Source organism: Micromonospora sp. NBC_00860 (assembly GCF_045207375.1).
In the GTDB taxonomy this organism is placed as follows: Bacteria; Actinomycetota; Actinomycetes; order Mycobacteriales; family Micromonosporaceae; genus Micromonospora; species Micromonospora vinacea.
The window spans coordinates 7,310,055-7,367,725 of the sequence record NZ_CP108825.1; the positions used below are offsets into that span (position 1 = coordinate 7,310,055).

A 57,671-nucleotide genomic window follows, 5' to 3' on the forward strand; every position below is an offset into this window, starting at 1 on the left:
CGGCTTCGGCTACGTCGAGCTGGGCCTCTCGCGCGGGCTGGACGTGAACGTCTTCGCGCCGGGGCTGAGCTTCTTCTTCGACTCGCACCTCGACTTCTTCGAGGAGATCGCCAAGTTCCGTGCCGCCCGCCGGATCTGGGCCCGTTGGCTGCGCGACGTCTACGGGGCGACCAGCGAGAAGGCCCTGTGGCTGCGGTTCCACACGCAGACCGCCGGGGTGTCGCTGACCGCGCAGCAGCCGGTCAACAACGTCGTACGCACCGCCGTCGAGGCTCTCGCTGCGGTGCTCGGCGGCACCAACTCGCTGCACACCAACGCGCTGGACGAGACCCTGGCGCTGCCCACCGACGAGTCGGCCGAGATCGCCCTGCGTACCCAGCAGGTGCTGATGGAGGAGACCGGTGTGGTCAACGTGGCCGACCCGCTCGGCGGCTCCTGGTACGTCGAGGCGCTGACCGACAAGATCGAGGCCGAGGCGGAGGAGATCTTCGCCCGGATCCGGCAGCTCGGCGGGGACGGGCCACACCAGATCGGCCCGATGACCTCGGGCATCCTGCGCGGTATCGAGGACGGCTGGTTCACCGGGCACATCGCCGAGTCGGCCTTCGTCTACCAGCAGGCCCTCGAGAAGGGCGACAAGAAGATCGTCGGCGTCAACTGCCACACCGGCACTGTCGCCAAGGAGTTGGAGATCCTGCGCATCTCGCACGAGGTGGAGCTGGAGCAGCGCCGGGTGCTCGCCGAGCGCAAGGGCGCGCGGGACGAGTCGGCGGTCCGCGCGGCGGTGGCCCGGATGATCGAGGCGAGCCGTACCGACGAGAACATGATCCCCGCCATGCTCGACGCGGTCCGCGCCGAGGCGACCCTGGGCGAGATCTGCGACGCCCTCCGGGCCGAGTGGGGCACCTACCGAGAACCAGCCCGCTTCTAACCCCCTGCCGTCACACCCACCCCCGTCGATCTTGCGGTTTGTGCGCCGACATAAGGCATGAATGCGGCGTACCGGCGACAGAATGTGCAAGATCGCGGGGGTGGGGGCGGGGCGTGAGAGTTGCAACGTCGGGGTTGCGGGTGAGCTGAGATCGGGGGCTCACGTGCGAGACTAGGTAACCATGAGCGACCCACGGATCACCTCGTCGATCTTCACCCGCGGCGCGGTCGACCTCAGCACGCTGCGTGGCCCCGCACCAGCAAGTTCCCGCCCCGGCACGCCCCCGCAGGGCGGCCCGTCCAACGGCGCCCCCGGCGCGCCCACCGCCGGCGGTGACACCGCCATCGTGGACGTCACCGAGGCGACCATCCAGTCCGACGTGCTCGAACGCTCGATGGCCACGCCCGTCGTCGTGTTCTTCGGCGCGGCCGGCTTCCCGGAGAGCGACGAGTTCGCCCCGGTCCTGGAGCGGCTGAACGCCGAGGGCGGCGGCACCTGGGTGCTGGCCCGGGTCGACGTGCAGGAAAACCCCCGAATCGCCCAGATGTTCCGGGTGCAGGGCATCCCCATGGTCTACGCGGTCGTCGGCGGCCAGCCGGTCGACGCCTTCTCCGGAGTGGTGCCCGAGGCGCAGCTGCGGCAGTGGCTCCAGGCCGTGCTCAAGGCCGGCGGCGTGACAGTCGCCGAGCCGGAGGACCCCCGCCTCGACGAGGCGGACGACGCGCTGATGAGCGGCGACCTGGATGCCGCCGAGCAGGCGTACCGGAAGATCCTCGCCGACGCCCCGGCGGACGCCGCGGCCACGGCCGGGCTGGCCCAGGTCGGGGTGGCCCGCCGGGTGGCCGGCGCCGACCCGTCCGCCGCGCTGGCCGCCGCCGAAAGCGCCCCCGACGACGTCGCCGCGCAACTGCTGGCCGCCGACATCGAGGTGCTCAGCGGCCTGGCCGAGCAGGCGTACGCGCGGCTCGTCGGTCTGGTCCGGCGCACCGCCGGTGAGGACCGTGAGACGGTTCGCCAACACCTGGTCTCGCTCTTCTCCATCGCCGGCCCGGACGATCCGGCGGTCGCCTCGGCGCGTCGGGCCCTGGCCAGCGCCCTGTTCTGAGTTCGTAGCACGCCAGCGCGGGCCGGCGTTCCGGCCGGCCCGCCCGACCACCGAGGACGGGAGCTCACGATGCGCCGGATCGCCGTCCTCGACGCGCCGACAAATCTCGGTCTACGGCCGCCGACGCCCACGTCGGTCCCGGGTTGCGCAAAGGCGCCCGGGGCGCTGCGCGACCACGACCTGCTGGCCCGGCTCCGCGCCCGCGACGCCGGCTGCGTCACCCCTGCCCGGTACGACCCGGGCGACTGGCGGCCCGGCGACGGGGTGTGCCACGCCCGGGAGATCGCCGACTACTCGCTGGCCCTCGCCGAGCGCATCGGCTCGATCATCGACCGGGGCGAGTTCCCTGTGGTGCTGGGCGGCGACTGCTCCGTGCTGCTCGGCTCGGCCCTGGCCATGCACCGCCTCGGCGAGGCCGTCGGCGGGCGGATCGGGCTGGTCTTCGTCGACGGGCACTCCGACTTCCGGCACCCCGGCAACGCCTCCTACGTGGGCGCTGCCGCCGGTGAGGACCTGGCCCTGGTCACCGGGCGAGGGCAGGCCGACCTGGCCGCGCTGGAGGGCCGCCGGCCCTACTTCCGCGACATCGACGTGGTGGTGCTCGGCATCCGCGCCCAGGACGAGTACCGGCTCGACCTCCAGGCCGCCGGGATCACCACCCGGCCGGTGCCGGCGCTGCGCGCCGAGGGCGCCGCCCGGACGGCCCAGTGGGCGCACGAGCAACTCGCCGACTGCGCGGGCTACTGGGTGCACATCGACGTGGACGTGCTCGACCCGGCGGTGATGCCCGCCGTGGACGCCCCCGATCCGGGTGGAATCGCCTTCGCCGAGCTGGAGATCCTGCTCGCCGGCCTGGTCGACACCCCGCACTGCCTCGGCGTCGAGTTGACCGTCTTCGACCCCGACTACGACCCGGACGGCTCGTACGCGGCCGAGATCGTCAACACGGTGGTCGCCGGTCTGGCACCGGTGACCGCCCCGGAAGCCGTGCCGCCGCGACTGCTGTCGGCCCGGCCGACACCCTCCCCGCGGCGCGGCAACGGCCGGGCCGCGACCGCCACCGACCGCGCCGACCGCGCCGAGCGGCTCGACCGCGCCGAGCGTCCCGACCGGGCCGAGCGGCTCGACGCGCTGGCTGGGCTTGACGGAATCGACCGCGCTGGGCGGGTTTCGCGGCTTGAATTCCCGGTTGGCATCGACCCCGCTGGCATCGATCCCGCTGGCATCGATCCCGCTGGCATCGACCCCGCCGATGGCGGGCCCGCTGCGCTCGGGCCTGCTGGGCGCGGCTCTGCCGATGTCGGGCCTGCCGGTGTCGGTGTCCCCGGCGTCGGCTCGTCGGTGAGCGCGATGCCGTACGACGTCCCGGCCGAGGGGGAGTCACCCGGCACGGGCGGACGGGCCCACTCCGAGCCATCCGGCGTCGCGGGCACTGTTTCGCCCCTGGTCGAGCGCGAACCGGTCGGCCCGCCGGCGTCGGCCGGCCCAGGTCTCCTCCGACGCACCGCCCCGTCGACCCAGGACCCGCCCGACAGGCACCAAGCCGACACCGCCTGACCCGGCCCTCGGCCCCCTGGCCTTGATCGACTCGGTTTCCGTGAACCCGGGGTGTCCGAGTGGCTTGGGCTCAAGTGGTTGTTGCAACGGGGTGGATTCTCGTCAGGATGAGGGGTCATGCCGGGGCAGAGGTTGTCGTCCGCGGAGCGGGCGCAGATTGAGGTGTTGTTCGGTCAGGGGTTGACGTTCCCGCAGATCGCGCAGGTGATCGGGCGGCATCGCTCGACGGTGTGGCGGGAGTTGTCGCGTAATCACTGCGGCACGGGGGGTCGGGTGCCGGTGGGTCAGCGGCATCCGCATGGTGCGGATCCTGGTTATGTGGCTGGGGTGGGCTATCCGAAGGGGTGGGGTGGGGCGTATCGGTGGAAGTACTCTCACCGCAATGCTCAGGGCAAGGCGGACGCGCGGGCGCGGCGTCCTCGTGAGGGCAAGTTGCGTCCGGGTCGGGGGCGGGCGTGGCCGCCGTTGTGGCAGACGGTCAAGGATCGTCTGGCGCAGCGGCACTCGCCGTGGCAGATCGCCCGGTCGCTGCGGCGGGAGTTTCCTGAGCGACCGGAGATGTGGGTGTCACACGAGACGATCTATCAGGCGGTCTACTTCCAGGCCCGAGGTGGGATGCGCCAGGAGTTAGCCCGGCAGGTCGCGTTGCGCTCTGGGCGGGCGTTACGGCGGCCTCAGTCGCGTCAGGCCAGCGCGGGGCGGGGAAGCCGCCCGTGGGTGCGTGACTTTCACATCTCGACTCGCCCGGCAGAGGTCGAAGACCGGGCCGTGCCCGGGCACTGGGAAGGCGACCTGGTCATCGGCGCCCGAGGCTCCAGCGCGATCATCACCCTGGTCGAACGCGCCACCCGATACGTGATGCTCGGCGCGCTGCCCGAATCGCGGGTCAGTGAACAGGTCATCGACACCCTGACCGGCCTCATGCGCCGCCTGCCGGCCGAGCTGCGCAAGACACTGACCTGGGACCAGGGCATCGAAATGATCCAGCACCCCGTCTTCACCCTGGCCACCGACTGCAAGGTCTACTTCTGCGACCCCCACAGCCCTTGGCAACGCGGCAGCAACGAGAACACCAACGGCCTCCTGCGCCAGTACTTCCCCCGCTCCAGCACCGACTTCCGCACCTGGACCCAGGACGACCTCGACGCCGTCGCCCGCGAACTCAACGGACGACCACGCCAAACCCTCGACTGGCAGAATCCAGCCGAGGTACTCCACAAACACCTGGTCGCAACAGCCGCTTGAAACCGCCTGGCTCGGACACTGCACTTCCAGCGAAACCGAGTGGATCAAGGCCCGGCGCTGGGCGTTGACCCGGGCAATGGCCGGACGCCCGGTGGGGCCCCGGGGTGGTGGGGTCAGCCGACCGGGAGGGCGCGGAGGAAGCGCTCGGCGATCGGGACGGCCGAGGCGGTGCTGGCCCCGCCCTTCTCCACGAAGACGGCGAACGCCACGTCGCCCCGCCAGCCGACGAACCAGGCGTGGGTGTGGGCCGGGTTGTTGTCGTACTCGGCGGTGCCGGTCTTGCCGTACACCTCGCCCGGCACATCCTTGAGCGCGCTGCCGGTGCCGGCGGTGACCACCTCGCGCATCATCGTGCGCAGCGCCGTGACGGAGGCCGGCTTCAGCTGCTCGCCGGCCGGGGCCGGCTTGGCCGGCGCCGGGTCGGTCAGCAGCTTCGGCTGCTCGAAGCGGCCACGGGCGACGGCGGCGGTGGCACCGGCCATGGCGAGCGGGCTGACCAGCGTGGTGCCCTGCCCGAACGACGCGGCGGCCTGCTCGGCCGGGCTGCCGCCCGTCGAGACCTTGCCGGTGAAGGCGTCAGTGCCGAGGTCCCATTGACCCTCCAGGCCCAGCGTGCGGCCGGCGGCGGCCAGCCCGTCGCCGCCGAGCTTCGGGGCCAGCGCGGCGAACGCCGTGTTGCAGGACTTGGCGAAGTCGGTGCGGAACGGCACCGAACCGAGCTCGAAATTGTCCGAGTTCTTGAAGGACCGGCCGTCCACAGTGAAGGTCTTCGGGCAGTTCACCGGGCCGTCCAGGGTGACCGCGCCCCGGTCCAGCAGGCCCAGCGTGCTGACCATCTTGAAGGTGGAGCCCGGAGGCACCTGGGCGTCGAAGGCAAGATTCTCCCCGGCCGGGCCGGGGCCGTTCGCCGCGGCGAGCACAGCGCCGTCGCTGATCCGGAGCGCCACCAGGGCGGAACGGTGCGACTCGGCGCGCAGTGCCCCGTCGGCCGCGTTCTGGACGGCGACGTCCAGCGTGGTCTTCAGCGCCTGCCCGGGCTGCGGCTCCCGACGGAACAACTCGGCGCCGGTGGGTTCGAGTTTGCCGCCCTCGGCCGGACGCTCGACCACCACGGTCAGCCCGGGGCCGCCGCGCAGTCGTTCGTCGTAACGGCCCTGTAGCCCACCGTGCCCGACCAGGTCGCCGACGACGTACCGGTCGGGGTGTGCGGCGAGGTCGTCGGCCTGCGCCGGGTCGACAGTGCCGAGCAGCGCACGGGCGAACTCGCGAGTGGGCGCCAGGTCGATCTTGTCGGAGACGAACTTGGTGCCGGGCAGGTCGTAGATCCGGGGCTTGATCTGCCGGTACGCCTCCTCGCGGAGCGACACCACCTCGACGAAGGCGCCCGGCTCGGCCTTGGCCACCCGCTCGGGCAGGTCGGCCAGGTCGACGCCCGGGACCAGCGCCGGGCGGATGGCCTTGAACGCCGCGTCGAGGTCCTTGACGAGCTCCTTGATGTCGGCGACACCGTTGGGCTGCACACCCACCCGGACGACCGGGCGCGGGGTCACGATCGGCTTCCCGGCGTTGTCCAGCACCCCGGCGCGGGCGCCAGCGTCGCGGCGCAGCGCCAACCGGTCGCCCTTGGCGAGCTGCTCGTGCACCACCTTCGGCTCCCAGATCACCTGCCACTGGTCGTCGTCGCCGTGGGCGAGCCGCACCTCCCGGTCGTACGCCCAGCGGGTCTGACCAGGCAGGGTCCACTCCACCTGGACGGTCGTGGTCGCGATGTCCTTGGTGATCTTCGGCTCGCCGCGTCGCGTCAGCGTGGGCGGCGTGGCCGCCAACTCACCGGAGAGTTCCTTGATCTCGCGCGACACGTCGGCCGACGGCAGTTTCGAGCCGAGCGGGTCGATCACTCCGACCGCCTGGAGGTCACCGCTGCGCCAGCCCGCCAGGAAGGCGTCGACGGTGCGCTGCGGCCCGTCGTCACCCGAGCAACCGACCAGGACGCCCGCCGTGAGCAGCGCCGTGGTGACGGCGGCGGCCAGGCGGCGGGCGGGGTTCGGCCGGTGGGGCCGAGGGTACGACAAGGGCATGAAGCTGGTCCTTCCGATCTCGGACTGCCCTCGCACGGTAGTACGCGAACAGCGTCCCCAACGTCCCCCAGGTGCTCGGCCGCACTCAAAGACGGGCCCCGCCCGTGTGATGAACATCGCGTGGCGGGGTATCCCGCAGCCGGCCAACCTCGGACCCGCAACGGGTGAAAGGACAAAGTCCCGATCCGGACGTCTGGCCAGTGGTCCGCCGACGAAGGCGCACAACGGCAGGGCCTAGGCTGGGCGGCAGAGTGACCCACAACGCGGTGGGTCGAGGGGAGTGGCACCGATGGACCGGCGTCCGGCGATCAAACCGGAACCCGACCTCCGGCAGGATGACTCCGGCCGGGACGATGACAGCTTCGATTCGGCGACCGACGGGGACGGCTACGGCCGGCTCGACACGGGAGTCACCGGGCTGACCGGGTCGAGCATCGACACCATCTACGATCTGGGTCTGCCAGCCGAGGCGCTGGCCGACGACGTGGAGGACGCCGAGCTCGACGAACCCGTCCCCAACGCGGAGCGCCTGGTGGCCCAGGCCGTCGCGCTCGCGGGGGACGACCACGACGCGGCGACACTTGTCGGCCGTTTCTGGCGGTTCGCCCCGGACGAGGAGCTGGTCGGCTTCACGGCGGAGGAGATGCTCGACGCGGCCCGGGCGCACCGGGATCTCGCCCAGCAGCGGGTGCCGGGCGAGTTGAAGCTGCGGATCCACGAACCGCACGCGGACCAGCACCACACAGTCGTCGAGATCGTCACGGACGACATGCCGTTCCTGGTCGACTCGGTGACGGCGCTGCTCAACTCGTACCACCTCGACGTGCACCTGCTGGTGCACCCGCTGGTGGTGGTGCGGCGGGAGCCGCTGGGCCGGCTCACCGAGGTCTCCGCCGACGTGGAGCCGGACGACGCGATTGCCGGCGACATCATCGAGAGCTGGATGCGGATCGAGATCGACCCGGTCCGGGACGCGGCCGAGCGGGACCGGTTGCGCCGCGAGTTGCAGCGGGTCCTCACCGACGTGCGGGAGGCGGTGGAGGACTGGCCGAAGATGCGTCAGCGTGCCCTCGCGCTCGCCGACGAGCTGGCCTCGGCCCGTACCTCCGACAACCGCCCACCGGTGCCGGAAAAGGACATCACCGACTCGGTGGAGCTGCTGCGGTGGCTCGCCCAGGACCACTTCACCTTCCTCGGTTACCGCGAGTACCGGTTGGTGGACGCCGACGGCGGCGACGCCGCCGACCCGGTCGACGGCAAGGCTTTGGAGGCGGTGCTCGGCACCGGTCTGGGCATCCTGCGCTCCGACTCGCCGGACGCCCGGTCGCTGGCCTCGATGACGCCCGAGGCGCACGAGAAGGTGCTGGAGAAGCGCCTGCTCATCATCACCAAGGCCAACTCCCGTGCCACAGTGCACCGCTCGGCGTACCTGGACTACATCGGCTTCAAGATCTTCAACGCCGATGGTGACGTGATCGGTGAGCGGCGCTTCCTGGGCCTGTTCTCGACGGCCGCCTACCGGACCAGCGTCCGTGAGCTGCCTGTGGTACGCCGCAAGGTGGCCGAGGTGCTGGACCGCTCCGGCCTGAGCCAGCGCAGCCACTCGGGCAAGGATCTGATCCAGATCCTGGAGACCTACCCGCGCGACGAGCTGTTCCAGATCAAGACCGACGACCTGTACCACGCGGTGGTCGGTGTGCTGCGTATGGCCGGTCGCCGGCAGCTGCGGGTGTTCCTGCGTCGGGACGCGTACGGGCGGTTCATCTCCTGCCTGATCTACCTGCCCCGGGACCGGTTCACCACGCAGAACCGGCTGCGCATGCAGGACATCCTGCTGCGGGAGCTGAACGGCGTCGGGGTGGACTACACCACCCGGGTCACCGAGTCGATGCTGGCTCGGGTGCACTTCATCGTCCGTACCGACCCGACCCGACCGCCCGGCGACATCGACGCCGACCTGCTGGCCGAGGAGTTGGCGGACGCCACCCGGCTCTGGGACGACGACTACCGGTTGGTGCTGGAGCGCAAGCTCGGCGACGAGCAGGCCAAGCACCTGTTCACCCGGTACGCCGACGCGTTCCCGGAGGGATACAAGGACGGGCACACGCCGTACGAGGCGATGAAGGACCTGGCGAAGCTGGAGCTGCTGGAGGAGCCCGGCCAGCTGGAGATGCACCTGTTCCGCAAGCAGTTGGCGCCCCGGCCGGGCACCCGGGTGCCGGGTGCGGACCTGGCCGAGGCGATGGACGTCCGGTTCAAGGTCTACCGGTACGGCGAGCCGATGATGCTCTCCGCCGTGCTGCCGGTGCTGCACTCGCTCGGCGTACGGGTGGTCGACGAGCACCCGTACGAGGTGGACCGGATCGACGGTCGGGTCTACCTGTACGACTTCGGCCTCATGCTGCCCGAGGGGCATCACGAGCTGGCCGAGGTGCGCCCGCACGTGGAGAACGCCTTCGCGGCGGCCTGGCGCGGTGAGGCCGAGGTGGACCGGTTCAACGAGCTGGTGCTGCGCGGCGGGCTGACCTGGCGGCAGGTGGTGGTGCTGCGGGCGTACGCGAAGTACCTGCGGCAGGCCGGCACGGTCTTCTCACAGGACTACATGGAGCAGACCTTCATCGCGTACCCGAAGCTCGCCGCGTTGCTGGTGGAGCTGTTCGAGACCCGGTTCGCGCCGGGCGAGTCGAGCACCGAGCAGCGGCAGCAGCGCAGCGGTGAGCTGGTGGAGACGATCCGGGGCGCGCTGGACGACGTGGCGAGCCTCGACCAGGATCGGATCCTGCGCTCGTACCTGACGCTGATCGAGGCCACCCTGCGGACCAGCTTCTACCAGAAGCGCGCCGACGGGCGACCGAAGGCGTACGTGGCGTTCAAGCTCGACCCGCAGGCCATTCCGGACCTGCCGGCGCCGCGACCGAAGTTCGAGATCTTCGTCTACTCGCCCCGGTTCGAGGGTGTGCACCTGCGGTTCGGGCCGGTGGCCCGGGGCGGGTTGCGCTGGTCCGACCGTCGGGAGGACTTCCGTACCGAGGTGCTGGGCCTGGTCAAGGCGCAGATGGTGAAGAACACCGTGATCGTGCCGGTCGGCGCCAAGGGCGGCTTCGTGTTGAAGCAGAAGCCGGGTGACCGGGACGAGGCGGTCGCCTGCTACCAGGAGTTCGTCGGCGCGATGCTGGACGTCACCGACAACATCGTCAGCGGGCAGATCGTGCCGCCCGAGGACGTGGTCCGGCACGACGGCGACGACCCGTACCTGGTGGTGGCGGCCGACAAGGGCACTGCGACGTTCTCCGACATCGCCAACGAGATCTCCAAGGCGCACAACTTCTGGATGGGTGACGCGTTCGCGTCCGGCGGATCCGCCGGCTACGACCACAAGAAGATGGGCATCACCGCCCGGGGCGCCTGGGAGTCGGTCAAGCGCCACTTCCGGGAGTTGGGCCTGGACACCCAGACCCAGGACTTCACTGTGGTCGGCGTCGGTGACATGTCCGGCGACGTCTTCGGCAACGGGATGCTGCTCTCCGAGCACATCCGGCTGGTGGCCGCCTTCGATCACCGGCACATCTTCCTCGACCCGGAGCCGGACGCCGCCACCTCGTACGCGGAGCGTCGACGGCTGTTCGACCTGCCCCGTTCCTCCTGGGAGGACTACAACCCGGAGCTGATCTCGGCAGGTGGCGGCATCTTCCCGCGTACCGCGAAGTCCATTCCGATCACCCCGCAGGTCCGGGCGGCGATCGGCCTGGACGACGACGTCACGCAACTGTCGCCGCAGGACCTGATGAAGGCGATCGTCACCGCCCCGGTGGACCTGTTCTGGAACGGCGGCATCGGCACCTACGTCAAGGCCTCCACCCAGACCAACGCCGAGGTGGGCGACAAGTCCAACGACGCGATCCGGGTCGACGGGCGCAACCTGCGCTGCCGGGTGGCGGGCGAGGGTGGCAACCTGGGTTGGACCCAGCTCGGCCGGATCGAGTACGCGTTGACCGGTGGCCGGATCTACACGGACTTCATCGACAACGCGGCCGGGGTGGACACCTCCGACCACGAGGTGAACATCAAGATCCTGCTCAACACGGCGGTGGCCGACGGTGAGCTGACCATGGCCGACCGCGACGAGCTGCTGGCCGGGATGACCGACGAGGTCGCGGAGCTGGTGCTGCGGGACAACTACGACCAGGCTCGGGCGATCAACAACGCCCAGGCCCAGGCCGCATCGCTGCTCCCGGTTCACCGCCGGATGATCAACGAGCTGGAGCGGTCGGGCGGGTTGGACCGGGCGTTGGAGGCGCTGCCGCCGGACGAGGAACTGGCGGTCCGCAGCGAGTCCGGCCTGACCGCGCCGGAGTTCGCGGTGCTGCTCGCGTACGTGAAGATCGTCCTGGAGCGGGAGATCCTCACCGAGGGGTTGGCAGACGAGGAGTGGACGACCGACGTACTGGTCAACTACTTCCCGACGCCGATGCGCGAGCGGTTCGCCGACCGGATGGGCCGGCACCGCCTGCGCCGGGACATCGTCACCACAGTGCTGGTCAACGAGGCGATCAACCGGGGTGGCATCTCGTTCATCTTCCGGGTGGTCGAGGAGACGGCGGCCAGCGCGGCCGACGTGATCCGGGCGTACGTGGTGGTCAGCGAGGTGTTCGGCCTGCGCGACCTGTGGGACGCGATCGAGGCGCTGGACAACAAGGTGGCGCCGGAGCTGCAGACCAGCGTCTACCTGGACACCCGCCGGCTGCTCGACCGGGCGGTGCGGTGGCTGGTCTCCAACCGGCGCTCGCCGATCGACGTGCCGGCCGAGATCGCCCGGCTGCGTGACGGGGTCACCCGACTGCTGCCGGGTCTTGAGGAGCTGTTCTACGGCAACGAGCGCCAGGGCATCGCCGCGCACATGGACTCGATGACCGAGCGTGGGCTGCCCCGCGAGCTGGCGGAGCGGGCGACCCGGCTGATGTACAGCTTCGGCCTGATGGACGTGGTGGAGACGGCGAACGCCAGCGGGCGGGACGTCAGCGAGGTGGCTTCGGTCTACTTCGTGCTGTCCGACCTGTTCCGGGTGGACTCGCTGCTGTCGAAGATCTCCCTGCTGCCGCGGGAGGACCGCTGGCAGACGCTGGCCCGGATGGCGCTGCGGTACGACCTGTACGCCGCGCTGGCCGCGCTCACCGCGGAGGTACTCGACTCCACCCCGGGCGACCTGCCGCCGCACGAGCGGGTGCAGCAGTGGGAGCAGTCGAACGCCACCTCCATCCACCGCGCCCGACGGGCGATGGGGGAGTTCGACGAGTCGCGGGCGGATCTCGCCGCACTGTCGGTGCTGCTGCGTCAGATCCGCACCCTGGTGCGGACCTCGGCAGCCGCCTGATTCAGGTATACGCCGGACCGTTTCGTTAGTCGCCGATCAGGCCGCCAGGGTGGCGAAGACGACGATGTTGTCCGGGTAGCTCTTCGCGGCCTCGTCGAACTGACCGCCGCAGGTGACCACCCGCAGGCTGGGTCGGTCGCTCGGTCCGTAGACCAACTCGGTGGGGAAGGCAGTCTTCGGGTACGACTTCACCGAGTCGACAGTGAAGGTGGCCGGCACTCCGTCGGCGCGGCGCACGGTGACGGTGTCGCCGGGGGTGAGAGCGCCGAGGTCGAAGAAGACGGCCGGGCCGAGCACCGCCGAGTCCACGTGCCCGACGATGACCGCGTTACCCGTCTCGCCCGGGCTCGCACCGGGCTCGTACCAACCGGCCTGGTCGGCCTTGTCCAGCGGAGGGACCTGGACGGTGCCGTCCGGGTTGGTGCCCAACGACATGATCGTCGCGTCGACACCGATCCGGGGGATCTCGATGCTGGTCGGTGCCGAACGGGCCAAGCCGGCCGCCGCCTGACCGGCCGGCTGCCCGTCGACCGCTGGAGCATCGTCGGCGGTGCCCGCCGGCGGGGTGACCTCGGGGCCGGCCTGGGCCAGCGGCTGCGGCGGCCGGGGAGTGGGCGTGGTCTTCAGGGAGGCGCCGATCATGCCGGCGCCGATCATGGCCAGGGTGACGACGACGGCCGTGCCGGCGGCACGCCACGGTTTCCCGTGGCGGCCGCCGGCCGGTGTCGCCGTCACGTCAGACGAGCGAACCATCGGTCCGCCGACGACGCATCAGCACGATCCCGCCGAGCGCGGCAGCGCCGAGCAGGCCCGCCCCGCCGGTGGCCAGACCCCGGTCGGTGCCGGTGCTGACGCCGCCGTCACCACCGTCGACACCGCCGTGCGGCAGCACGACCAGCTCGCCCTCGCCGCAGGAGCCCTTGAGCTCGTAGCGACCCGGCTTGGCGTCCTTGTCGACCTTGGCTTCGCCGTAGTAGACGAACTCGCGCTCCTCGTCCCGGCCACGCTCGTCCGAGCCGCGCTCGTCCTTGCCGTAACCGCCACGCTCGTCCGAGCCGTACTCGGAGCCGTGCTCGTCCTTGGACTCCCAGCCCTTGTCGGAGCCGTTGTCCGAGCCGTACTCGGAGCCGTGCTCGTCCTTGGACTCCCAGCCCTTGTCGGAGCCGTTGTCCGAGCCGTACTCGGAGCCGTGCTCGTCCTTGGACTCCCAGCCCTTGTCGGAGCCGTTGTCCGAGCCGTACTCGGAGCCGTGCTCGTCCTTGGACTCCCAGCCCTTGTCGGAGCCGTTGTCCGAGCCGTACTCGGAGCCGTGCTCGTCCTTGGACTCCCAGCCCTTGTCGGAGCCGTTGTCCGAGCCGTACTCGGAGCCGTGCTCGTCCTTGGACTCCCAGCCCTTGTCGGAGCCGTTGTCCGAGCCGTACTCGGAGCCGTGCTCGTCCTTGGACTCCCAGCCCTTGTCCGAGCCGTTGTCCGAGCCGTGCTCGTCCTTGGACTCCCAGTCCTTCTTGTCACGGCCTTCTTCGGCGTCCTGGCCGTGCTCCTCGCCCTTCCAGTCCTTGCTGTCCTCGTCGCCGTAGGCGTCAGCGGCAGCGCCGCCACCCTGGCCGCCCTTGCCGTTCTCGTCCTTGCCGTGCTCGTCCTTGCCCTTGTCGTCCTTGCCGTGCTCGTCCTTGCCGTTCTCGTCCTTGCCTTCGTGGTCCTTGCCCTTGTCGTCCTTGCCGTGCTCGTCCTTGCCGTTCTCGTCCTTGCCCTCGTGGTCCTTGCCGTTCTCGTCCTTGCCCTTGTCGTGGTCGGAGGAGTTCTCCTCCTCGCGCCACTCGCGGTCCTCACCCCGGTCCTCATGTGCCGGCTTGAGCTTGACCTTGCCGGTGACCTTGGACCACACGTACGCGTGCTCCTGCCGATCCGGGCAGATCTCGAGGAGCTTGACCTCGTCGCCAGCCTTTACGACGTGCGGCTTGGCGTAGACCTTGCCTTCGTCGTGACCGTCGGCGAACGCGATCCCCGGTGCGAACACCAGGAGCGACGCGCCGCCGAGCGCGGCGCCCGCAACGACCTTCCCGAGCATCTTCTTAGCCATGACCTGCGTCACTCCATCCCTGTTGTCCTGAGCCCGGCGACAACCGAGCTAAGACCGACGTTAGACGGTTTCATGACTTATGAAGTGAAAGATTCGCGTTTTGACCTTTGGTCCAGGTAAGAGGTGAAGGGGTGCTACGCGGCTTTCGCCGCGCCGAGCGTCATCTCAGGCAGCCCGGGACCTTCTGGGGTACGGCACGGTGTTCCGCGCCCACAGTTCCCGGCCTGCCTCGCTCATCCAGTAGAGGCGGGTCCGGGCGGCGCGTGCCGGTCGGGCGGGCTCGGGGGTATCGTCCGAAACGGCTCCGGCAACGCATCGAGCCATTGCCATGGAAGCGCTCCCATGCAAGAATCGGCGAACGCGGTTCAGAGAGCCACACCGTGCAGGCAGGGAGTCGAGGGCACCCGGTTCACCGGGCGACACACCCGCCGCCGATCGACCGGCCGACGTCTCGGTCGGGCACCACCACCACCATCGCCCGTCCGGGTCGGGCGCCCCCCAAGAATCCCGTTGGCGCCGACGGCCGTCCGTGTAGGACGCCCATCGGGCCGTCCCGCCGGGCCGTACGTGGGCCCGGTCTCGCCCAAGGAGATCAGTGGCATGAATGTGTGGAGAAGGCTAACCGGCCCACGCCGGGCCCTCGCGCTCGCCGGCGCGGGTGCCCTGGTCGCCGGTGGGCTCGTAACGATTCCGGTTACCGCGGCGCAGGCCGCGACGCAGTGCGATATCGCGTACACGAGCAACGACTGGCCCGGCGGTTTCACCGCGAGCGTCACCATCAAGAACGTCGGCGACGCGCTGAACGGCTGGACGCTGGGCTGGACCTTCCCCAACTCCAGCCAGCGGGTGCAGCAGGGCTGGTCGGCCACGTTCACCCAGTCCGGCAGCCAGGTCACCGCCCGGAGCATGTCCTACAACGGCACCCTGGCCACCGGCGCGTCGACGAGCATCGGCTTCAACGGCGCGTGGAGCGGCAGCAACCCGAAGCCGACCTCGTTCACGCTGAACGGCGTGGTCTGCAACGGTGGCACCACCCCGCCGACCACGCCCCCGCCGACCGACCCGCCGCCGACCACGCCCCCGCCGACCGACCCGCCGCCCACCACGCCGCCGCCCGGCACCAAGGTCGACAACCCGTACGCCGGGGCGCGCGGTTACGTGAACCCGGAGTGGAAGGCCAAGGCGGACGCCGAGGCCGGCGGAAGCCGGATCTCCAACAACCCCACCGCCGTCTGGCTGGACCGGATCGCCGCGATCAACGGTACGCCGGACAGCAGCTCCAACGGGGCCTTCGGGGTGCGGCAGCACCTGGACGAGGCGCTGCGCCAGGGCGCCGGCTACATCCAGTTCGTGATCTACAACCTGCCCGGCCGGGACTGCTCCGCGCTCGCCTCCAACGGTGAGCTGGGCCCGGACGAGCTGCCGAAGTACAAGGCCCAGTACATCGACCCGATCGCCGCGATCCAGGGCGAGTCGAAGTACAGCAGCCTGCGGATCATCAACATCATCGAGATCGACTCCCTGCCGAACCTGGTCACCAACACGTCCGATCAGGCCGGCGGCACTGTCATGTGTGACACGGTCAAGGCCAACGGCGCCTACGTCAACGGCGTCGGCTACGCCCTCGCCAAGCTGGGCGCGATCGGCAACGTCTACAACTACATCGACGCCGGCCACCACGGCTGGCTCGGCTGGGACTCCAACTTCGTCCCGACCTCCAACATCCTGAAGACCGCCGCGGTCGCCTCCGGCAGCACTGTCAACAACGTGCACGGGTTCATCACCAACACCGCGAACTACTCGGCGCTGCAGGAGCCGTACTTCAAGGTCACCGACAACGTCAACGGTCAGTCGGTGCGGCAGTCCAAGTGGGTCGACTGGAACTTCTACGTCGACGAGCTGTCGTTCGCCCAGGCGTTCCGCAACCAGTTGGTCTCGGTCGGCTTCAACTCCAACATCGGCATGCTGATCGACACCTCCCGTAACGGCTGGGGCGGCTCCGCCCGGCCCACCGGTCCGGGCGCGACGACGAGCGTCGACACGTACGTCAACGGTGGCCGCATCGACCGCCGGGCCCACCTCGGCAACTGGTGCAACCAGGCTGGTGCCGGTCTTGGTGAGCGGCCCCGGGCCACCCCGGCGACGGGCATCGACGCCTACGTCTGGGTGAAGCCGCCGGGTGAGTCGGACGGCTCCAGCAAGGAGATCCCGAACAACGAGGGCAAGGGCTTCGACCGGATGTGCGACCCGACGTACGGCGGCAACGCCCGAAACGGCAACAACCCGTCCGGAGCGCTGCCGGACGCGCCGATCTCCGGTGCCTGGTTCTCCGCCCAGTTCCAGGAGCTCATGCGCAACGCCTACCCGGCGCTCTGATCGGGTAGCTCACGCACCAACCCGCTGCCAGTGGTTGGTGAGGCACTGTTGGCAGCAGGTTCCCCCCGGGTCCCCGGCTCGACCGTCACAGGTCGGGCCGGGGACCCCCCCTTGTGGGCCCCCGATCAGGGCACCGTGCGTTCGATTGCCGCCCGGCCCTGCTCGGCCAGGTCACGGCGGGCCTTGTCCAGGTTCTCCGGTGTCAGGTCCTGGCCACGGGCCATCACCAGGTCCTCCGGCTCCCAGGGCTGCTCGCCCCCGGTGCGGATGTTGTCCCCACCGGCGCCGGTGCCCGTCCCGGTCGCCCCGGTGCCGGCAGCGTACGGATCACCGATCAGCTCGTCGGTGTCCGGTGCGAGGTCGTCCGGTCGACTGCGGGGTTCGGCGAAGCCCGGTGTGTCCCGGTCGGGGCCACCTCCGGTCCGCAGCTGCGGCACGGTGGCGTCATCGTCCACCGCCGAGGCCACCTCGGGGCTGTCCTCCAGCGGCGGTTGGCGATCGCGATCGGTCATGGTGCTGCCTCCTGTGTCCGACACGGTGCCTGATTTCCCCCACGTACCCCTTCGTGCTCCGCTCATGCCGCACGGCCCGGCGGTCAGGCCGGGCCGTGCTCACGAGGTGCGGTCGGGCGGTCAGGCGTCGGGCTGCTGCTCGTTCGGGTCCGGCGCTTCGGCTGGGCGCAACCACTGCCAGAGCAGCATGAGCAAACCGAACACGAGCATCGCCAGCCCGGCCCACAGGTTGATCCGTACGCCTTCGGCCTTGTCGATCTCGGCCCGGCTGTCGAAGATGCCGATCAACGTCACGATGATCCCGTACGCGACGAACAGGCCACCGATCACCCGGCGGATGTCGAACAGCCGGGCCGCGGCGGACCGCCGCTGCTCCGCCTGCGTCTCGTCGATCAGCGGGTCCTGTGCCGGCTGGCCATCGTTGCTCATCTGCCGACCCCTTTCCTTAGAAGACCGGGATGTAGAAGACGGCGGCCAGCGCGACCGCGATCAGACCGAGCAGCACCGGGGAGCGGTACCAGACGGCGTCCCCGGCGAGCACGTCGCCCTTCAGGTCGACGCCGCCCATGCCGTACACCAGCCCGCGAAGCTCCTCGTCCCGCTTGGGCGAGGTGAGCGGGGTGACGATCGCGGCGACCACCACCGCCGTGACGAAGGCCAGACCGGCACCCCAGAAGCTCTCCTCCAGGTCGGAGTTGAAATCGACCACACCGCCCTTGTAGAGCAGGTAGAGGCTCAGCGACACCAGGGTGCCCAGCAGGAGCGACCAGAAGCCGGCCAGGGCGCTCATCCGCTTCCAGAACATGCCGATGATGAAGGTGGCGAACAGCGGCGCGTTGAAGACGGAGAAGAGAGCCTGGATGTAGTTCATGATGTTGCTGAACCCGGCCGCGATGAACGCGGTGCCGATCCCGATCACCACGGCGGCGACCGTCGCCCACCGCCCGACCCGCAGGTAGTACTCGTCGGACCGGTCCCGGCGGATGTACGCCTGCCAGATGTCGTAGGTGAAGACGGTGTTGAAGCCGCTCACGTTGGCCGCCATGCCGGCCATGAACGAGGCGAGCAGGCCGGTGACCGCCACCCCGAGCACGCCGTTGGGGAGCAGGTCGCGCATCAGCAGCGGGATGGCGTTGTTGTATTGCAGGTCGCCGCTCTCCGCGCCGAGGCCCTTGACAGTGACCAGGGCCACCAGGCCGGGGATGACGGTGACCAGGGGGATGAACAGCTTCGGGTACGCGGCGATGATCGGCGTACGCCGGGCGGCGCTCATGTTCTTCGCCGAGAGGGCCCGCTGCACCTCGGCGAAGTTCGTCGTCCAGTAGCCGAACGACAGCACGAAGCCGAGGCCGAAGACGATGCCGATCCAGTGCGCGCCCAGCGGGTTGGCAGTGCTGCCGGTGTCCTGCCACGCGTGCAGACCCGCCTCGCCGAGCTTGGTGTCGCCGACCGCGTCCATCAGGCCGTTCCACCCGCCGACCTTGACCAGACCGATCACCGTGACCGGGATGAGGCCGGCCAGGATGACGAAGAACTGGAGCACCTCGTTGTAGATCGCCCCGGACAGGCCACCGATGGTGATGTACGCCAGCACGATCGCCGCGCCGACCACGATCGCCGTCCAGAGCGGCCAGCCGAGCAGCGCCTGCATGACGAGGGCCAGCGCGTAGAGGTTCACGCCGGCGATCAGCACCTGGGCGACGGCGAAGCTGAGCGCGTTGAGCAGGTGGGTGGGGCGGTTGAACCGCAACCGCAGGTACTCCGGCACGCTGCGGACCTTGGAGCCGTAGTAGAAGGGCATCATCACGATGCCCAGGAAGACCATCGCCGGGACCGCGCCGATCCAGTAGTAGTGGACCGTCATCACGCCGTACTGGGCCCCGTTCGCGGCCATCCCGATGATCTCCAAGGCGCCCAGGTTGGCCGAGACGAAGGCGAGACCGGTCACCCAGGCCGGCAGGGAACGGCCGGAGAGGAAGAAGTCGACGCTGGTCCGGATCGCCCGGCGCGCGGCGAAGCCGACCCCGAGGACGGTGACGAAGTACAGCGCCAGGATCAGGTAGTCCAGGCCGTTCATGTTGAGCCGAAGACCGTCGCCGTCCATCCCGTCACCCCTCGTCCCGCGGTGGTTGGTGCGCGCGCCCTATTACCCCGTCCGAGCGGTTTCACTCCCGGAGGTCGGGACCGCCGTCTTCCGGCCCCAACGGGTGGTCTGGCCGGCCGGGCGACGATCAGCGCGCAGGAGGGCGCCCCGGCCGTCACGGCCGGGGCGCCCTCCTGCTGGTCAGCTGATTCAGCGACCGAGTACGCGGTCCAGGAAGTCCCGGTAGTTACGTACCGCCATCCGCAGCTGCTCGGTGTCGGCCGAGCCGGCGTCCTGCCATCCACCCAGGGTGTTCTTCTGCGCGGCCAGCGCCGAGGAGAGGGCCTGGATGGCCTCCTCCACCAGCGACTGTGCTTCGCCGGCAGCCGCCTGCGGGTCGTCGACGAAGCGCAGCTGCACGTCCCGCCAACGGTCCCGGAAGCCCTGCGCGGTGTCCGTGTCGAGGAGCGTGGCCGGCTCGGCCGCGACTGTCGACCCGGCGGGTCGGGACGTTCCGGCGGACTCCAGCGTGGGGCTGGTGTCGTCGCCGGGAACCGGTTCGCCGTCCGCGTCCGGGTCGACCATCTCCGGTGTCGCGCTGCCGTAGCCGGCCGCGCCCGCCGTGGCCGCGTCCCGGTCGCCGGTCAGATCGCCGCGCCGCTCGGGGTCGCCGTCAGTGCTCCCCGGCGGAACGACGGTCCGCGCTGACGTGTCCGCGTCGGTGCGGTCGTCGAGGTCCGTGCGGTCGTCGACGTCGGCGCTGTCGTCGACGTACGCGTCGCGGCGGTGCAGCTCCGCTGTGGGGTCGGCGCGCAGACCCTCCCGCTCGCCGTCCTCGGCGCCGTCGCCCGGCTGGGCGGTCCGCTCGGCCCGGGGGTCCGGCTGATCCTGCGGGTGCGGGCTGGCCAGCGCGGAGGCGGCCACCGCGTCGGCCACAGTGGTGGCGCCGAACGTCGTCGGCAGCGGCCCCGGCTCGTGGAAACCGCCCTCGTCGGTGGACCGGTCGTCGCGCCGGTGACGCGTGTCGGAGTCGTCGGTCAGCTCGTCGTCGGACCTGTCGTACGCGACCTCCCGGTCGGTGTCGTCGGTCCGCTCGTGAGCGGCGGTCTGGTCGTCGAAGGTGCCCCGGTCGTCGAGAGAGTCCTCCGGGACGTCGGAGCGGCCGGCCCGGTCGCCGGCCGGGGGTACCGGCACGGGCGCGGACCGGACGGCCTCCGGGTGGTCGTTGCTCACCTGCTGCTCTTCCTGGCGCATCGGTGGCCTCCTCAGCGGCTCGTGGCGTCGTGGTCCGGGTGGTGGCGCTGTTCGGGAGTGCGGTGGCCGACCGGCTCCTCGCCCAGCAGGTCGGCGAAGAGCGCGCGGTAGTGCACGACCGCCTGCCGCAGCTCCTCGGTGTTGGCCTCGCCCCGGGAGTTGCGCAGGTGGATCTCGTGCGCGTCCCGGTAGTTGGTCAGCGTGCGGGCGTGCTCGACGGAGAGGTGGGCGATCTGGTCGGAGAAGTCGCCGGTCGGGTAGCCCTGCTCCTCGATGAGCCGGGTGACCAGTTCGTCCGCGTCGCCCACGGTCTCGCCCGGGGAGTCGATGAAGCGGACCTGGAGTTCCTCCCAGGCGGCGGCGTACCGGGCCCGGGACTCCGGGGTGAGTGGGGTGAGCGTGAGCTCGGCATGCCGACGTTCCCGGTCGCGCAGTTCGCGCTCGGCGGCGGACCGGCTGTCCTGTTCCGCCACCACCCGGTCGTACTCCGGTCCGAACCGGTTGCGCAGCGAGCGGCGGTTGTTGAGCGAGCGGGCGGCCACGGCCAGCACCGCGACGATCACCAGCACGACGAGCACGATGACGATTATCTGCGTGGGCGACATGGGCTCCTCCTTCGTCATCTGCTATTCCCTCCGCGCAGTGATCGCCAATCCCGATCCGAGACACTTTCCTGACAGGGGCCGCAACTGCCCGGCCAAGACTTGACTCATTCCAGAGCGGCGCTCGGATGGGTCTGACGCGCCGCCGACCTCGACCGGGAGCAAATCCGGGACGAGTGGTGCAGCCGCGCGGTTTCGTCGCACCCGGCCCGTTCCCACCCGGCGCACATCCCGGAGCGTCGATGTCGACGCGACGGGCGGTAGTGCAACCGCCCTCGATTACGTATCCTGCCCAAGGCGCCCGCGCCGGTGCCCGGCGACGCGGCCGGGCGCTCAGCCGGCCGGCGCGTTGCCCGGCGGTGCCGGCACCCCTCCTGCCACCCCTGTACGGGCGAGGTCTGATGAGAACCCGCGACTGGCCGATCCGCTCGAAGCTGACCGCGTTGGTCGTCGCGCCGGTGACCGCGCTCCTGGCGCTGTGGATCTTCGCGACCACCCTGACCTTCGGTCCCGCCCTGAACCTGCTCTCCGCCCGCACCCTGCTGTACGACCTGGGTCGCCCCGGCGAGACGGTGGTCACCGAGCTGCAACGGGAACGTCGACTCTCGGTGGTGCAGCTCGCCGGTGACTCCGCGCTGCCCGCACTCGCCGAGCAGCGCGGGCGCACCGATCGGGCGATCGCCGAACTGCGCCGCCGGGTGGACGGGGAGCCCCTGCGCGACGCCGCTGACGACCTGCTGGAAACCCGTGTCGACCAGCTGGTCAACGCCCTGGCGGCGCTACCCAGCGGGCGGAAGTTCATCGACGACCGCAAGGTGGACCGGGCCGGCGCCATCGGCCTCTACAGCGGCATGGTCTCCGCGGCCTTCCAGGCGTTCGCCGGCATGGCGACCCTGACCGACCCGGACATCAACCGGCAGGCACTGGCGCTCACCGCGCTGGGGCGCTCCCGGGAACTGCTCGGCCAGAGCGACGCGCTGCTGGCCGGCGCACTGACCGCCGGGCGGTTCGCCGAGGGGGAACACACCCAGCTCGTACAGGCCATCGGCAACCAACGGTGGCTCACCGAGAACGCCGTGGCCGACCTGCCCGAGAGCAGCCGGGTCGCGTACCAGCGGTTGACCGAGGGTGAGGCGTTCACCCGGCTGCGCACGATGCAGGACGCGCTTGTCGTACCCAACCGGTCCGGCCGGCCGACTGTCGACGCGGCGGCCTGGCAGGCCAGCCAGGACGCGGTGCAGCAGCAGTTACGGGACTTCGAGCTGTCCGAGGCCGACGCTCTCACCGACCGTTCGGTGCCGATGGCGGTCCGCATCCTGGTGCGGCTGGCCGCCGCCGGCGTGCTCGGGCTCATCGCCGTGGTCGTCTCCGTGCTGGTGGCGCTGCGGGTCGGCCGCACCCTGGTCCGGCGGCTCAGCGGCGTCCGCACCGCAGCGCTGGAGCTGGCCGAGCACCGGCTGCCCGACGTGGTGACCCGGCTGCGCCGTGGCGAGCAGGTCGACGTGGCCCGGGAGGCGCCGCCGCTGGAGTACGGCCACGACGAGATCGGCGAGGTCGGGCGCGCCTTCACCGAGGTGCAGCGCACCGCCGTCCAGGCCGCCGTGGACGAGGTCACCCTGCGCCGCGGGCTCAACGAGGTCTTCCTCAACATCGCCCGCCGGAGCCAGAGTCTGGTGCACCGCCAGCTGCATCTGCTGGATCGGATGGAGCGGCGTAGCGAGGACCCGGACGAGCTGGCTGAGCTGTTCCAGGTCGACCACCTGGCCACCCGGCTCCGCCGGCACGCCGAGGACCTGGTCATCCTCGCCGGCTCGGCGCCCGGCCGGGGTTGGCGGAACCCGGTCGCGATGGTCGACCTGATCCGCGGCGCGATCTCCGAGGTCGAGGCGTACGAGCGGGTGGACGTCACCGCCGTGCAGCCGGCCGGCGTGCTGGGGCGGGCGGTCGGCGACGTGATCCACCTGCTCGCCGAGCTGGTCGAGAACGCCACTGCTTTCTCCCCGCCGGACACCCGGGTCACCGTCACCGGGGCGCAGGTGGCCAACGGGTACGCCCTGGAGATCACCGATCAGGGGCTGGGCATGTCCGACGCGGCGCTGGAGACCGCCAACACCCGGCTGGCGAGCTCGCCCGAGTTCGACCCGGCGCAGAGCGCCCGACTCGGGCTGTTCGTGGTGGCCCGGCTGGCGGCCCGGCACGGCGTACGGGTGCGGTTGCGCCCATCCGGGCAGGGTGGTGTTACCGCCGTGGTGCTGGTTCCCGGCGATCTGGTCACCACCGAACCGCCGGCCGGCCCCGACCCTGCCACTCTCGGCGCCGCGTCGGCCGACCCGAACCGGCGGCTGGCTCGGACGGCGCGCCGGGGCACCGTGACCCGCCCTCGCACCCGCCCGCCAACGGCCCCGTCCGCCAGCACGGCCCGGCCCGCCCCACCCACCGGAGCACCGGCCTCGGCCGCCCCGCCGGCCACTGGGCGCGGTGAGGGGTCGGCGACCTCCGACGAGCCGGACGACGAGCTGGATGGCCTGCCCCGCCGGGTGCGACGTCGTACCCCCGCCGCCCAACCCCGTTCGACAGTCACCGACACGCCGTCGCCCCGCTCGCCGGAGGAGGTCCGCCAGGTGATGGCGGCGCTACAGGCCGGCACTGCGCGCGGACGCGCCACCGCCATTCCCCCGACGGCACCGGCTGGCCCGGCGCCAACGGGTTCGGCGGCGCCGACCGGTCCGGCGGCCCTCACCGACCCGCCGACGACCCCCGAACCTTCGACAGCAACTGAGAGGGACGCCTAGTGCGGGATTCGACGAAGCAGAGCGCCGGCCTCGACTGGTTGCTCGACGAGCTGGTGCAACGGGTACCGGCCGCCCGGGAGGCGGTGGTGCTCTCCGCCGACGGTCTGCTGCTCGGCTGTTCGGCGGAGCTGGAGCGCTCCGACGCCGAGCATCTCTGTGCGCTCGCCGCCGGCTTCTCCAGTCTTGCCCGGGGTGCCAGCCGGCACGTGGACGGCGGCCCGGTCCGGCAGACAGTGGTGGAGATGGAGGCGGCGTACCTCTTCGTCACCGCCGCCGGGCAGGGTGCCTGCCTCGCCGTGGTGAGCGACGCCGACGCGGACATCGGGCTGGTCGCGTACGAGATGGCGATGCTGGTGATCCGGGTGGGGGAGAGCCTCGCCGCGCCGGCCCGATCGGCGGCGGGTGCCGGAGATGCGGACTGAGCCGCCCGGGCCGCAGCACGAGTGGCTGGACGGTGAAGCCGGCCCCGTGATGCGCGCCTACGCGCTCACCGGAGGCCGGGTACGCTCCGCCGTCGACCATTTCAACCTGGTCGCGTTCGTGTTGGCCGGTGCGGACGTCGACGTGGCGAGCCACCCGCGCCTGCTGCCGGAGCATCGACGGCTGGTCGGGTTGGCCTGCCGGCCGGTGTCGGTGGCCGAACTGGCCGCCGAGTTGGACCTCGCGGTCGGCGTGGTCCGGGTACTGCTCGGTGATCTCCTCGCCGAGGGCCTGGTCGCGGTGCACGAGCCGCCGGCCGCCGGCACCCTTCCCGACGACGACATCCTCAAGGCGGTGGTCAGTGGACTCCGTGCGCTTTGACCAGGCGGGCACCAGCACCACCATCCCGCTGGCCCTGAAGATCCTCATCGCGGGAGGCTTCGGTGCCGGCAAGACGACCTTGGTGAGTGCCCTGAGCGAGGTCCGTCCGTTGCAGACCGAGGAGGTGTTGACCGGTGCCGGAATCGGCACCGACGACATCTCCGGCGTGGAGGGCAAGTCCACCACCACCGTGGCGATGGACTTCGGCCGGATCACCATCAACGACGACCTTCAGGTCTACCTGTTCGGCACGCCGGGTCAGGACCGGTTCTGGTTCCTCTGGGACGAGCTGGCCTTCGGCGCGCTCGGCGCTGTGGTGCTCGCCGACACCCGGCGGCTGGCCGACTGCTTTCCCTCCATCGACTACTTCGAGCAGCGTGGTATCCCGTTCGTGGTGGGCGTGAACTGCTTTGACGATTCCCGCCGGTTCAACCTGGAGACCGTCCGCCGGGCCCTCGACCTGGACCTGGACGTGCCGATGGTGCTCTGCGACGCCCGGGACCGGCAGTCCGGGAAGATGGTGTTGATCTCTCTGGTGGAGCACGTCGCCCGACAGCGCGGCGAGCCGGTGCCGGCGGCCTGAGAACCGGCCCGGAAAGCCGGTTAACGGGCGGGCAACGCGGGCAGCCTCTGGTTGGATCAACGAAGGATGCCGGCGGAGGAGTGGGACGTGAACGGTCAGGGTGAGGTCGTCCACATCGGGGGTTACACCGCGCAGAGTGGCGGGCGGGGCAGCGGCATCGTCGCGGCACGCCGCGACCCGAGGACCGGGGCACTGACCCCACTCGGCACGGTGGCGGTCACCCCGTCCCCCTCCTTCCTGGCGCGGCACCCCACCCAGCCGGTGCTCTACGCGGTCAACGAACTGGCCGACGGGCAGATCAGCGCCTGGCAGGTCGGCGCGGACGGTGCGTTGGACCCGCTCGGCAGCCGGTCGACCGGCGGTGCCGAGCCCTGCCACCTGGCGGTGCTGCCCGGCGGCGGTCACCTGCTGGCGGCCAACTACGGCAGCGGCAGCATCGCGGTCTTCCCACTGGACCCGCAGGGCGTGCCCGGCGAGCGCAGCGACCTGGTCGTGCACGAGGGGCACGGCCCCGACCCGGAGCGCCAGGACCACGCCCACGCCCACATGGTCTCGCCGGGGGCGGGTCGCGGGCCGATCCTCGCCGTGGACCTCGGCACCGACTCGGTCTACCGGTACGACCTGGACGAGGCGACCGGACGACTGGTGCCACGTGCGCCGCGGATGCGTACGACGCCCGGCACCGGCCCTCGGCACCTGGCCCGGCACCCGGACGGACGGCGCTGCTACCTCGTCGGTGAGCTGGACGCCTCGGTCACCGCGTACGAGCTGACCGACGACGGCGCGTTGCACCAGCGTGGGCGGGTCGAAGCGAGTGAGCGGGCCGGTCACGTCCAGCCGTCGGAGGTCGCGGTCGCCCCGGACGGGCGGTTCCTCTACGTCGGCAACCGTGGGGTGGGGACGGTGGCGGTCTTCGCCCTGACCGGGGAGTTGCCCGAGCTGGTGGCCGAAGTGGACACCGGCGGCGAGTGGCCTCGGCACTTCGCTCTGATCGGTGGGCACCTCTACGTCGCCGACGAGCGGGCGGACATGGTGCGGGTGTTCCGGCGCGACGCCGACACCGGCGTCCTGGAGGTGGTCGGCGAGCCGGTGCCGGTGCCGAGTCCAACGTGCGTTTTGCCCTGAACGATGGTTTAGAGACGCGAGTGCTGCACTGATTCGGCAACGCCACGGGGCGGTTACGTCACTCTGTGTTGCAAAAAGGTGGTCAACTGTTTCTCCTCCGTAACTTTAGTCCGAACGGATGTGGCAGAGACGGCACCTAGTACGCAAGATGGTCACCGTGTCAGCAGGCCGCCATCGCATGCGTTCGAAACTCCACCTAGCCGCCGCCGCCGCAACGGCGGGGGTGCTCGTCGTGACGACGGGCGCGTGGTTCGGCTATCGGGAGTTGGTCCAGCCCAGTTGCTCCGGGGAGATCCGGCTTGCCGTGGCGGTCGCCTCCGAACTCGCGCCGGCGGTGGACGCCGCCGCGTCCCAGTGGGTCAAGGACGGCGCCGCGGTAGGCCCGACCTGCATCCGCGTCGACGTCTCGGCGTCCGACCCGGTCGACGTGGCGGCCGTGGTGGCGGCCAAGCACGGCGCTGTACTGGCCGGTGTGGGGCAGGCCAGTGGCACCGCCGTCAGCCCGGACGTCTGGGTGCCCGACTCCTCGACCTGGCTGCTGCGGTTGAAGAAGGACGCGACAGCGTTCGCTCCGACCAACGGCGCGTCAATCGCGCGCAGCCCCATCGTCGTCGCGATGCCCGAGCCGATCGCCACCCGACTGGGCTGGCCGGACAAGGAGTTCAACTGGACCGACCTGCTCAAGCAGGTAAACAACACGAGCACGCCGCTGCGGACCGGGATCGTCGAGCCGACCCGCGACGCGGCGGGCCTGTCCGGTCTGCTCTCGCTGACCGCCGCCGCCAACGGCGCCGGCGGTGACGCCCAACGCAACACCGTCGGCGCGCTCCGCGCGCTGGCCACCGGGCGCTCCTCGCTGCGCAACGACCTACTGGCCCGTTTCCCGACGGCCAACGACGCGACGTCCATCGCCAGTGGTCTCGGTGCGGCGGCTCTGTCCGAAGAAGACGTGATCGCGTACAACAGCAAGAAGCCGCCGGTGCCGCTCGCCGCGCTCTACATGCAGCCGGCGCCCATGCCGCTGGACTACCCGTACGCGGTGCTGCCCGGCATCGAGCCGAGCAAGGCGTCGGCGGCAAAGGTTCTGTTCGAACTGCTCACCAGCCCCACCTTCCGCGACCGGTTGGCCGCGCAGTCGCTGCGTGCGCCGGACGGCAACTGGGGCGAGGGCTTCAAGGCGCCGCAGGGTGCGCCGAGCCCGTCCGGCGGCGCGCCGACTGCGCCGGCGAACGGCGGCACCGCGGCTGGTGGTCTGGACCCGGCCGCCATCCAGCGGGTCGTCTCCAGTTGGTCGATCGCCACCCAGTCGGGTCGGATGCTTGCCGTCATCGACGTCTCCGGCTCGATGAAGGAGCCGGTTCCCTCCGCCAACAACCGGAGCCGGGAGGAGGTCACCGTCGACGCGGCGCGCCGCGGTCTGAGCCTCTTCGACGACTCCTGGTCGATCGGCCTGTGGACCTTCTCCACCAAGCTCGTCGGTAGCCGGGACTACCGGCAGTTGGTCCCGATCGGGCCGCTCTCCGGCCAGCGGGGCCAGTTGGAGGGGGCGCTGGCCACCGTCCGGCCCTCCGACGGCGGTACCGGTCTCTACGACACCATGCTGGCGGCCTACAAGGCGGTGCAGGAAGACTGGCAGCCCGGCCGTGTCAACTCGATCGTGCTGTTCACCGACGGCAAGAACGAGGACAACAGCGGTGTCAGCCAGGGGCAACTGCTCGCCGAGTTGAAGCGGACTGCCGACCCGGAGCGGCCGGTCCAGGTGATCATGATCGGTATCGGTGAGAGCGTCAGCAAGGCAGAGCTGGAGTCGATCACCAAGGTGACCGGTGGCGACGTCTTCGTCACCAAGGACCCGAGCGAGATCGGCAGCATCTTCCTCAGCGCCATCGCGCGGCGTCCGCCAGCGCCACGCTGATCCGACGCTCAGCCGTCCAGGGGGTCTGCCGTACCGCCGATTCGGTGTGGCAGGCCCCTTTTCGGCCAGCAGGTTGTTGAAGAAAAGTGACGGCAATACGTCGGAAGCAATCGGCAGTCATAGTTGTCAAGGCAGGATGTCGACTGTTCCGGCATAGTCGGTCCGCCTCCGGTCCGACCCGTCGGCCGGGGCCATCCTGTACAGAGTGGGAGGGCCGGTGAGCGTGGCGACACTGTTGACCCCCGCCACGTCGGCGGAGCCGGACGCTCGACGCGCCGGGCTGGTGGCCCGCGCCGACGAACGGTCCTACGTTCGGGTTCTGGTGGTGCTGGACACCACCGTCCTCATCATCGCGCTGCTGATCGGCTACGTCGCCCGTTTCGGTGAGGGCGAGCCGACCGGCTCGGAGATCCCGTACGTGCTGGTCGCCCCCGGGTTGGTGCTGGCCTGGCTGGTCTCGCTCAAGGCGCTCGGCTGCTACGACGACCGGGTGATCGGCTACGGGGCGGACGAGTACCGGCGGGTCAGTTCCGCCAGCCTGCGCCTGGCCGGGGCGATCGCCATCATCGGCTACATCGCCGACGTCGGCGTCTCCCGGGGGTTCCTGGGCATCTCCTTCGCGGTGGGCACCGTCGGGCTGGAGGTGGCGCGGTTCGCCGCCCGTAAGCGGCTGCACCGGGCCCGCTCGCTGGGTGTCGGCTGGTCTCGCAAGGTGTTGGTGGTCGGCGACACCGCCCACGTGCTGGAGTTGGTCCACACGCTGCGCCGCGAGCCGTACGCCGGCTACCAGGTGGTGGGCGCCTGCATCCCGGACGCGTTGCTCGCGCCGGTGGCGCAGCGGCTGGGTGACGTGCCGGTGGTGGGGTCGTTCCGGGGCATCCCGGAGGCCGCCACCGCGATCGGCGCGGACACGGTCGCGGTGACCGCCTCCGGTGAGCTGACAGCTACCCGGCTGCGCCGTCTCGGCTGGCAGTTGGAGGGGACCGGCGTCGACCTGGTCGTGGCACCCGCGCTGACCGACGTCGCCGGCCCGCGGATCCACACCCGCCCCGTCGCCGGCCTGCCGTTGATCCACGTCGAGGCGCCGGAGTTCCGTGGGGCCCGCAAGCTGGTGAAGGGTCTCGTCGACCGGTCCGTCTCGTCGCTGGCGCTGGCGGTGCTGCTGCCGCTGATCGCGTTCATCGCCCTGGCCATCAAACTGGACAGCCGGGGCCCGGTGCTGTTCCGGCAGGTCCGGGTCGGCCGGGGCGGGCAGGAGTTCGGCGTGTTCAAGTTCCGCACCATGGTGGTGAACGCGGACGCGCTGCTCGCCGAGCTGACCGCGCGCAACGAGACCGACGGCCTGATGTTCAAGATGCGCCAGGACCCCCGGGTGACGCGCGTCGGCCGGCTGCTGCGCAAGTGGTCACTGGACGAGCTGCCGCAGCTGGTCAACGTGCTGCTGGGTCAGATGAGCCTGGTCGGGCCCCGCCCGCCGCTGCCCTCGGAGGTGGCCCGTTACGACGGTGACGTGGCCCGACGGCTGCTGGTCAAGCCCGGCATGACCGGCCTGTGGCAGGTCAGTGGCCGCTCCGACCTGAGCTGGGAGGACGGCATCCGGCTCGACCTCTACTACGTGGAGAACTGGTCGCTCGCCGCCGACCTCACCATCCTCTGGAAGACCTTCGGCGCGGTGCTGAACGGCCGCGGCGCGTACTGAGCACCGGTCAGGGTTGCGGGCCGGTCCAGTCCAGGCAGACGACAACCGCGTCGTCGACCAGGTCGCCGGCCACGAACGCGCGCAGATCACCGATCAGCGATCGGACGGCGTCCAGGGGCGCCATCGGCCCGGTCCGCCGAAGGAACCGGTCCAGCGCCGTCTCGCCGTAGCGCACGTGCTGTCCGGTGGCCTCCACCACCCCGTCGCTGACCACGAAGACGCGGTCACCGCGCTCCAGCGGGAACTTCTGCTCGTGGTAGTCGGTCGCCTCGAACATGCCCAGCGGGAACTGCGCCTCCAGGGGCTGCTCGGTGACGTCGCCGTCGCGGAGCAGGACCAGTCGGGGCGACCCGGCGTCCACCACTGTCATCATCCCGGAGCGCAGGTCCAACTCCATCAGCAACGCGGACAGGTGCTGCTCGCCCCGGTACAGGTCGTAGATGGCCTGGTCGGCGAGGGCGGCCTGGTCGGCCAGGCCCAGCCCGGCCCGACGCGCGTTGCGCAACGCGTGAGTGGCCAGCGAGGTGAGCAGGGAGGCGGCCACCCCCTCACCGGTGCCGTTGATGGTGGACAACCAGAGCCGTTCCCCGTCGTCGGACCAGTCGAAGCTGTCGCCGCGCACCGCGTACGCCGGCTCCAACTGCCCGGCCAGGCTGAACGAGGGACGGATCCGGCTGCGGCCGGGGAGCAGGTCCCACTGCATCTCGGCGGCCAGGGTGAGGCGTTGGGAGCGCCGGGCCGCCCGATAGACGTCGGTGCCGGCGGAGACCGCCGCCACCTCGTGGGCGAGCGCGGTGGCGATCTCGGCCAATGCGGCGACGACGTCCCGGTCGTCCGCAACGGGTGACAGGCGCAGCACCCCTCGACGCTCGCCACGCATGGTGACCGGGAACCAGGCGGTGCCGTCGGTCAGTATCGGCGACTGGTGGTCGAAGGCGCGCCAGGCCGGGTGCCCGGGGCTGGTGATCGGGTCACCGTCGGTGAGTGGCAGCAGCTCCGCGATCCGGTAGTCGACCTGGTAGAGCTCGACCTCGGTGATCCCGTACGACTGGACGAGCACATCCCCGATACCACCGACGAGACGGTCAGCTGGTGTCTCGTTCAGGGCACGTCGTGCCCGATTGACCGGTTCGCTCATCGTCAGCCCTTCACTGAAAGCTCGACCACCAGGAGGTTCGGAGTACTCTCGGGCCACCATGGCCGAACTGAACCGTCCGATGGACCCTGAGACGAGTATGGCTGCCGCACTGGACGCGGCGGCCGCTGCCCTGCTGGGCATCTGGGAGTCTGCCCGGGAGGGGACCGCCAACCGCGTGTCGGGTGCCCAGTTACGGGCGGTGATGGTGGTGGAGCAGCACGACGGGATCAACCTGCGTCGCCTCGCCACCCGACTCGACATGCTGCTCAGCTCCGCCAGCCGTCTCTGCGACCGGCTGGTCGCCGCCGGCATGCTGGAGCGCGAGCCGGGCCGCTTCGACCGGCGGGAGATCTCGCTGCACCTCACCCCGGAGGCCCGCCGGCTCGTCGCCGAGTTGCGGGCCGACCGCCAGGGCCAACTCGCCGCCGTGTTGGCCGGGATGAGCTGGGAGGGCCGCGACGCCCTGCTGCGCGGGATGCGGGAGTTCGACGAGACCGCCCGCCGCCAACAGGCGCAGAACGCGCCTCCACCGGACGAGCCGACGGGCCAGGGGGACTGGCCGAACGACCCGGACCGGCCCGGTGGGCGGTCGGGAAACTGGCCGGTCGAGTCGGCTCGGCAGACCCAAGCGGGGTGGACGGGTTCGTCGGGGGGCCCGGAACGATCGCTCGGCTCCACTCGGGATTGGCCGGCCGACGACCCGCCGGTGGCGCGCACCGCCTGATCGAGCCGGCCGGGCTGTCGCCCGTCGGTCATGCCGAGGCGCCCACGGCCAGCATCGCGATGTCGTCGTGGGCCTGCCCGTCCAACCAGTCGTCGACCGCCCGCAGTACCCGGTCGATCAGTGCCGCCGGGGGTTGACCGGCCGCCGCGACCAGCGCGGCCCGCAACCGGGCCTCGCCGAACATCCCCGCGTCGCGCGGTCCGCGCGCCTCGGTCACCCCATCGGTGTACGCGAGCAGCAGGTCGCCCGGATCGAGGTGCACCCGCGCCTCGGCGAACCGGGCGGCGGTCAGCGCCCCCACCGGCATGCCACCGACCGGGACCGTGGTGACGGTGCCGTCGGCGGTGACCAGCAGTGGCGCCGGGTGCCCTCCGCCGGCGATCCGGACGTCCAGCCCGGCCGACCCTCGGTCGAGCGAGCCGAGCAGCACTGTGGTGAACTGGCTGCGCCGTGCCGCGTCCGGCGCGTCGAACAGCGCCTGGTTGAGCAGCTGGATCAGCTCCAGTGGGCGTTGCTCGACGAGCCGCAGCGTCTGCAACGACTGGCGGACCCGGCCGGTCAGCACCGCCGCGCCCACGCCCTTGCCGGACACGTCGCCGAGCGCGAACAGGGCGCCCTGTGGGTGTGGGAACACCTCGTAGAAGTCACCGCCGATGCGCAGGGTGTCGCCCGCTGCCCGGTAGCCGCCGGCCATCGTCACGCCGGGCACCGTGGGCAGCTCGGGCGGGAGCAGGCTGGTCTGCAGCACCCGGGCCAGGTGGGCCTGCTCACCGTGCAGGTCGGCGGTGGCCAGTGCGGCACCCGCGCGGGCGGCGAACTCCCGGGCCAGCTCCACGTCGCGCCTGTCGAAGCCAGCCCGCTCGGGCCGACGGATGAGCAGCAGCGCCCCGGCGGACCCGCTGGCGCTGAGCAGCGGGCTGACCAGCACCATGCCCGGAGGGCCGAACCCGGGCGGCAGCAGGTCGGCCAGTTCGGTGCGCGGGGCGTCCGGCCAGGTGCCCGGCTCGGCAGCTTCGCCGGCCAGCGCCTCGGCCAGCCCGGGCACCGCGCCGGTCAGCGCGGGACCGGCCAGCCCGGTGACAGGGGCGGGCTCACCGTCGGCGTACCGGATCCACCGGGGGTGCGGCTCGGCCGGCACCGTCGGTCGGGGCAGTGCCACGGCGACGTCGGCCAGGTAGGGGACGGCGAGCGTGGCGGTGGCCAGGAGGACCTGGTCCCGGTGCAGGGCCAGCGCCAGTCGGCTGCCGGCCTGGGCGAGGAACGCGGTGCGGGAGCGTTCGGCGAGCAGGGCGTCGGCGCGGGCGTGCTCCTCGGTGACGTCGCGGACATACCACGCCCACCGGGAGCCGGCGAGTTGCCGCCGGACGCCGCGCAGTCGCCGGCCGTGGTGGTCGGCGTCGAAGCGGTCAGCGCCGCTGGCGACCGCCCGGGCCAGGGGTGCCACCGGGCAGCCGGCCAGCTCGGTGCCGGCGTCGATCTCGGGGATCAGCTCGGCCGCCATGGCGTTGACCAGGGTGACCCGGCCGGTCCCGTCCGTTGTCAGCACGGCCTCGGCGAGCCCGTCGAGCAGCTCGCGAGCCAACAGCTCGTCGGCCGGCAACGGGGTGCCGCCGGGTTGCCGGGTCGTGGTCACCGCCGGACGCCGGCTCGCGTCTGACGACGTGTGCGCATGCTGCTTCTCGACTCCTCACCGGGGATCGTTGCCTGGGGGCAAGGGTACCGATCCTCCCCGACAGCGGCGCACGGCGCGGGGTGGAGATCAGCCGGAGCGGGCCAACCAGCCGACGGGCTGGGCGACGATCCGGCGGGCCACCGATCCGGCGGCACCCACCGCCGCGGCCTCCGCGCCGAGCGTCGACGGCCGGACCGTGACCGGCGACCAGGCCGCTGTGAGCACCCGGGCGTCGATCTCGGCGAGGACCGGGGGGCACAGCCAGGGTGCGAGCGCGGCGTAACCGCCACCGAGCACCACGGTGTCCAGGTCGAGCAGGTTGACGACGCCGGCCACCGCGACGCCGAGCGCCGTTCCGGCGTCGTGCAGCGCCCGCAGCGCATCGGCGTCCCCGGCCTCGGCCAACTCGGCGAGCCGGGCCGTCGCGGTGTCCGCGGGAAGCTCCGCCCTAGCCAGCCCGGCGGCAGACACGATCGCCTCCTGGCCGGCGTACTGCTCCAGGCAACCCTGCCCGCCGCAGCGGCACGGACGGCCCTCGGGGTGGACCGGAAGGTGCCCGATCTCGCCGCTCCACCCGCGTACGCCGCGAAACAGCGCACCGTCCAGCACGATGCCGGCGCCGATGCCCACCTCCCCGGAGATGTGCAGGAAGCTGGACGAGCAGCCGGGCGGCTGAGAGTGCAGCTCGCCGAGCGCGGCGAGGTTGGCCTCGTTGTCCACCGTCAGCGCCGGGATGCCGGGCACCTGCTCGATCAGCGGAGGGTGCTTGGCGAGCAGCGCAGGCACCGGCACGTCACGCCAGCCGAGGTTCGGCGCGAGCCGGACCAGCCCGTCGTCGTCCACCAGGCCGGGCACCGCGAGCGCGGCCCCGACCAGGGTGAGGCCGTGCTGCGCAGCGTCGTCGCGCGCCGCCCCGGCCATCTCGACCAGGCGGGCCAGGGCGTCGGCGGGGGCCACCGGGCGCAGGTCGGCCCGGTGCACAGTGCGGTGCCGGACCTGGCCGGCGAGATCGACCACGCAGACCGCAAGGTAGTCGACGTTGACCTCCAGGCCGAGCCCGGCCGGACCCTGATCGGCCAGGACCAGCCCGCGCGCCGGCCGGCCGGCGCCCGAGCGGGGCGCGGGGTCGGACTCACTGACCAGCCGGCCGGCGAGCAGGTCCTCGACCACCGCGGACACTGTGGCTCTGGTCAGGCCGGTCGCGGTCGCCAGGTCGGCCCGGGACGGAGGGCGGTCGGCCGCGGCGATCCGGCCGAGGACGAGGGCGAGGTTGAGCTCGCGGAGACTGCCCTGACGGACTGCGCCGGCCGGGGCGTGGGTGAGGCTCACCCCTTGACAGTGCCATAGGGTGGGCAAATAATTCAATCGCTGAACAAATAGCGGACAACACCACCCCGGAGGTCGCTCATGGCACCCCGTCCCACCCCCGCCGACAAGTTCTCCTTCGGGCTCTGGACCGTGGGCTGGCAGGCCCGCGACCCGTTCGGTGACGCCACCCGTCCCGAGCTCGACGCGGTCGAGGCGGCGCACCGGCTCGCCGAACTGGGCGCGTACGGCATCACCTTCCACGACGACGACCTGATCCCGTTCGGCGTCGACGCGGCCACCCGTGACCAGCACATCGCCCGGTTCCGCAAGGCCCTCGACGAGACCGGCCTCGTGGTGCCCATGGTCACCACCAACCTCTTCACCCACCCGATCTTCAAGGACGGCGGCTTCACCAGCAACGACCGCGACGTCCGCCGGTACGCGCTGCGCAAGGTGCTGCGTCAGGTCGACCTGGCCGCCGAGCTGGGTGCCAGCACCTTCGTCATGTGGGGTGGGCGCGAGGGCTCCGAGTACGACCTCGCCAAGGACGTCCGCGCCGCCCTGGACCGCTACCGCGAGGCAGTGAACCTGCTCACCCAGTACTCCATCGACAAGGGCTACAACCTGCGGTTCGCCCTGGAGCCCAAGCCCAACGAGCCGCGCGGCGACATCCTGCTGCCGACCATCGGGCACGCGCTCGGCTTCATCTCCCAGCTGGCCCACCCGGAGCTGGTCGGCCTCAACCCGGAGGTCGGCCACGAGCAGATGGCCGGGCTCAACTACGCCCACGGCATCGCCCAGGCGCTCTGGCAGGGCAAGCTGTTCCACCTGGACCTCAACGGCCAGCGCGGCATCAAGTACGACCAGGACCTGGTCTTCGGCCACGGTGACCTGATGAACGCGTTCGCCCTGGTGGACCTCCTGGAGAACGGCGGCCCCAACGGCGGCCCGGCCTACGACGGCCCCCGGCACTTCGACTACAAGCCCTCCCGCACCGAGGACATGGACGGTGTCTGGGCCTCCGCAGCGGCCAACATGAGCACCTACCTGCTGCTCAAGGAGCGGGCGGCGGCGTTCCGCGCCGACCCCGAGGTGATCGAGGCGCTCGCCGCCAGCAAGGTCGGCGAGCTGAGCACGCCGACGCTCGGCGACGGCGAGAGCTACGACGAGCTCCTGGCCGACCGGTCCGCGTTCGAGGACGTCGACGTGGACGCGGTGGCCGCCCGGGGCTTCGCCTTCGTCCGGCTCAACCAGCTCGCCGTCGAGCACCTGCTCGGCGCCCGCTGAGGCCCCGCCATGCCGTTGGTCGCAGGCGTTGACTCGTCCACCCAGTCCTGCAAGGTGGTGATCCGGGACGCGGAGACCGGCGCCCTGCTCCGGCAGGGCCGGGCACCGCACCCGGACGGCACGGAGGTCGACCCGGAAGCCTGGTGGCAGGCGCTGCGCAGCGCCGCCGACCAGGCCGGCGGGTTGGCCGACGTGGCGGCGATCTCCGTCGCCGGCCAGCAGCACGGCATGGTGTGCCTCGACGAGGACGGCCGGGTGGTCCGCCCGGCGCTGCTGTGGAACGACACCCGGTCCGCCGACGCCGCCGCCGACCTGATCGAGGAGGCCGGCGGCGGCTCGGCGGGGAGCCGGTTCTGGGCCGAGGCCACCGGCAGCGTTCCGGTGGCCAGCTTCACCCTCACCAAGCTGCGGTGGCTGGCCCGGCACGAACCGGAGCTGGCCGCCCGGGTGGCCGCCGTCTGCCTGCCACACGACTGGCTGACCTGGCGGCTGGCCGGTGCGCCCGGGTTGGGCGCGCTGCGTACCGACCGGGGCGACGCCAGCGGCACCAGCTACTGGTCGCCGGCCACCGGTGAGTACCGACTGGACCTGCTGGAGCGGGGCTTCGGTCGGCGGCTGGTGGTGCCCGAGGTGCTCGGTCCGGCGGAGTCGGCGGGAAAGCTGGCCGACGACCTGGGTGGGTCGGGTGGCGCGCTGCTCGGCGCGGGCACCGGAGACAACGCCGCCGCCGCGCTGGGTGTCGGCGCCGGGCCGGGTGACGTGATCGTCTCGATCGGCACCTCCGGCACCGTGTTCAGCGTGGCCGACGTGCCGGCCGCCGACGAGAGCGGCACCGTCGCGGGCTTCGCCGACGCGTCCGGTCGTTTCCTGCCGCTGGTTGCCACGCTCAACGCCGCGCGGGTGCTGGACGCCGCCGCCGCGATGCTCGGCGTCGACCTGGACCAGCTGGCCGAGCTGGCGCTCTCCGCGCCGGCCGGGGCGGACGGGCTGGTCATGGTGCCCTACCTGGAGGGTGAGCGGACGCCGAACCGGCCGCTCGCCACCGGCGCGGTGCACGGCCTGACCCTGCGCACGTCGACCCCCGCGCACCTGGCGCGGGCCGCCGTGGAGGGCATGCTCTGCGCGCTCGCCGACGGCCTGGACGCGTTGACCGCGCAGGGCGCCGTCGCCCGCCGGGTCATCCTGATCGGCGGCGGGGCCCGGTCGGCAGCGGTGCGTCAGATCGCCCCGCAGGTCTTCGGCTGCCCGGTGGTGGTACCGCCGCCCGGCGAGTACGTCGCCGACGGGGCGGCCCGCCAGGCCGCCTGGGTCGCCCTGGGTGGTGCCGCGCCGCCGGTCTGGGCGGTCGAGGGCACCGAGGAGTACGCGGCAGAGCCCGTCCCCGCCGTCCGCGAGCAGTACGCCGCAGCCCGCGGGCTGGTGCTCGACCGGCGCTGAGCGTCGGGATCGACGCGGGTGGTTGCCGGCCCACGGTGACCGGCACCCACCCGCGTGACGACCTCCTGCACGGAGTCTGGTTGGCTGCCGGTCATGACGGTGACCACTGGCGGGCCCGGCCTGCGCCCGCACGGTCGGGGCGGTGGGCGGACGCACCGGGCGTACAGCGTCGTGGTGTTCGTGCTGCTCGCCTCGCTGGACAACGTGGCGATCGGGCTGGTCCCCCCGCTGTACGGCCCGATCTCCGACGCGTTCGACGTGTCCGGGCGGCTGCTCGGCGTGGTCACCGCGGTCAGCTTCCTGGTCAGCGCGGTCGCGGCGGTCGGCTGGGCGTACGTCGGGGACCGGACCAACCGCAAGCCGCTGCTCATGGTGGGCACGCTGCTGTGGGCGGCGGGCACGGGCGGTAGCGCGCTTGCCGGCGGCTACCTGACGTTCCTGGCCGCGCAGTTGGTCGCGGCGGTCGGCCTCGGCGCGGTCGGCTCGGTGGGCTTCTCCGTGGTCACCGACCTGATCTCACCGACCCGACGAGGGCTGGTGATGAGCTTCTGGGGGCTCTCCCAGGGGGTCGGCACCCTGGCGGGCACTCTCGTCGGCGGGCTGCTCGGGGCGGCCGACTGGCGCCGACCGTTCCTGCTGCTGACCGGCGTCGGCCTGGCCGCCACATTGGCCTACCTGTTCACGTACGACATCCGGCGAGGCCAGAGCGAGCCGGAACTGGCCGGCCGGATCGACGCCGGCGCCGAGTACGACTACCGGATCAGCCGCGCCGACCTGCCGCGCATCCTGGGCCGGCGGACCAACCGGTGGCTGATCCTGCAGGGGCTGACCGCGCAGGCCGCGTTCGGCTCCCTGGTCTGGTTGCCGGTGCTCTTCGCCGAACGCGCCGAGGCCCAGGGTTACTCCACGTCGACGGCGGTGGTGGTGGGCAGTGTCTTCGCCACCCTGTTCCAGCTCGGTGGGGTGCTGTCCATCGTGGGTGGGTTGATCGGCGACGCTGTGCAACGGCGTACCCCGCGCGGGCGGGCACTCGTCGCCTCGATCGGCGTCCTCGCCGCGCTGCCGTTCTACCTGGTGTTGTTCTTCGTTCCGGTGACCATCGACGTGCCGGACGGCGCCAGCGGTGGGGCGGTGGTCGGTGCGGTGCTGGCCAGTGTGTTCACCGAGCCGTCGGTCGGGCTGAGCCTGCTCACCGCGATCGTGGCGCTCGCGTTGACCTCGGCCAACTCGCCGAACTGGTTCGCGTTGATCGCCGACGTCAACCCGCCGGAGCACCGGGGCACTGTCTACAGCCTGGGCAACCTGGTCAACGGGGTCGGTCGCGCGGCCGGCAACGGGCTGGTGGGGGTGGCCTTCCAGGCGCTGCGAGGGGCGTTCCCGCCACCGCTGAACTTCGCCGTCGGGCTGGCCGCGTTCCAGCTCTTCTTCATCCCCACCGGCGTCATGTACTGGCTCGCCTCGCGGACCTCACCGGCGGACATCGACAACGTGCACGACCTGCTGCACACCCGAGCCGACCGCCTCTGACCCCACCCCACCCCACCCCCGCCCCACCCCGGCCCTGTCGATCATGGAGTTGTGGTGGGTGACAATTGGCCCGTAAGGCACCAAGCCAGGCACCATAACTCCATGATCGACGGGCCGGATCGCCCCCCGGCCCGCGATCTTGCGCTTACCGTCCCGACAAAGGCGGGCATTGAACCCATATCGACGACCGAAGCTGCAAGATCGGCGCGACGGCGGCGTCGGGGACACGTTCGGTGTGCGGTTCCGAGGACCTAGGCGTCCCCGCACGTCCTGCGCCACTCAAGATCGCGCTACTTCCTGGTTCTAGTTGCCTTCCGGCGGGCCGAGGCCACTGCATCCTGGAAGTAGCGCGATCTTGAGGGTGCGGGGCGCGGGCGGGCGGGGGCGCGGCGGGCGGGCGCGCGGCGGGCGGGCGTGAATCGTCTACGGCATCAGCTCCATAGCGAGCCGGTCCACACCGACCGGCCCGCCCGCGAGTACCGCCGAACGGGCCGGTCGGCGCTGGGTCAGCCGCGCAGCCAGACGGTCACGTCGGTCGGGACCGTGCCGTCGTCGTCCAGGGGCGCGCTGGCGGCGAGCAGCTCGGCACCGGCCGGCACCGGCACCGGTGCGGCGCCGAAGTTGGTCAGCACCGTCAGATCACCGTTGCGGAAGCTCAGCACCTCGTCGCCGGAGGACAGCCACTCCAGGGTGCCGCGACCCAGCCCGTGGGCGCGGCGCAACCGCAGCGCCGTGCGGTACAGCTCGTACGTCGAGCCGGGCACATCGCGCTGGCGGTCCAGCGCGTACTCCGCCCAGAGCGGGGGCTGCGGCAACCAGCTCGCGTCGGTCGGCCCGAAGCCGTACGACGGGGCGTCGGCCTCCCACGGGATCGGCACCCGGCAGCCGTCGCGGCCGCGCTGGGTGTGCCCGCTGCGCGCCCAGGTCGGGTCCTGACGAGCCTCGTCGGGCAGGGTGGTGTGCTCGGGCAGCCCCAGCTCCTCACCCTGGTAGAGGTACGCCGAGCCGGGCAGCGCGAGCATCAGCAGGGTGGCCGCCCGGGCCCGGCGCAGACCAAGTGCGGCGTCCGGCTGCGGGTCGCCGATGCCGATGCCGTTGGGGCGGACGGTGCCCACCGGCAGACCGAGCCGGGAGGCGTGCCGCACCACGTCGTGGTTGGACAGCACCCAGGTGGTCGGCGCGCCGACCGAGTCGGTCGCCTCCAACGAGCGGGTGATCACCGCGTACTGGGCCGGTGCGCTCCACGCGGCGAGCAGGTACTCGAAGTTGAACGCCTGGTGCATCTCGTCCGGGCGGACGTAGCGGGCCAGCCGCTCGGCAGGCTCAACCCAGGCCTCGGCGACCAGCACCCGCTCACCGGGGTAGCTGTCCAGCACCTGCCGCCACTGCCGGTAGATCTCGTGCACGCCGTCCTGGTCCCACATCGGCGGGCGCGGCTTGTCGATCTCGTTGCCGGAGAGGATCTCCTGCGGCTCCTGCCAGTCCGCCAGGTCGGCCTGCTTGATGAGGCCGTGCGCCACGTCCACCCGGAAGCCGTCCACCCCGCGGTCCAGCCAGAACCGCAGCACGTCCAGGAACTCCGCGTGCACCTCCGGGTTGTCCCAGTTGAGGTCCGGCTGCCCGGTGTCGAACAGGTGCAGGTACCACTGGCCGGGCTGCCCGTCGGCGTCGACCGTCCGGGTCCAGGCCGGACCGCCGAAGACGCTCTGCCAGTCGTTCGGCGGCTGGTCGCCGGCCGGACCGAGGCCGTCCCGGAAGATGTAGCGCGACCGTTCCGGGCTGCCGGGCGCGGCCGGCAGCGCGGCCTGGAACCAGCGATGCGCCGAGGAGGTGTGGTTCGGGACCAGGTCGACGATCACCCTCAGGTTGCGGGACCGGGCCTCGGCGATCAGCTTGTCCGCGTCGGCCAGGGTGCCGAACAACGGGTCGATGTCGCGGTAGTCGGCCACGTCGTAGCCGGCGTCGGCCTGCGGCGAGGGGTAGAAGGGAGAGAGCCACACCGCGTCCACACCCAGCTCGACCAGGTGGTCGAGGCGGGCGGTGATGCCGGGAAGGTCACCGACTCCGTCCCCGTCCGAGTCGGCGAACGAGCGGGGGTAGATCTGGTAGATGGCGGCCTCGGTCCACCAGCCGGTGGCCGGGTTGCCGGAGGAGGTCTGCTGCGTCGGGTCGGTGTTCAGGGTCGTCTCCCGTGTTGCGGTGTTTTGGATTTCAGTGTGCCCGGGGCGGCGCGGTCGAATCCCGGACCACCAACCGAGTGGGCAGGACCACCGGAGTGTCGCAACCGGCGCCCCGTTGACTGACGATAGGGCCCGGGGGTCGGGCCCCGAGCGGGTCGAGCAGCATCTGGGCGGCCAGCCGGCCCTGCTCGGCGGCGGGCTGGGCGACGGTGCTCAGCCCGAGCACGCCGGCCAGGTCGTGGTCGTCGATGCCGACCACGCTGACGTCCTGCGGCACCCGCAGTCCGACGTCGCGCAGGGCGGTCATCGCGCCCATCGCCATCTCGTCGCAGGCGGCGACGATCGCGGTCGGCGGCTCGCCGCGGGCCAGCAGTTCAGCGGTTGCCCGGTTGCCGCCGTCGATGGTGAAGGTGGACTCGATGTCCAGTGTGGGGTCGGGTCGCAGGCCGGCGGAGCGCAGCGCCGCCTGGTAACCCCGGCGTCGGTCGAGGTGGGTGGTGAAGGCCAGCTCGTCGTCCGGGTCGCCGGAGATGTGGGCGATCCGGTGATGGCCGAGGTCGATCAGATGCTTGGTCGCGGCCCGCGCGGCCGCCACGTCGTCGATCCGTACACACGGCCAGTTCGGCACCCTGCTGCCCGAGCTGATGGTGACGCCGGGCAGTTCCAGCGAGGCCAGCGCGGTCAGGTCGGCCGGGCGCAGGGGCGTGGCGACCAGCATCATGGCGTCCACCCGCTTGTGCAGGTTGGCCGTACGCAGGACCCGCTGGCGGACCTGCTCCCGGCCGCCCAGGTTGTAGAGCAGCAGGTCGTAGCCGGACTGGTGGAGGTACTCCTCGACCGCCTCGACGACGGTGCTGAAGAACCAGCGGGTGATCCGGGGGACCACCACCGCTACCGTGCCGGTCCGGCCGCCGGCGAGCCGGGACGCGCTCGGTGAGACTTCGTAGTCGAGTTGTTCGGCGGCGGCGATCACCCGGCGGCGGGTGGCGGCCGAGACCGTCGGTAGTCCGCGCAGCGCCCGCGAGACGGTGGCCGTGGACACTCCGGCCAGCCGGGCCACATCATCGATCCTCGTCACGGTTTCCCCCGCTCGGTGCCCGGAGCGTCCGCCGCCGCCCGAGGGGCCGGGTGGCGGCGGACGCGCGGGTCAGCCCTTGACGCTGCCGGCGAGCAGACCTCGCACGAAGAAGCGCTGCAGGGACAGGAACACGATGAGCGGTACGACGATGCTGACGAACGCACCGGCGGTCAGGCGCTGCCACTCGTTGCCCCGGGTGCCGGCCATCTCGGCGAGCTGGACGGTGAGCGGGGCGGTCTCATCACCGCCACCGGCGAAGATCAGCGCAACCAGCAGGTCGTTCCAGACCCAGAGGAACTGGAAGATGCCGAACGCCGCCAGCGCCGGGGTGATCAGCGGCAGCACGATGGTACGGAAGATCTTCGGGTGGGTGGCCCCGTCGACCCGGGCCGCCTCCATCAGGTCCCCCGGCAGTTGCGAGATGAAGTTGTGCAGCAGGAAGACGGCGAACGGAAGCGCGAAGCAGGTGTGGGCGAACCACACCTGGGCGAACTTCTGCTCGTCGACCAGGTCCCAGGCCGGCATCAGTGTGACGCCGCCGAGGGTGACGCCGGTGGAGAAGAACTTCAGCAGCGGCACCAGGGCCATCTGCAACGGCACGATCTGCAACGCGAAGATCGAGATGTAGACCCAGTCCCGGCCGCGGAAGTTGATCCACGCGAGCGCGTACGCGGCGAGGCACGCGAAGGCGAGCGGGAAGAGCACCGACGGGATGGTGATCGCCAGCGAGTTGATGAAGGAACCGGCGAGCTGCCCGGAGGACGACGACCGCCCGAACAGGACCTGCTGGTAGTTCTCCAACGTGAACTGGGGGTTGGTGAAGGCCGTCCACCAGCCGGTGGTCTTGATCTCGTCCTCCGGGCGGAGGGAGGAGACGAGCAGGCCGAAGGTCGGGATGGTCCAGACCACCGCGATGACGATCGAGACGAGCGTCGCGGTGCGGCTGTTCAACCGCTTGCGGACCCGGCCGGCCGTGGTGGTCGGGGTGCCGTCGGTCTTCTGGGTGCCGGCGGCGACGGTGGGCGTTGCGGTCGTCATCTCAGCCCTCCCGCTGCTGACGGAGGTTGCGGATCTGGTAGATCACGACCGGGATGACCAGGATGAAGAGGAAGACCGCGAGCGCGGAACCCTGCCCGTTCTGGCCGTACCGGAACGCCTGGTTGTACATCTCGCTGGCGATCACGCTGGTGTCGTAGTTGCCGTTCGTCGAGGTCCGGACGATGTCGAAGACCTTGAGCGTGGCGATGGTGAGCGTCACCACCACGACGATCAGCGCCGGCCGGATGCTCGGCATGGTGATCTGCCAGAACATCTGCCACGGGCTGACGCCGTCGAGCCGGGCGGCTTCGACGATGTCGCCGGGAATCGCCTTGATCGCCGCGGAGAGCACCACCATGGCGAAACCGGCCTGGATCCAGACCATGATGACGATCAGCAGCAGCGTGTTCAGGGGTGATTCGAGCAGCCACTGCTTGGGCTCACCGCCGAGGCTGACCACGATCTGGTTGAGCAGACCGATCTGATCGCCGTCGCCCCGGTAGGCGTAGACGAACTTCCAGATGATGCTGGCGCCGACGAAGGAGATGGCCATCGGCAGGAAGATCAGTGACTTGGCCACGGCCTCGAACCGGGCCTTGTCCACCAGTACGGCGTAGATCAGGCCGAACCCGGTCGCTACCAGCGGGACCAGGAGCACCCAGACCAGGGTGTTGATCAGGACCCGGACGATCGAGTCGTCGGAGAACATCCAGCCGTAGTTGCGCAGGCCCACCCAGTTGGTGCTGGTCCCATCCATCAGGGAGAGCAGCGTGGTGCGGATGGCCGGCACGACCAGGCCGATGACGAGCAGCAGCAGCGTCGGCAGCAGGAAGAAGAACGCGAAGAGTCCCTCCCGCTGCTTGCGTCGGCGGGGCAGCGGGCCCCCGCCCACGGAGGCGGCGACGAGCTGGGCCTCCCGCCGACGGGCGAACCAGGCCGGCACCACGTCGAGCAACAGGAGCAGACCGCCCACGACCAGTACGAAGGCGACCAGCCCGTACATCAGCATGAGGAACTTCGGCTGCTGATCGGCGAAGTCGAACTTCATCAACCCTCCCTTCCGGGTCCACCTCGGCCGGTGGCCCGGTCCGCGAACGCGGACCGGGCCACCGCCGGGATCACTTAGGCCAGCTGCTCTCGATGCCCTGGAGCACCGGGGCGGTCGCCTTGCCGTTCAGCCACTCGACCATGCCCTTCCAGAACGTTCCCGCGCCGACGGCGGCCGGCATCAGGTCGGATCCGTCGAAGCGGAAGGTGCCCGTCTTGTCCTGCAGGATCTGGACGGAGAGCTTGTCGATCGGGCTGGCGACGTTGGCGATGTCCAGCTTGTTGTTCGCCGTGACCCAGTTGCCGAGCTTCGCGCGGCTGTTCACGTACTCCGCCGAGACGAGGTACGTCTGCACCGCCTGCACCTCGGGACGGTCGGCGTAGCCGACGACGAACTCGCCAGCGCCCAGCACCGGCTTGCCCTTGGCCGGGTCGATGGCCGGGAAGTAGAAGGCGAACGCGTCGCCGTCCTCGGCCACCTTGGTGCCCTCGGGGAACTGGTTGGCGTAGAACGACGCCTGTCGGTGCATCGCGCACTTGCCGGTGGTCACCGGCAGGCCCGCCTCCTGGAAGGCGGTGGTGGTGATGCTCTTGACGCCGCCGAAGCCGCCGTTCATGTACTTGTCGTTCTTGAGGATGCTGCCGGCGCGGTCGACCGCGTCGACGATCTTCGGGTCGTTGAACGGGATGGCGTGGGTGGTCCACTGGTCGTAGACCTCGGGGCCCTGCGTACGCAGGACCACGTCCTCGATCCAGTCGGTGGCCGGCCAGCCGGTGGCGTCACCGGACTCGACGCCCGCGCACCACGGCTTCGTGCCGCTGGCGGCGATCTTGTCGCTCAGGGCGATGAGCTGGTCCCAGGTGGTCGGAACCTCCCAGCCCTTCTCCTTGAACGTCTTCGGCGAGTACCAGACGAAGGACTTCACGTTGGCGCCGAGCGGCACGCCGTAGAGCGTCCCGTTCACGGTGCCGTACTTCAGCCAGTCGGCCGGCATGTTCTGCTCGGCGAGCGCCTTGGTGTCGGCGCTGAGCGACTTCAGCTTGCCGGCGTCCGCGAAGCGCTTCACCAGGCCCGGCTGCGGCACGAAGGCGATGTCGGGCGCGTTGCCACCGTCGACCCGGACGGGGAGCTGCGCTTCGAACTCGCCGCTGCCCTCGTAGTCGATCTCGATGCCGGTGCACTCGGTGAACTGTGACCACGACCGCTCCAGCAGGTCGGCCTCGGCGTCACGGATGGACGCGTAGATGGAGACCTTCTTGCCGTCGTGGCCCTCGTACTTCTCGTATGCGGCGCACTCCGCGGAGCCCGCGTTGTTGCTCTTCTTGTCGTCGCCGGTACCGCAGGCGGTGGCGCTGAGCGCCAGCCCGAGTACACCGGCGATCACGAAGGCCTGGCGTGGTCTGGTAAAGACCGCCATGCCGTCCTCCTTCCTAGCCGGCGCGGTCGTGCTGGTGACCCGTCGCCGGTCCGATTGGGCGTGCACACATGTAAGCGCTTGCATCCGGCGCGGTCCACCCCCTGTCAGACACGAGCGAGTAACAATCCGGAAACCTGCGGGCTGCCTGGTGGGCGCGCTCCCGGTACACGCTGGGGACTCTTTCGAAGATTGACGATATCTGTCAGGCTGGGCGCACCGGATCGAAGGTTTTCGACATAGGAGGAGCTGTATGCGAAAGCGGTGGATCAGCCTGCTGGTGACGGGTCTCTTCGTCGGGGGAGCGCTGGTGCCGGCGACTCCGGCGATGGCCGCGCCGACCTTCAAGGTGCCGTTCCCGTGCGGCCAGTCCTGGTCCGGGCAGACCCGGTCGGACCACAGCCCGGCGTACGCCGTCGACTTCAACCGCACTGACGACCTCGGCGACCCGGTGGTCGCCAGCGCCCCCGGCACCGTCGACCGGGTGACCGACCTCGGCGGCACCAGCTATGGCAAATACGTCCGAATCAACCACGGGGGCGGATACAGCACCTACTACGCGCACCTCAACGGCTTCAACGTCTCGGTCGGGCAGACGGTCGGGTACGGCAAGGTGCTCGGCTGGGTCGGCAGCACCGGCGGGTCGACCGGCCCCCACCTGCACTACGAGCAGCGCCTCAACGGGGCCGACATCCAGGTCCGCTTCAACGGCACCCTCGCGCTGTACTGGGGCACCAAGAGCTACACCAGCAACAACGGGTGCTCCTCGGGCAGCGGCAACGGCACTGTCGACACCAGCGGCACCCCGCTGACCGTCCGCTCCGGCCCCGGCACCGGGTACGCCTCGGTGGGCACCGTCGCCGACGGCACCCGGGTGACCATCGCCTGCCAGACCAGCGGCACCACTGTCACCGGCACGTACGGCACCAGCTCGATCTGGGACCGGATCGGCTCCGGCCGCTACATAGCCGACGCGTACGTGTACACCGGCTCCGACGGCTACATCCCCGGCGTACCCCGCTGCTGACCCCGCCACGGTCCCCGGTCGGCCACCGCCACCGGGGACCGGTCGGTCAGTTGTTCAGCTGCCAGATCGACAGGTTCAGCGCGGCGGCGAAGGTGACCCAGGCCCAGTACGGCAGCATCAGCGCCGCCGCCACCCGGGACACCCGGGCGAAGAGCACCACCGTCAGACCGATCGCCAGCCACATCAGCACGATCTCGGCGAACGCCAGCCCGTACCGCCCCGCGCCGAAGAACAGGGGGGTCCAGATCGCGTTGAGCACCAGCTGGGCGGTCCACGCCCAGAGGGCGGGGGAGAAGCCGACCCGGCGCCACGCCAGCCAGCCGGCCACCGCGATCAGCGCGTAGAGCAGCGACCAGACCGGGCCGAAGAGCCAGGAGGGCGGGGCCCAGCTGGGCTGCCGCAGGTTCGCGTACTCCTCGGTGGTGCCCTGCACGCCCAGCCCGCCGATCGCGGCGGCGACGAAGACCGCCGCAGCGAAGCCGGCGAGGGCCCACCACGCTCGCCGGCCGGAGGTCGCCGGCGCGTCCCGAGATATCTCCATGGTCGAGATATTTCCTCTCGGGGCCGGCTCAAACCGCCGAGCGGGAGGGCGGTCCGGGGCCGGCCACCCACGAAAAAGCGCCGGGATCGCCACGGCCGGTGCTTCTGTCGGGAGGACGAAGCTCCGGTCGCGGCGACCCCGGCGGGTCCCGGAATCAGGGCGATACGAGCGCTAATTGAAGATGCTGACACCACCCGGGCCGACCAACAGCCCGACGACGATGAGGACGATGCCCCACAGGATCTGCCGGCGGAACAGCGCGAGGATGCCGGCGACCACGAGTACGACTGCGAGAATCCAGAGAATCAGCTCCATGACCTCTGACTACCCGACTGGCCGATCGGGGAAACCTGGTCGGTGTCGAGTTGATCGCCAACGTGAAAGACGCTGTACGCCTGCTTGATCACCGGGTGCGCGACGTTGCGGACGCGTACCCCGCCGGGGGTCGTGCCGCGCTCGGTGCCGGCGTGCGCGTGCCCGTGCACGGCCAGCGCCGTGGGCGCCGAGTCGATCGCCTGCCCCAACTGGTACGACCCCAGGAACGGGTAGATCTCCAACGGTTCGCCGGCCAGCGTGTCCGGAACCGGGGAGTAGTGGGTGAGCGCGACCAGCATGTCGCAGTCCAGCGAGCGCAGCGCCGCACCGAGGCGGTCCGCGCTGTCGGTGGTGGTCCGCACGAAGGCCTTCATCTCCGGCTCGCCGAAGTCACTCGCGCACCGCCCGGCGAACCCACCGCCGAAGCCCTTCACGCCGGCGATGCCCAGCCGGCCGCCCGCGCAGTCCAGCACGACGCCGTTGCCCTCCAGCACTGTGATGCCCGCGTCCTCCAGCACCTTGACCACCTGTGGCACCTGGTCGCACTGGTGGTCGTGGTTGCCGAGCACTGTCACCACCGGTACGGCCAACCCGCCGAACTCCTCTGCCACGCAGCGCGCCTCGGCCTCGGTGCCGTGCCGGGTCAGGTCCCCGGCCAGCAGCAGCACGTCGGCGCACTCCGGCAGCTCTTCCAACGCCGGTCGGAACCGGCCCACCACGTCCTCGTCCAGATGCACGTCGCCCACAGCGGCAATCCGGATCACCATGGAACCTCCCTCAGGGCAGTTGCTCGATCTCCGTGGGCGCCTGGGCGCGGATCACCCCGATGTCGCTGGTGATCGGCACGTCCGGGAAGCGCTCGGACACCCGACGCAGGATCTCCTCCCGCCGGTGCGGGCTCTCCACCTCGCCGTAGAGCACGAGGGCACGTTCCCGTCGAACCACTGTGATCCCCTGTTCGGCGACGGCGGGGTCCTCGACGAGCAACCGTTGGATCTCCGCCTCGACGTACTCGTCCGGTGGCCCGGCGCCGATGTCGCGTTGGTGGGTCACGATGTCCCCTCTCCTGGCTGGGTGCCGGCGGCCGGCACCACCTCCAGCCGGTCCAGCAGCACCAGGAACGCCTCGGCGTACGGCGAGTGCTGCGTCTCCTTGCGTACCCGTTCCCAGTCGATCTGCTCCCGCAGAGAGCGGGCCAGCGGCAGACCGCGGGCGAAGTCGCAGTAGTGCTGGGAGAAGCTGAGCAGTTTGTGCACCATCAACTGGGTGGCGGACAGCACCGGCATGTGGATCGCGTCGACCGGCCGAACGACCGTGTCCGCGAATGTCTCCTCGGTCACCGGCGTCTCGATCGGCCGGTGGATCAGGTCCACCATCCGGCCGTCGTCGAAGACCTTCACCAGCCAGTCCTCCGGGGGACGCTCGGCGACGAAGCCGGCGGCAACCAGCGCCTCCAGCGCCTGCTCCACGTCGGCCTCCCGGATCAGGAAGTCGACGTCGTGGTCACTCGAGTGGCCCCCGTGGGCGTAGACGGCGAAGCTGCCGCCCAGGGCGAACGGGATCTCGGACTGCTTGAGCACGGCGGCGACCTTCTTGAGGGTGTGCACCAGACTCTCGTCCCCGCGCTCAGCCATCTGGTTCCTCCGTCGTCGTGTTGGTGGACCGGCGGTTGGATTTCGAACTCCGGTACCCGGCATTCCGGTCGCCCACACCTGCTGGTGTCTCGGTCGGGCGTCAACAGGGATGAACCGCGACAAACCCCGCGGAGCAGGTGCGTGGGTCGGATAACCTGTGGAGAGTGGCCAGATCATCGGGGATGCGACGACGCAAGGCCCGATTGCGCACCGTCGCCCTGATCGGCATCGACGGTTCGGGCAAGACCACTCAGGCACACCGGCTTGCCGACGCGCTGACCGCCGCCGGCCGCCCCGCCACCTACCGCCGCAACGCCAGTGGCCGACGCTGGCTCGGACGGCTCGCCCACCGCCTCGGCCGACCGGACGCGCAACGACTCGTCGGGCGCGACGGCGTGCTGGCCGTGGAGTCGGTGCTGCGCTGGCTCGCCATCGCCATCGCCCTGCTCAGCTGTCTGCTCACCGGCCGGACGGCGGTGATGGACCGCTACTCGGCCTGCCAGTACGCGAGCATCCGGGCGCACGGCGGGCAGCGCTGGGAGCGGCTCGCCCGGGCCGGCTACCGGTTGTTCCCGACGCCGCAGGTTACCTTCCTGCTCGCCGTCGACCCGGCGGAGGCGTACCGGCGCATCGAGGAGCGCGGCACCGACCACGAGACGATGGGGTGGCTCACCGCCGCCGACACCGCCTACCGGGCGCTGCCCGAATATCCCAGCTTCGTGCTGGTGGACGCGGGTCGCCCGGCCGAGGAGGTGACCGAGCAGATCCAGGCCCACCTGGAGACCTGGCTGCCGACCTCCGCATCGGACGGGGACGAGGTCGGCCGGATGGCCGCTCAGGCCCGCCCGTAGACCGGAACGGTGGCCCCACTGGTCGGAGCGGAGTCGGCCGACGCCAGGAACCGGATCACCGGCGCGATCTCCTCCGGCGTCACCCAACGGGAGTGGTCGGCGTCGGGCTGGGCCGCCCGGTTCGCCGGGGTGTCGATGACGCTGGGCAGAACGGTGTTGCAGCGTACGTGCTGCGACCGGTACTCCACAGCGACAGCGTTGGCGAAGGCCAGCACCGCCGCCTTGGCCGTCGAGTAGCCGGCCGCGCCCCGGAACGGGGCGACCGCCGCGCGGGCCGAGACGCAGACCACCGCGCCGCCGCCGGACGCCACGAGGTGCGGCAGCGCGGCCTGGGTGACCAGGTAGGTCGGCCGCAGGTTGACGGTGAGCATCCGCTCGAACTCCTCGACCGGCGTCTCGTGCACCAGTCCGCCGCTGGCGTACCCCCCGACGAGGTTGACCACCGCGCGCAGCGGCGCCGCCGGGTCGCCGACGGCGGCCTCGACCGCCTGCGCCGCGCCCGCCGGCTCGCCCAGGTCCGCGACCACCCGGACCAGTCCGGCGGCCGCCGGCTCCGACCCGGGCCGGGCCTTCCGCTCCGGTACGACCACCCGCCAGCCCGCCTCGAGGAACGCGGTGACGACCGCACCGCCGAGCCCGCCGGAACCCCCGGTCACCAACACGCTGCCCTCTGCCATGGACCCCACGTTAGTGCCCCCAGCCCGCATCCAGCGCTCCCGTCGATCATGAAGTTGTTGCCGAGACACGCCGAGCTGAGTGACAACAACTTCATGATCGCGGTCTGCCGTGGGCAGAGCGGCTGGCCGAATCGACTCGCGACGGCGCAGGATCGGCGGATGCGGATCCTCATTCTGGGTGGCACCCGATTCCTCGGCCGGGAGACGGCCCGGCTCGCCGTCGAGCAGGGTCACGAAGTCACCTGTGCGGCCCGGGGCGTGTCCGGCGTGGTGCCGACCGGCGCGCGGTTCGTGGCGGCCGACCGCGACGATCCGCAGGCGCTCGTCCCGCTCGCCGACGAGGGTTTCGAGGCCGTGATCGACGTGTCCCGCCAGGTCAGCCATGCCCGGCACGCGCTCGCCGCGCTCGCCGACCACGTCGGTCACTGGTCGTTCGTCTCGACGATCTCGGTGTACGCCGACCACACCACCCCGGGCCAGACCGCGGCGGACGCCCCGATCCTGGCCCCGGCGCCGCCGGACGTGGACGGTCCGATCGGCCCGGACCACCGCTGGTACGGCGAGTGCAAGGTGAGCATCGAGGAGCTGGTCCGGGAGCGGATGGGAGTGGACCGTTCGTTCATCTGCCGGGCTGGGCTGATCGTCGGCGCGGAGGATCCGAGCGACCGTTTCCCGTACTGGGTGCGGCGGTTGTCGGCCGGTGGTGAGGTGCTGGCCCCCGGACATCCGAGCGACAGGGTGCAGTTCGTGGACGTGGCCGATCTGGCGCGCTGGCTGCTGCACGCCGCCGGCACCCGCCTCGGCGGCACCTACGACGGCACCGGTCCGGCCATGTCCCGGGCCGACCTGTTGGCCGGGGTGGCCGCCGGGCTGGGCGTCGTCGACCCGCTCCTCACCTGGGTCGATCAGGATTTTCTGCTGTCCCACGACGTACGCGAGTGGTCGGGGGAGCGGGCGCTGCCGCTGTGGGTGCGACTGCCGGAGACCGCTGGCCTGATGGACAGGGACGTTCGGCCGGCCCTGGACGCCGGTCTGACGGTCCGTCCGCTGGCCGACACCGTTCGGGCGACCGCGTCCTGGATGGCCGCGCACCCGGCGGCCGTCCGGCAGGGTGGACTCGACCCGGCGGATGAGGCGGCGATCCTGGGGAAGTGGCAGGCTGTGCGGGACCGGTGATCCCGGCGATCGAAGTTTCCCCCACCTCGGACAGTCATAGTTGACGCTCACGCCTGCTGAAAGTAAGTTTCATCCGTGGCGAAGAGTGCGAAGATTTCTGCGAGTCACGAGCCCGGTGGGCTGATCGTCCACATCAGTGGGCTGTTGCCGTCGCTGTCGCCCGCCGAGCAGCGGGTCGCCCGGTTGGTGGTCTCCGACCCGGCGGCCGCCGCCCGTCGGACAATCACCGACCTCGCCACCGCAGCCGAGACATCCGAGGCGACAGTCATCCGATTCTGCCGTTCGGTCGGCATGGACGGTTACCCCCAACTGCGCATTCGCCTGGCCGCCGAGGCCGCCCGCCGGATCGAACCACCGGACGCCCGAGTGGTCGGCGGTGACATCCCGCCCGGCGCCGACCTCGCTCAGATCATCGCCACCATCGCGTTCAACGACGCCCGCGCCGTCGAGGAGACTGCCGAGCAACTCGACCCGGCGGTCTGCGAGCAGGTGGTCGAGGCGATCGGCGGTGCCGGCCGGATCGACATCTACGGCGCCGGCGCCAGCGGGTTCGTCGCCTCGGACTTCCAGCAGAAGCTGCACCGCATCGGCCGGATCGCCTTCTACTTTCCGGACGTGCACACCGCGCTGACCTCGGCCGCCCTCCTGGGCCGGGGAGACGTGGCGATCGGCATCTCGCACACCGGCACCACCTCCGACGTGATCGAGGTGCTGGAGCAGGCCCGTACCCGGGGTGCCGCGACAGTGGCGCTGACCAACTTCCCGCGCTCGCCGATCACCGACGTGGCCGACTTCGTGCTGACCACGGCGGCCCGGGAGACCACCTACCGCTCCGGCGCGACGGCCAGCCGACTGGCCCAGCTGACCGTTGTCGACTGCCTCTTCGTCGGAGTGGCCGCCCGCAACCGGGCCCGAGCCCGTAAGGCTCTCGAGGCGACCGCCGAGGCGGTCCAGTCGCACCGGGTGGGTGCCAACCGGAGGCGGGCATGACGGCCGGTGCGGAGATGCCCGCACCGCCCGCTCGCCCGACGGTCCGGGTGGGCGCCCCCACCGAACGGCGCAACCCGCTCAGCGTCGACCTGGACCTGATGTCGACCCGGGACGTGCTCACCGTGATCAACGAGGCGGACCGGCGGGTGCCCGCGGCGGTCGCCGCGGTGCTCGACGAGATCGCCACCACCGTCGACCTGGCGGTCGCTGCCCTTCGCGGCGGTCACCGGGTGCACTACTTCGGGGCCGGCACCTCCGGCCGGCTGGGCGTACTCGACGCGGCCGAACTGGCCCCCACCTTCAACTCGCCCCGGCACTGGTTCTGCGCGCACCTCGCGGGCGGCCCGGACGCCATGTGGCGGGCCGTGGAGGACGCCGAGGACGATGACCGGGGCGGCGCTGTCGAAGCGGCCAGTTGTGTACGGGCCGGGGACCTGGTGGTTGGTCTGGCGGCCAGCGGACGCACCCCGTACGTCCTCGGGGCGCTCGCCGCAGCCCGCGCCAAGGGCGCCTCGACGGTGCTCCTCTGCGCCAATCCGGAGGCGGAGGCCGCCCGGTCGGTCGACGTGTTCATCGGGGTGGACACCGGACCCGAGGTGGTCACCGGGTCGACCCGGATGAAGGCGGGCACCGCGCAGAAGTTGGTGCTCAACACGTTCTCGACCGCCGTCATGGTGCGCCTGGGGCGGGTCTACTCGAACCTCATGATCGACATGGTGGCCACCAACGCGAAACTCCGGGGACGAATGATCTCGATTCTGGTCGAGGCCACCGGCTGCTCGGAGGAACTCTCCCAGCGGGCCCTCAGTGAGGCCGACGGGGACCTGAAGACGGCATTGGTCTCCCTCGTCTCCGGCGCCGAGATCGACGCCGCCCGGGCCGCGCTGGCCCGCTCGGCCGACCAGGTGCGCGGCGCCCTCGCGCTGCTCGCCTCCTGACGCCACCCGCCCCGGGAAGCGAACGGGCCCTCGGATTGTTCATCTGGCCGGGGGGTAATAACACCCCCGTGGATGAACCGACCGGTCCATCGGTGCGTATCTGGCAGTGACCAGGATCGCATCGCGGTGGTGACCCGGGTCGCTGTGCCCCCACGGCGGGCGGTGTTGCCATGGTGCGGTAACCCGTACGTGGTGCCCAGTGGCGAGCCACCCGATGGGGTGCTGACAGCAAACATGGACCGTGCTCTCAGCTGTTACTCAGGCATTCGTGACACTTTCGACTCACGACGAGGAATCCCCGACACGTCTCATCTGTTGTGTAGGTGTCAGCCCCGATGGGCACAGCAGAAGTTACCAGGGGCTGACCGGTGTGGGGAATGGCAAGGAACCGGGCAACCGGCGCGAGCGAGGGGACCGTGGGCAACGTGGACAAGAACATCGGCATGCGAACCGACGAGGTTGCCGAGGAGCGCGACCTGGTCGGCGTCTACCTGCACGAGATCTCCCGGACGCCACTGCTGGACGCCGCCAAGGAGGTCGATCTCTCCAAGGCGATCGAGGCCGGCCTCTACGCCGAGCACCTGCTCGGTGAGGAAGCCGTTCCCGCCGGTGTCGACCGGGCCGACCTGGAGTGGCTGGTCGTCGAGGGAGAGCGGGCGAAGGACCTCTTCATCCGCGCCAACCTCCGACTGGTCGTGTCGATCGCCCGACGCTACGTGCGCTCGGGGATGCCCATGCTGGACCTGATCCAGGAGGGCAACACCGGCCTGGTCCGGGCGGTCGAGAAGTTCGACTACGAGCGTGGCTACAAGTTCTCCACCTACGCCACCTGGTGGATCCGGCAGGCGATCAGCCGGGCGATCGCCCAGCAGGAGCGCACCGTCCGTCTGCCGGTGCACCTGGTGGAGGACGTCAACCGGATGCGCAACGTGGCGCGGCAGCTGACCCGTGAGTTGGGCAGCGACCCGGAGCCGGAGCAGATCGCCACCGCCCTCGGCGTCACCGTCGAGCGGGTGAACGAGCTGCGCCGCTGGTCGCAGGACACCGTTTCGCTGGACACCCCGGTGGGCGACGACGGCGACACGAACCTCGGTGACCTGGTCGCCGACAGTGACGCGCCGTCGCCGGAGGACATCGTCCTCAGCGGTCTGGAGCGGCAGCGCATCGAAGGGCTGCTCAACCACCTCGACGACCGGTCCGCCGGCATCATGCGGGCCCGCTACGGGCTGGAGGACGGCCGGGAGCACTCGCTCACCGAGGTCGCGTCCCGGTTCTCGCTGTCCCGCGAGCGGATCCGGCAGCTGGAGATCCAGGCCCTCGGCCGGCTCCGTGAGCTGGCCCGGGCGGAGGGGCTGCAGGCAGCCTGACCTGGTAGTAATGACGGCGAACGGCCGGCGTCCGATAGGGGGACGCCGGCCGTTCGCCGTTTCCGGTCGTGGTCAGCGAACCCGGCCGTAACCCTGGATCGACATCATGTTCATGCCGCGCTTGAGCACGTTGCGACCGGCGCTGGGCGCGTCGATAACCTGACCGCCGCCCACGTAGAGGGCGACGTGCCCGAGCCCGCTGTAGAAGACCAGGTCGCCGGGGCGTAGGTCGCCCCGCCCGATGTGGGCGACAGCACTCCACTGCATCCGGGTGTTGTGCGGCAGGGACCTCCCGGCTGCCCGCCAGGCCGCCGAGGTCAGCCCGGAACAGTCGTAGCCGTTGGGCCCGTCGGCTGCCCAGACGTACGGCTTGCCGATCGCGCCGAACGCGTAGCGAACCGCCGTACCGGCGGCACCGGACACGGCGGGGACGTTCTTGGCCTCACTCGTCGCCGCCTTCGGCTGGGGTCGCTCGGTGGCGGCCCCGTACGCCTGCCGGCGCAGTTCGTACAGCTTGGCCAGGTCCTGCTCGATCTGCTTCTTGCCGGCGGCCAACTGACGAGCCTGCGCGGCCTGCCGGGTCAGGGTCGCACCCAGGCGGGCCTTCTCGTCGAGCAGCCGCTGCTGATCGGCGGTGAAGCCGGAGATGCGCTCCTGCCGCTGGCGGGTCAACTGCTCGATCGTGCCGAGCCGGTCCAGCAGAGCGGCTGAGCCGCCGGGACGCAGCAGGGCGTCCGCGGTGCGCAGGCCGCCACTCTTGTACGCGGTGGAGGCGAGCTCGGCCACGTCGGCCCGGCTCTGCTCGACCTGCTGTTCGAGCGGGCCGATGCGGGTCTGTAATCGGGCCACGGCGGCCTCGTTTGTCTTGATCTCCTCACGCAGCTTGTTGTACGACTCGACGACCCGCTCCAACTCGGCCGAGGACGTCTCGATCCGGCGGGTCAGGTCGGCGGGGGACGGCTCGGCCTGGGCCACCGCCGTCGGGGCGATCAGCGCGGCCGACATGCCGACCAGCGCCACGGTGCGCAGCAGATTTCTCAGGGATGACAAGAGCGGAAGGCCCCTCTCCCACGGCCGCCGGGGCTGCTGACGCCCTCGACGACACCGGCCGGGGCCATCCGGGCGGACGGCACTGGGCCGGACCGGCTCGCCCAACCTAACCCGGGACGGTTGTCGCTCGCAGTTGAAGTAGGGGCGAAAGTTGGGAGAGTTGCGGGTCGTGCCCCTGGGCTGGGTGGCGTCATCGTGGCTGATGACGCCTGGGAGCGAGGGAAACATCGTCCTTTTGGCGAACTAATGACGGATATACGACCTTCGTCGTTCCCGGCGTATGCCGCCGGAATCCTGGCCTCCATAACCGATAAAACCTGAAATGGATGCTGTTTCTCGGCGATGTCACCCAGCCGTGGTGAGCTGTCGGGAGCCGGTAAATGCCCAGGTCGACTGGCGGTGCCGCAACACAATGAAGTCCGGAGCCGGGAATCCCGTCGACAGGTGGCGATGCGGTCACCGGCGGACCCACTCGGCCCAACCGTCCCCTGCGGGAGGAACCGTGAATCGTGAAGGCGCAAAGACGCGACCGCCGCGATCGGTGCCGGGCGCCCGGTCGACCCTGCTGTACGCGCGGCCCGGCATCATCGTGACCGTCGACCGGTTCACCGTCGGTCGGACCAGTTACCGGGTCGCCGACCTGACCCATCTGCGTACCACCCGGGGTCCGCACGACCGGATCGCCGTCCGGGCCGTCGTCATCACCGCCAGCATGCTCGGCGGGGTGGGAGTGCTCCTCGGCTTCACCGGCGGACTGCAACGCCTCACCGCCGAGGCGTACCTGATCCTCGGCGCGGTGTTCCTGCTCCCGGCCGCTCTCGCCCTGGTGGGCGATCGCTGGCGCCCACCGCCTCACGAGTTGTGGGGGTGGTACCGAGGATCGGAGGTGCTGCTGTTCAGCGCCGACGACGAACGGCAGTTCGGCCAGGTCACCCGGGCCCTGCTGAGGGCCCGGGAGGTCAACCGCTACGGCGGTTGGGTCGACCCGCTCGCCTCGGCGGACCCGTGGCGACCCAACCGCTGATTCGACTGATCGGCTCAGTATGTTGAGCGCGCCGCTGACGCCGCCGCGCGTGGTTTCGCCGCCCACTGAGCCGTGCCAGCACGAGTGAATGCCGTGACGAAGAGGTAGGGATGGTTTCTCG

47 protein-coding genes and 1 pseudogene (2 of these 48 cut by a window edge) are annotated in these 57,671 nt (G+C 71.0%); 25 read left to right on the forward strand and 23 right to left on the reverse strand.

The features are described 5' to 3' along the window. The 4 genes and pseudogenes from OH804_RS33940 to OH804_RS33955 form a co-directional block, all read left to right on the forward strand. Positions 1–931, forward strand: partial view of a methylmalonyl-CoA mutase gene (locus OH804_RS33940; protein WP_196919464.1) — the 3' portion only. It extends 758 nt beyond the left edge of the window; only the last 931 of its 1,689 coding nucleotides appear in the window; its start codon lies beyond the left edge, outside the window; its stop codon occupies positions 929–931. 181 nt (positions 932–1,112) lie between these two features. After that, positions 1,113–2,036, forward strand: coding sequence for a tetratricopeptide repeat protein (locus tag OH804_RS33945; RefSeq protein WP_196919463.1), 924 nt, complete (start codon positions 1,113–1,115; stop codon positions 2,034–2,036). 69 nt (positions 2,037–2,105) lie between these two features. Continuing rightward, positions 2,106–3,101, forward strand: a pseudogene (locus OH804_RS33950) (arginase family protein); the annotation flags it as partial. A 609-nt stretch (positions 3,102–3,710) separates the two neighbouring features. Further along, on the forward strand, positions 3,711–4,838 hold the full coding sequence (locus OH804_RS33955) for an IS30 family transposase (protein ID WP_406060139.1): 1,128 nt from the start codon (positions 3,711–3,713) through the stop codon (positions 4,836–4,838). A gap of 113 nt (positions 4,839–4,951) precedes the next feature. Here OH804_RS33955 and OH804_RS33960 read toward each other — a convergent pair whose 3' ends face one another. Further along, positions 4,952–6,916 carry a penicillin-binding transpeptidase domain-containing protein gene (locus OH804_RS33960; protein ID WP_406061746.1) on the reverse strand — a complete coding sequence of 655 codons (1,965 nt, stop codon included), beginning with the start codon at positions 6,914–6,916 and terminating at the stop codon, positions 4,952–4,954. A 289-nt stretch (positions 6,917–7,205) separates the two neighbouring features. On the opposite strand from OH804_RS33960, the gene OH804_RS33965 reads away from it, so the two are divergent. After that, positions 7,206–12,287, forward strand: a complete 5,082-nt coding sequence (locus OH804_RS33965; protein WP_406061748.1) for an NAD-glutamate dehydrogenase — start codon at positions 7,206–7,208, stop codon at positions 12,285–12,287. 36 nt (positions 12,288–12,323) lie between these two features. Here OH804_RS33965 and OH804_RS33970 read toward each other — a convergent pair whose 3' ends face one another. Further along, entirely contained in the window at positions 12,324–13,022 is a 699-nt protein-coding gene (locus tag OH804_RS33970) for a class F sortase (protein WP_406061750.1), read from the reverse strand. 1 nt (position 13,023) lies between these two features. Further along, a complete protein-coding gene (locus tag OH804_RS33975) occupies positions 13,024–14,367 on the reverse strand; it encodes a hypothetical protein (RefSeq protein ID WP_406061752.1) in 1,344 nt (447 codons plus the stop codon). Positions 14,368–14,967: 600 nt separating this feature from the next. Here OH804_RS33975 and OH804_RS33980 point away from each other — a divergent pair. Further along, positions 14,968–16,743 (forward strand): glycoside hydrolase family 6 protein, encoded by a 1,776-nt coding sequence (locus OH804_RS33980; protein WP_196919457.1) that lies wholly within the window; start codon positions 14,968–14,970, stop codon positions 16,741–16,743. A gap of 125 nt (positions 16,744–16,868) precedes the next feature. Here OH804_RS33980 and OH804_RS33985 read toward each other — a convergent pair whose 3' ends face one another. From OH804_RS33985 to OH804_RS34005, 5 genes are all read right to left on the reverse strand, one after another. Further along, positions 16,869–17,255, reverse strand: coding sequence for a hypothetical protein (locus OH804_RS33985; RefSeq protein ID WP_196919456.1), 387 nt, complete (start codon positions 17,253–17,255; stop codon positions 16,869–16,871). Positions 17,256–17,375: 120 nt separating this feature from the next. Further along, positions 17,376–17,684 carry a hypothetical protein gene (locus OH804_RS33990; protein ID WP_196919455.1) on the reverse strand — a complete coding sequence of 103 codons (309 nt, stop codon included), beginning with the start codon at positions 17,682–17,684 and terminating at the stop codon, positions 17,376–17,378. A gap of 16 nt (positions 17,685–17,700) precedes the next feature. Continuing rightward, positions 17,701–19,359, reverse strand: coding sequence for a sodium:solute symporter family protein (locus OH804_RS33995; RefSeq protein WP_196919454.1), 1,659 nt, complete (start codon positions 19,357–19,359; stop codon positions 17,701–17,703). Between the two features lie 189 nt (positions 19,360–19,548). Beyond that, positions 19,549–20,592 carry a hypothetical protein gene (locus OH804_RS34000; RefSeq protein WP_406061755.1) on the reverse strand — a complete coding sequence of 348 codons (1,044 nt, stop codon included), beginning with the start codon at positions 20,590–20,592 and terminating at the stop codon, positions 19,549–19,551. 11 nt (positions 20,593–20,603) lie between these two features. Then, positions 20,604–21,197: a hypothetical protein gene (locus tag OH804_RS34005; RefSeq protein WP_196924614.1), complete on the reverse strand. Its 594-nt coding sequence runs from the start codon at positions 21,195–21,197 to the stop codon at positions 20,604–20,606. A gap of 398 nt (positions 21,198–21,595) precedes the next feature. Between OH804_RS34005 and OH804_RS34010 the strand changes: the two genes are divergently transcribed. The 7 genes from OH804_RS34010 (at position 21,596) to OH804_RS34040 (ending at position 30,109) form a co-directional block, all read left to right on the forward strand. Continuing rightward, the gene (locus OH804_RS34010) at positions 21,596–23,986 is read left to right on the forward strand and encodes a nitrate- and nitrite sensing domain-containing protein (RefSeq protein ID WP_406061757.1); all 2,391 of its coding nucleotides are present in this window, start codon (positions 21,596–21,598) and stop codon (positions 23,984–23,986) included. After that, positions 23,986–24,408, forward strand: a complete 423-nt coding sequence (locus tag OH804_RS34015; RefSeq protein WP_196919451.1) for a roadblock/LC7 domain-containing protein — start codon at positions 23,986–23,988, stop codon at positions 24,406–24,408. Before OH804_RS34010 ends, OH804_RS34015 begins: the two co-directional genes overlap by 1 nt. Beyond that, positions 24,398–24,787 carry a DUF742 domain-containing protein gene (locus tag OH804_RS34020; protein WP_406061759.1) on the forward strand — a complete coding sequence of 130 codons (390 nt, stop codon included), beginning with the start codon at positions 24,398–24,400 and terminating at the stop codon, positions 24,785–24,787. Before OH804_RS34015 ends, OH804_RS34020 begins: the two co-directional genes overlap by 11 nt. Then, on the forward strand, positions 24,768–25,370 hold the full coding sequence (locus tag OH804_RS34025) for a GTP-binding protein (protein ID WP_406061761.1): 603 nt from the start codon (positions 24,768–24,770) through the stop codon (positions 25,368–25,370). The genes OH804_RS34020 and OH804_RS34025 overlap by 20 nt, the downstream gene beginning before the upstream one ends. An 87-nt stretch (positions 25,371–25,457) precedes the next feature. After that, positions 25,458–26,495, forward strand: a complete 1,038-nt coding sequence (locus OH804_RS34030; RefSeq protein ID WP_196919448.1) for a lactonase family protein — start codon at positions 25,458–25,460, stop codon at positions 26,493–26,495. 157 nt (positions 26,496–26,652) lie between these two features. Next, a complete protein-coding gene (locus OH804_RS34035; protein WP_196919447.1) occupies positions 26,653–28,410 on the forward strand; it encodes a substrate-binding domain-containing protein in 1,758 nt (585 codons plus the stop codon). Between the two features lie 217 nt (positions 28,411–28,627). Further along, complete coding sequence (locus OH804_RS34040; RefSeq protein WP_196919446.1) at positions 28,628–30,109, forward strand: sugar transferase; 1,482 nt, start codon at positions 28,628–28,630, stop codon at positions 30,107–30,109. A gap of 7 nt (positions 30,110–30,116) precedes the next feature. Here the strand turns inward: OH804_RS34040 and OH804_RS34045 are convergent, their stop codons facing one another. Beyond that, entirely contained in the window at positions 30,117–31,247 is a 1,131-nt protein-coding gene (locus OH804_RS34045; protein WP_196919445.1) for a PP2C family protein-serine/threonine phosphatase, read from the reverse strand. Between the two features lie 97 nt (positions 31,248–31,344). Between OH804_RS34045 and OH804_RS34050 the strand changes: the two genes are divergently transcribed. After that, complete coding sequence (locus OH804_RS34050; RefSeq protein WP_406061764.1) at positions 31,345–31,971, forward strand: MarR family winged helix-turn-helix transcriptional regulator; 627 nt, start codon at positions 31,345–31,347, stop codon at positions 31,969–31,971. Between the two features lie 28 nt (positions 31,972–31,999). Here the strand turns inward: OH804_RS34050 and OH804_RS34055 are convergent, their stop codons facing one another. Next, positions 32,000–33,604: a SpoIIE family protein phosphatase gene (locus OH804_RS34055; protein WP_406061766.1), complete on the reverse strand. Its 1,605-nt coding sequence runs from the start codon at positions 33,602–33,604 to the stop codon at positions 32,000–32,002. A gap of 126 nt (positions 33,605–33,730) precedes the next feature. Then, a complete protein-coding gene (locus OH804_RS34060; protein ID WP_406061768.1) occupies positions 33,731–34,972 on the reverse strand; it encodes an ROK family protein in 1,242 nt (413 codons plus the stop codon). A gap of 78 nt (positions 34,973–35,050) precedes the next feature. On the opposite strand from OH804_RS34060, the gene xylA reads away from it, so the two are divergent. From xylA to OH804_RS34075, 3 genes are all read left to right on the forward strand, one after another. Continuing rightward, positions 35,051–36,238 (forward strand): xylose isomerase, encoded by a 1,188-nt coding sequence (gene xylA / locus OH804_RS34065; RefSeq protein ID WP_406061770.1) that lies wholly within the window; start codon positions 35,051–35,053, stop codon positions 36,236–36,238. 9 nt (positions 36,239–36,247) lie between these two features. Then, positions 36,248–37,675, forward strand: coding sequence for a xylulokinase (gene xylB, locus OH804_RS34070; protein ID WP_196919441.1), 1,428 nt, complete (start codon positions 36,248–36,250; stop codon positions 37,673–37,675). 93 nt (positions 37,676–37,768) lie between these two features. Next, on the forward strand, positions 37,769–39,202 hold the full coding sequence (locus OH804_RS34075; protein ID WP_406061773.1) for an MFS transporter: 1,434 nt from the start codon (positions 37,769–37,771) through the stop codon (positions 39,200–39,202). A 506-nt stretch (positions 39,203–39,708) separates the two neighbouring features. Here the strand turns inward: OH804_RS34075 and OH804_RS34080 are convergent. The 5 genes from OH804_RS34080 to OH804_RS34100 all read right to left on the reverse strand — a co-directional run bounded on the left by OH804_RS34080 (position 39,709) and on the right by OH804_RS34100 (position 45,963). Further along, a complete protein-coding gene (locus OH804_RS34080; RefSeq protein ID WP_406066771.1) occupies positions 39,709–41,382 on the reverse strand; it encodes a glycoside hydrolase family 13 protein in 1,674 nt (557 codons plus the stop codon). Between the two features lie 31 nt (positions 41,383–41,413). Next, entirely contained in the window at positions 41,414–42,460 is a 1,047-nt protein-coding gene (locus OH804_RS34085) for a LacI family DNA-binding transcriptional regulator (RefSeq protein ID WP_196919439.1), read from the reverse strand. Positions 42,461–42,529: 69 nt separating this feature from the next. Continuing rightward, positions 42,530–43,498, reverse strand: a complete 969-nt coding sequence (locus OH804_RS34090; RefSeq protein WP_196919438.1) for a carbohydrate ABC transporter permease — start codon at positions 43,496–43,498, stop codon at positions 42,530–42,532. A 1-nt stretch (position 43,499) separates the two neighbouring features. Next, positions 43,500–44,546, reverse strand: a complete 1,047-nt coding sequence (locus OH804_RS34095; protein ID WP_196919437.1) for a carbohydrate ABC transporter permease — start codon at positions 44,544–44,546, stop codon at positions 43,500–43,502. A gap of 70 nt (positions 44,547–44,616) precedes the next feature. After that, positions 44,617–45,963: an ABC transporter substrate-binding protein gene (locus tag OH804_RS34100; protein WP_196919436.1), complete on the reverse strand. Its 1,347-nt coding sequence runs from the start codon at positions 45,961–45,963 to the stop codon at positions 44,617–44,619. A 250-nt stretch (positions 45,964–46,213) separates the two neighbouring features. Here OH804_RS34100 and OH804_RS34105 point away from each other — a divergent pair, with 250 nt between their 5' ends. Continuing rightward, positions 46,214–46,987 (forward strand): M23 family metallopeptidase, encoded by a 774-nt coding sequence (locus OH804_RS34105; protein WP_196919435.1) that lies wholly within the window; start codon positions 46,214–46,216, stop codon positions 46,985–46,987. 46 nt (positions 46,988–47,033) lie between these two features. On the opposite strand, the gene OH804_RS34110 is transcribed toward OH804_RS34105, so the two are convergent. The 5 genes from OH804_RS34110 to OH804_RS34130 form a co-directional block, all read right to left on the reverse strand. Further along, positions 47,034–47,528, reverse strand: coding sequence for a TspO/MBR family protein (locus OH804_RS34110; RefSeq protein WP_196919434.1), 495 nt, complete (start codon positions 47,526–47,528; stop codon positions 47,034–47,036). 171 nt (positions 47,529–47,699) lie between these two features. Continuing rightward, positions 47,700–47,843, reverse strand: a complete 144-nt coding sequence (locus OH804_RS34115) for a GPGG-motif small membrane protein (protein WP_007464364.1) — start codon at positions 47,841–47,843, stop codon at positions 47,700–47,702. Next, entirely contained in the window at positions 47,834–48,610 is a 777-nt protein-coding gene (locus OH804_RS34120) for a metallophosphoesterase (RefSeq protein ID WP_091405690.1), read from the reverse strand. The genes OH804_RS34115 and OH804_RS34120 overlap by 10 nt, the downstream gene beginning before the upstream one ends. Before the next feature lie 10 nt (positions 48,611–48,620). After that, positions 48,621–48,896 (reverse strand): hypothetical protein, encoded by a 276-nt coding sequence (locus OH804_RS34125; RefSeq protein WP_196919433.1) that lies wholly within the window; start codon positions 48,894–48,896, stop codon positions 48,621–48,623. Beyond that, on the reverse strand, positions 48,893–49,477 hold the full coding sequence (locus tag OH804_RS34130; protein ID WP_196919432.1) for a nucleotidyltransferase: 585 nt from the start codon (positions 49,475–49,477) through the stop codon (positions 48,893–48,895). The genes OH804_RS34125 and OH804_RS34130 overlap by 4 nt, the downstream gene beginning before the upstream one ends. Positions 49,478–49,659: 182 nt before the next feature. On the opposite strand from OH804_RS34130, the gene OH804_RS34135 reads away from it, so the two are divergent. Further along, positions 49,660–50,328, forward strand: coding sequence for a thymidylate kinase (locus tag OH804_RS34135; protein ID WP_406061778.1), 669 nt, complete (start codon positions 49,660–49,662; stop codon positions 50,326–50,328). Here the strand turns inward: OH804_RS34135 and OH804_RS34140 are convergent. After that, positions 50,313–51,005, reverse strand: coding sequence for an SDR family NAD(P)-dependent oxidoreductase (locus OH804_RS34140; protein WP_196919431.1), 693 nt, complete (start codon positions 51,003–51,005; stop codon positions 50,313–50,315). The two genes, OH804_RS34135 and OH804_RS34140, sit on opposite strands and share 16 nt — an antisense overlap. 159 nt (positions 51,006–51,164) lie before the next feature. On the opposite strand from OH804_RS34140, the gene OH804_RS34145 reads away from it, so the two are divergent. From OH804_RS34145 to OH804_RS34160, 4 genes are all read left to right on the forward strand, one after another. Then, positions 51,165–52,181, forward strand: coding sequence for an NAD-dependent epimerase/dehydratase family protein (locus OH804_RS34145; RefSeq protein WP_406061781.1), 1,017 nt, complete (start codon positions 51,165–51,167; stop codon positions 52,179–52,181). A gap of 75 nt (positions 52,182–52,256) precedes the next feature. Next, positions 52,257–53,171, forward strand: a complete 915-nt coding sequence (locus OH804_RS34150; protein WP_196919430.1) for a MurR/RpiR family transcriptional regulator — start codon at positions 52,257–52,259, stop codon at positions 53,169–53,171. After that, positions 53,168–54,109 (forward strand): N-acetylmuramic acid 6-phosphate etherase, encoded by a 942-nt coding sequence (gene murQ, locus OH804_RS34155; protein ID WP_196919429.1) that lies wholly within the window; start codon positions 53,168–53,170, stop codon positions 54,107–54,109. The genes OH804_RS34150 and murQ overlap by 4 nt, the downstream gene beginning before the upstream one ends. A gap of 377 nt (positions 54,110–54,486) precedes the next feature. After that, complete coding sequence (locus tag OH804_RS34160) at positions 54,487–55,476, forward strand: RNA polymerase sigma factor RpoD/SigA (protein WP_196919428.1); 990 nt, start codon at positions 54,487–54,489, stop codon at positions 55,474–55,476. Between the two features lie 72 nt (positions 55,477–55,548). Here the strand turns inward: OH804_RS34160 and OH804_RS34165 are convergent, their stop codons facing one another. Continuing rightward, positions 55,549–56,526, reverse strand: a complete 978-nt coding sequence (locus OH804_RS34165; RefSeq protein ID WP_196919427.1) for a C40 family peptidase — start codon at positions 56,524–56,526, stop codon at positions 55,549–55,551. A 502-nt stretch (positions 56,527–57,028) separates the two neighbouring features. Here OH804_RS34165 and OH804_RS34170 point away from each other — a divergent pair. Next, a complete protein-coding gene (locus OH804_RS34170) occupies positions 57,029–57,550 on the forward strand; it encodes a DUF6232 family protein (protein ID WP_196919426.1) in 522 nt (173 codons plus the stop codon). Positions 57,551–57,660: 110 nt separating this feature from the next. Then, positions 57,661–57,671: the beginning of a DUF3592 domain-containing protein gene (locus OH804_RS34175; protein WP_196919425.1), read on the forward strand. It continues 484 nt past the right edge of the window; the window shows 11 of its 495 coding nt (coding positions 1–11); it begins with the start codon at positions 57,661–57,663; its stop codon lies off the right edge, out of view.

Coding starts and splice junctions, on each gene's coding strand:
- OH804_RS34095 (WP_196919437.1), bottom strand. CDS start 44,546: ATGAAGTTCGACTTCGCCGATCAGCAGCCGAAGTTCCTCATGCTGATG.
- xylB (WP_196919441.1), top strand. CDS start 36,248: ATGCCGTTGGTCGCAGGCGTTGACTCGTCCACCCAGTCCTGCAAGGTG.
- OH804_RS33965 (WP_406061748.1), top strand. CDS start 7,206: ATGGACCGGCGTCCGGCGATCAAACCGGAACCCGACCTCCGGCAGGAT.
- OH804_RS33995 (WP_196919454.1), bottom strand. CDS start 19,359: ATGGACGGCGACGGTCTTCGGCTCAACATGAACGGCCTGGACTACCTG.
- OH804_RS34160 (WP_196919428.1), top strand. CDS start 54,487: ATGGCAAGGAACCGGGCAACCGGCGCGAGCGAGGGGACCGTGGGCAAC.
- OH804_RS34110 (WP_196919434.1), bottom strand. CDS start 47,528: ATGGAGATATCTCGGGACGCGCCGGCGACCTCCGGCCGGCGAGCGTGG.
- xylA (WP_406061770.1), top strand. CDS start 35,051: ATGGCACCCCGTCCCACCCCCGCCGACAAGTTCTCCTTCGGGCTCTGG.
- OH804_RS33980 (WP_196919457.1), top strand. CDS start 14,968: ATGAATGTGTGGAGAAGGCTAACCGGCCCACGCCGGGCCCTCGCGCTC.
- OH804_RS34050 (WP_406061764.1), top strand. CDS start 31,345: ATGGCTGCCGCACTGGACGCGGCGGCCGCTGCCCTGCTGGGCATCTGG.
- OH804_RS34105 (WP_196919435.1), top strand. CDS start 46,214: ATGCGAAAGCGGTGGATCAGCCTGCTGGTGACGGGTCTCTTCGTCGGG.
- OH804_RS33990 (WP_196919455.1), bottom strand. CDS start 17,684: ATGAGCAACGATGGCCAGCCGGCACAGGACCCGCTGATCGACGAGACG.
- OH804_RS34130 (WP_196919432.1), bottom strand. CDS start 49,477: ATGGCTGAGCGCGGGGACGAGAGTCTGGTGCACACCCTCAAGAAGGTC.
- OH804_RS33945 (WP_196919463.1), top strand. CDS start 1,113: ATGAGCGACCCACGGATCACCTCGTCGATCTTCACCCGCGGCGCGGTC.
- OH804_RS33955 (WP_406060139.1), top strand. CDS start 3,711: ATGCCGGGGCAGAGGTTGTCGTCCGCGGAGCGGGCGCAGATTGAGGTG.
- OH804_RS34020 (WP_406061759.1), top strand. CDS start 24,398: ATGCGGACTGAGCCGCCCGGGCCGCAGCACGAGTGGCTGGACGGTGAA.
- OH804_RS34005 (WP_196924614.1), bottom strand. CDS start 21,197: ATGTCGCCCACGCAGATAATCGTCATCGTGCTCGTCGTGCTGGTGATC.
- OH804_RS34000 (WP_406061755.1), bottom strand. CDS start 20,592: ATGCGCCAGGAAGAGCAGCAGGTGAGCAACGACCACCCGGAGGCCGTC.
- OH804_RS33985 (WP_196919456.1), bottom strand. CDS start 17,255: ATGACCGATCGCGATCGCCAACCGCCGCTGGAGGACAGCCCCGAGGTG.
- OH804_RS34075 (WP_406061773.1), top strand. CDS start 37,769: ATGACGGTGACCACTGGCGGGCCCGGCCTGCGCCCGCACGGTCGGGGC.
- OH804_RS34010 (WP_406061757.1), top strand. CDS start 21,596: ATGAGAACCCGCGACTGGCCGATCCGCTCGAAGCTGACCGCGTTGGTC.
- OH804_RS34045 (WP_196919445.1), bottom strand. CDS start 31,247: ATGAGCGAACCGGTCAATCGGGCACGACGTGCCCTGAACGAGACACCA.
- OH804_RS33960 (WP_406061746.1), bottom strand. CDS start 6,916: ATGCCCTTGTCGTACCCTCGGCCCCACCGGCCGAACCCCGCCCGCCGC.
- OH804_RS34100 (WP_196919436.1), bottom strand. CDS start 45,963: ATGGCGGTCTTTACCAGACCACGCCAGGCCTTCGTGATCGCCGGTGTA.
- murQ (WP_196919429.1), top strand. CDS start 53,168: ATGACGGCCGGTGCGGAGATGCCCGCACCGCCCGCTCGCCCGACGGTC.
- OH804_RS34115 (WP_007464364.1), bottom strand. CDS start 47,843: ATGGAGCTGATTCTCTGGATTCTCGCAGTCGTACTCGTGGTCGCCGGC.
- OH804_RS34145 (WP_406061781.1), top strand. CDS start 51,165: ATGCGGATCCTCATTCTGGGTGGCACCCGATTCCTCGGCCGGGAGACG.
- OH804_RS34135 (WP_406061778.1), top strand. CDS start 49,660: ATGCGACGACGCAAGGCCCGATTGCGCACCGTCGCCCTGATCGGCATC.
- OH804_RS34140 (WP_196919431.1), bottom strand. CDS start 51,005: ATGGCAGAGGGCAGCGTGTTGGTGACCGGGGGTTCCGGCGGGCTCGGC.
- OH804_RS34090 (WP_196919438.1), bottom strand. CDS start 43,498: ATGACGACCGCAACGCCCACCGTCGCCGCCGGCACCCAGAAGACCGAC.
- OH804_RS34120 (WP_091405690.1), bottom strand. CDS start 48,610: ATGGTGATCCGGATTGCCGCTGTGGGCGACGTGCATCTGGACGAGGAC.
- OH804_RS33975 (WP_406061752.1), bottom strand. CDS start 14,367: ATGGCTAAGAAGATGCTCGGGAAGGTCGTTGCGGGCGCCGCGCTCGGC.